This is a genomic window from Mesorhizobium sp. WSM4829, assembly GCF_055811475.1.
Genome location: NZ_JBVVQJ010000010.1, coordinates 99836 through 148756 on the forward strand (window position 1 = coordinate 99836; position 48921 = coordinate 148756).

The 48921-nt window shown below is 58.4% G+C and carries 51 protein-coding genes, 2 tRNA genes and 1 pseudogene; 33 read left to right on the forward strand and 21 right to left on the reverse strand.

The window, feature by feature from the left end:
- Positions 1–322 precede the first annotated feature (322 nt).
- From AC0L17_RS12485 to AC0L17_RS12505, 5 genes are all read left to right on the forward strand, one after another.
- Positions 323–718: a thioredoxin family protein gene (locus AC0L17_RS12485; RefSeq protein ID WP_473516041.1), complete on the forward strand. Its 396-nt coding sequence runs from the start codon at positions 323–325 to the stop codon at positions 716–718.
- A gap of 9 nt (positions 719–727) precedes the next feature.
- The gene (locus tag AC0L17_RS12490; RefSeq protein WP_473516042.1) at positions 728–1447 is read left to right on the forward strand and encodes a cytochrome c biogenesis CcdA family protein; all 720 of its coding nucleotides are present in this window, start codon (positions 728–730) and stop codon (positions 1445–1447) included.
- Between the two features lie 110 nt (positions 1448–1557).
- Entirely contained in the window at positions 1558–3666 is a 2109-nt protein-coding gene (locus tag AC0L17_RS12495) for a molybdopterin-containing oxidoreductase family protein (protein WP_473516043.1), read from the forward strand.
- A 56-nt stretch (positions 3667–3722) separates the two neighbouring features.
- Positions 3723–4421 carry a DUF2270 domain-containing protein gene (locus AC0L17_RS12500; protein ID WP_473516044.1) on the forward strand — a complete coding sequence of 233 codons (699 nt, stop codon included), beginning with the start codon at positions 3723–3725 and terminating at the stop codon, positions 4419–4421.
- Positions 4422–4785: 364 nt separating this feature from the next.
- Complete coding sequence (locus AC0L17_RS12505; RefSeq protein ID WP_473516045.1) at positions 4786–5055, forward strand: DUF680 domain-containing protein; 270 nt, start codon at positions 4786–4788, stop codon at positions 5053–5055.
- A gap of 73 nt (positions 5056–5128) precedes the next feature.
- Here AC0L17_RS12505 and AC0L17_RS12510 read toward each other — a convergent pair whose 3' ends face one another.
- Genes AC0L17_RS12510 through purM form a run of 3 tightly spaced genes read right to left on the reverse strand, consistent with a single transcriptional unit; the run spans position 5129 to position 7441 of the window.
- Positions 5129–5653, reverse strand: coding sequence for a SixA phosphatase family protein (locus AC0L17_RS12510; protein WP_473516046.1), 525 nt, complete (start codon positions 5651–5653; stop codon positions 5129–5131).
- Between the two features lie 16 nt (positions 5654–5669).
- On the reverse strand, positions 5670–6380 hold the full coding sequence (gene purN / locus AC0L17_RS12515; protein WP_287395129.1) for a phosphoribosylglycinamide formyltransferase: 711 nt from the start codon (positions 6378–6380) through the stop codon (positions 5670–5672).
- The gene (purM, locus tag AC0L17_RS12520; RefSeq protein WP_473516047.1) at positions 6377–7441 is read right to left on the reverse strand and encodes a phosphoribosylformylglycinamidine cyclo-ligase; all 1065 of its coding nucleotides are present in this window, start codon (positions 7439–7441) and stop codon (positions 6377–6379) included. Before purM ends, purN begins: the two co-directional genes overlap by 4 nt.
- A 258-nt stretch (positions 7442–7699) precedes the next feature.
- Between purM and AC0L17_RS12525 the strand changes: the two genes are divergently transcribed.
- The 3 genes from AC0L17_RS12525 to hdaA are packed head-to-tail and all read left to right on the forward strand — an operon-like array spanning position 7700 to position 10138.
- Positions 7700–8257, forward strand: coding sequence for a CDP-alcohol phosphatidyltransferase family protein (locus AC0L17_RS12525; RefSeq protein WP_023800643.1), 558 nt, complete (start codon positions 7700–7702; stop codon positions 8255–8257).
- Complete coding sequence (locus AC0L17_RS12530) at positions 8229–9428, forward strand: AI-2E family transporter (protein WP_473516048.1); 1200 nt, start codon at positions 8229–8231, stop codon at positions 9426–9428. Before AC0L17_RS12525 ends, AC0L17_RS12530 begins: the two co-directional genes overlap by 29 nt.
- 5 nt (positions 9429–9433) lie before the next feature.
- The gene (gene hdaA, locus AC0L17_RS12535; protein WP_473516049.1) at positions 9434–10138 is read left to right on the forward strand and encodes a DnaA regulatory inactivator HdaA; all 705 of its coding nucleotides are present in this window, start codon (positions 9434–9436) and stop codon (positions 10136–10138) included.
- A gap of 220 nt (positions 10139–10358) precedes the next feature.
- Here hdaA and AC0L17_RS12540 read toward each other — a convergent pair whose 3' ends face one another.
- Positions 10359–11360, reverse strand: coding sequence for a GlxA family transcriptional regulator (locus AC0L17_RS12540; protein WP_473516050.1), 1002 nt, complete (start codon positions 11358–11360; stop codon positions 10359–10361).
- A 120-nt stretch (positions 11361–11480) separates the two neighbouring features.
- Here AC0L17_RS12540 and AC0L17_RS12545 point away from each other — a divergent pair, with 120 nt between their 5' ends.
- Entirely contained in the window at positions 11481–12308 is an 828-nt protein-coding gene (locus AC0L17_RS12545; RefSeq protein ID WP_473516051.1) for an alpha/beta fold hydrolase, read from the forward strand.
- A gap of 13 nt (positions 12309–12321) precedes the next feature.
- Here AC0L17_RS12545 and AC0L17_RS12550 read toward each other — a convergent pair whose 3' ends face one another.
- Positions 12322–12501 carry a hypothetical protein gene (locus tag AC0L17_RS12550; RefSeq protein ID WP_473516052.1) on the reverse strand — a complete coding sequence of 60 codons (180 nt, stop codon included), beginning with the start codon at positions 12499–12501 and terminating at the stop codon, positions 12322–12324.
- A 91-nt stretch (positions 12502–12592) separates the two neighbouring features.
- On the opposite strand from AC0L17_RS12550, the gene AC0L17_RS12555 reads away from it, so the two are divergent.
- The 3 genes from AC0L17_RS12555 (at position 12593) to AC0L17_RS12565 (ending at position 13334) form a co-directional block, all read left to right on the forward strand.
- A tRNA-Pro gene (locus AC0L17_RS12555) sits at positions 12593–12669 on the forward strand.
- A gap of 223 nt (positions 12670–12892) precedes the next feature.
- A complete protein-coding gene (locus tag AC0L17_RS12560) occupies positions 12893–13198 on the forward strand; it encodes an ETC complex I subunit (RefSeq protein ID WP_027152615.1) in 306 nt (101 codons plus the stop codon).
- A gap of 59 nt (positions 13199–13257) precedes the next feature.
- Positions 13258–13334: transfer RNA gene (locus tag AC0L17_RS12565), tRNA-Arg, on the forward strand.
- Positions 13335–13533: 199 nt separating this feature from the next.
- Here the strand turns inward: AC0L17_RS12565 and AC0L17_RS12570 are convergent.
- Positions 13534–13815 (reverse strand): helix-turn-helix domain-containing protein, encoded by a 282-nt coding sequence (locus tag AC0L17_RS12570; RefSeq protein ID WP_287295224.1) that lies wholly within the window; start codon positions 13813–13815, stop codon positions 13534–13536.
- 144 nt (positions 13816–13959) lie between these two features.
- Between AC0L17_RS12570 and AC0L17_RS12575 the strand changes: the two genes are divergently transcribed.
- The 7 genes from AC0L17_RS12575 to AC0L17_RS12605 all read left to right on the forward strand — a co-directional run bounded on the left by AC0L17_RS12575 (position 13960) and on the right by AC0L17_RS12605 (position 19883).
- Entirely contained in the window at positions 13960–14295 is a 336-nt protein-coding gene (locus tag AC0L17_RS12575) for a hypothetical protein (protein ID WP_473516053.1), read from the forward strand.
- Between the two features lie 467 nt (positions 14296–14762).
- A complete protein-coding gene (locus tag AC0L17_RS12580) occupies positions 14763–15134 on the forward strand; it encodes a hypothetical protein (RefSeq protein WP_473516054.1) in 372 nt (123 codons plus the stop codon).
- Between the two features lie 10 nt (positions 15135–15144).
- Complete coding sequence (locus AC0L17_RS12585) at positions 15145–15489, forward strand: hypothetical protein (RefSeq protein ID WP_473516055.1); 345 nt, start codon at positions 15145–15147, stop codon at positions 15487–15489.
- A gap of 128 nt (positions 15490–15617) precedes the next feature.
- On the forward strand, positions 15618–15998 hold the full coding sequence (locus tag AC0L17_RS12590) for a hypothetical protein (protein WP_473516056.1): 381 nt from the start codon (positions 15618–15620) through the stop codon (positions 15996–15998).
- A gap of 299 nt (positions 15999–16297) precedes the next feature.
- Positions 16298–16633, forward strand: coding sequence for a HigA family addiction module antitoxin (locus tag AC0L17_RS12595; RefSeq protein ID WP_473516057.1), 336 nt, complete (start codon positions 16298–16300; stop codon positions 16631–16633).
- A 14-nt stretch (positions 16634–16647) separates the two neighbouring features.
- Positions 16648–17709, forward strand: a complete 1062-nt coding sequence (locus AC0L17_RS12600) for a hypothetical protein (protein ID WP_473516058.1) — start codon at positions 16648–16650, stop codon at positions 17707–17709.
- A gap of 35 nt (positions 17710–17744) precedes the next feature.
- Positions 17745–19883 (forward strand): N-6 DNA methylase, encoded by a 2139-nt coding sequence (locus tag AC0L17_RS12605; protein ID WP_473516100.1) that lies wholly within the window; start codon positions 17745–17747, stop codon positions 19881–19883.
- A 1270-nt stretch (positions 19884–21153) separates the two neighbouring features.
- Here AC0L17_RS12605 and AC0L17_RS12610 read toward each other — a convergent pair.
- Positions 21154–22767 carry a recombinase family protein gene (locus tag AC0L17_RS12610; RefSeq protein WP_473516059.1) on the reverse strand — a complete coding sequence of 538 codons (1614 nt, stop codon included), beginning with the start codon at positions 22765–22767 and terminating at the stop codon, positions 21154–21156.
- Between the two features lie 468 nt (positions 22768–23235).
- On the opposite strand from AC0L17_RS12610, the gene AC0L17_RS12615 reads away from it, so the two are divergent.
- Entirely contained in the window at positions 23236–23580 is a 345-nt protein-coding gene (locus AC0L17_RS12615; protein WP_473516060.1) for a helix-turn-helix transcriptional regulator, read from the forward strand.
- Positions 23577–24065: a PX domain-containing protein gene (locus tag AC0L17_RS12620; RefSeq protein WP_473516061.1), complete on the forward strand. Its 489-nt coding sequence runs from the start codon at positions 23577–23579 to the stop codon at positions 24063–24065. The genes AC0L17_RS12615 and AC0L17_RS12620 overlap by 4 nt, the downstream gene beginning before the upstream one ends.
- Positions 24066–24134: 69 nt before the next feature.
- Here the strand turns inward: AC0L17_RS12620 and AC0L17_RS12625 are convergent, their stop codons facing one another.
- Positions 24135–24479, reverse strand: a complete 345-nt coding sequence (locus AC0L17_RS12625) for a DUF3768 domain-containing protein (protein WP_473516062.1) — start codon at positions 24477–24479, stop codon at positions 24135–24137.
- Positions 24480–24657: 178 nt separating this feature from the next.
- On the opposite strand from AC0L17_RS12625, the gene AC0L17_RS12630 reads away from it, so the two are divergent.
- The 4 genes from AC0L17_RS12630 (at position 24658) to AC0L17_RS12645 (ending at position 32035) form a co-directional block, all read left to right on the forward strand.
- Entirely contained in the window at positions 24658–25860 is a 1203-nt protein-coding gene (locus AC0L17_RS12630; RefSeq protein WP_473516063.1) for a type IV secretory system conjugative DNA transfer family protein, read from the forward strand.
- Between the two features lie 300 nt (positions 25861–26160).
- Positions 26161–26427, forward strand: coding sequence for a DNA -binding domain-containing protein (locus AC0L17_RS12635; RefSeq protein ID WP_473516101.1), 267 nt, complete (start codon positions 26161–26163; stop codon positions 26425–26427).
- Between the two features lie 762 nt (positions 26428–27189).
- Positions 27190–28719, forward strand: coding sequence for a ShlB/FhaC/HecB family hemolysin secretion/activation protein (locus tag AC0L17_RS12640; RefSeq protein WP_473516064.1), 1530 nt, complete (start codon positions 27190–27192; stop codon positions 28717–28719).
- A gap of 10 nt (positions 28720–28729) precedes the next feature.
- On the forward strand, positions 28730–32035 hold the full coding sequence (locus tag AC0L17_RS12645; RefSeq protein ID WP_473516065.1) for a two-partner secretion domain-containing protein: 3306 nt from the start codon (positions 28730–28732) through the stop codon (positions 32033–32035).
- A gap of 437 nt (positions 32036–32472) precedes the next feature.
- On the opposite strand, the gene AC0L17_RS12650 is transcribed toward AC0L17_RS12645, so the two are convergent.
- The 4 genes from AC0L17_RS12650 to AC0L17_RS12665 form a co-directional block, all read right to left on the reverse strand.
- Entirely contained in the window at positions 32473–33447 is a 975-nt protein-coding gene (locus AC0L17_RS12650; RefSeq protein ID WP_473516066.1) for a replication-relaxation family protein, read from the reverse strand.
- Positions 33448–33473: 26 nt separating this feature from the next.
- Positions 33474–35603, reverse strand: coding sequence for a type IV secretory system conjugative DNA transfer family protein (locus tag AC0L17_RS12655; RefSeq protein ID WP_473516067.1), 2130 nt, complete (start codon positions 35601–35603; stop codon positions 33474–33476).
- Positions 35604–36119, reverse strand: coding sequence for a hypothetical protein (locus tag AC0L17_RS12660; RefSeq protein ID WP_473516068.1), 516 nt, complete (start codon positions 36117–36119; stop codon positions 35604–35606).
- A 326-nt stretch (positions 36120–36445) separates the two neighbouring features.
- Complete coding sequence (locus tag AC0L17_RS12665) at positions 36446–36646, reverse strand: helix-turn-helix transcriptional regulator (protein ID WP_287295255.1); 201 nt, start codon at positions 36644–36646, stop codon at positions 36446–36448.
- 188 nt (positions 36647–36834) lie between these two features.
- Between AC0L17_RS12665 and AC0L17_RS12670 the strand changes: the two genes are divergently transcribed.
- Positions 36835–37098 carry a hypothetical protein gene (locus AC0L17_RS12670; RefSeq protein ID WP_473516069.1) on the forward strand — a complete coding sequence of 88 codons (264 nt, stop codon included), beginning with the start codon at positions 36835–36837 and terminating at the stop codon, positions 37096–37098.
- Between the two features lie 135 nt (positions 37099–37233).
- Complete coding sequence (locus AC0L17_RS12675; RefSeq protein WP_473516070.1) at positions 37234–37374, forward strand: hypothetical protein; 141 nt, start codon at positions 37234–37236, stop codon at positions 37372–37374.
- A 474-nt stretch (positions 37375–37848) separates the two neighbouring features.
- Here the strand turns inward: AC0L17_RS12675 and AC0L17_RS12680 are convergent, their stop codons facing one another.
- Together AC0L17_RS12680 and AC0L17_RS12685 are read right to left on the reverse strand one after the other, a co-directional pair.
- A complete protein-coding gene (locus AC0L17_RS12680) occupies positions 37849–38343 on the reverse strand; it encodes a hypothetical protein (protein WP_473516071.1) in 495 nt (164 codons plus the stop codon).
- A 496-nt stretch (positions 38344–38839) separates the two neighbouring features.
- The gene (locus AC0L17_RS12685) at positions 38840–39496 is read right to left on the reverse strand and encodes a hypothetical protein (RefSeq protein ID WP_473516072.1); all 657 of its coding nucleotides are present in this window, start codon (positions 39494–39496) and stop codon (positions 38840–38842) included.
- A gap of 98 nt (positions 39497–39594) precedes the next feature.
- On the opposite strand from AC0L17_RS12685, the gene AC0L17_RS12690 reads away from it, so the two are divergent.
- On the forward strand, positions 39595–39738 hold the full coding sequence (locus AC0L17_RS12690; protein ID WP_287295261.1) for a hypothetical protein: 144 nt from the start codon (positions 39595–39597) through the stop codon (positions 39736–39738).
- A gap of 288 nt (positions 39739–40026) precedes the next feature.
- Here AC0L17_RS12690 and AC0L17_RS12695 read toward each other — a convergent pair whose 3' ends face one another.
- The 3 genes from AC0L17_RS12695 to AC0L17_RS12705 all read right to left on the reverse strand — a co-directional run bounded on the left by AC0L17_RS12695 (position 40027) and on the right by AC0L17_RS12705 (position 42262).
- A complete protein-coding gene (locus tag AC0L17_RS12695) occupies positions 40027–41163 on the reverse strand; it encodes a tyrosine-type recombinase/integrase (protein ID WP_473516073.1) in 1137 nt (378 codons plus the stop codon).
- A gap of 295 nt (positions 41164–41458) precedes the next feature.
- The gene (locus AC0L17_RS12700) at positions 41459–41881 is read right to left on the reverse strand and encodes a YidB family protein (protein ID WP_027152614.1); all 423 of its coding nucleotides are present in this window, start codon (positions 41879–41881) and stop codon (positions 41459–41461) included.
- Between the two features lie 255 nt (positions 41882–42136).
- Positions 42137–42262 carry a hypothetical protein gene (locus tag AC0L17_RS12705; RefSeq protein WP_473516104.1) on the reverse strand — a complete coding sequence of 42 codons (126 nt, stop codon included), beginning with the start codon at positions 42260–42262 and terminating at the stop codon, positions 42137–42139.
- Between AC0L17_RS12705 and AC0L17_RS12710 the strand changes: the two genes are divergently transcribed.
- The 3 genes from AC0L17_RS12710 to AC0L17_RS12720 all read left to right on the forward strand — a co-directional run bounded on the left by AC0L17_RS12710 (position 42204) and on the right by AC0L17_RS12720 (position 43497).
- Positions 42204–42443, forward strand: a complete 240-nt coding sequence (locus tag AC0L17_RS12710; RefSeq protein WP_473516102.1) for a DUF982 domain-containing protein — start codon at positions 42204–42206, stop codon at positions 42441–42443. The two genes, AC0L17_RS12705 and AC0L17_RS12710, sit on opposite strands and share 59 nt — an antisense overlap.
- Before the next feature lie 484 nt (positions 42444–42927).
- Positions 42928–43227, forward strand: coding sequence for a DUF1236 domain-containing protein (locus AC0L17_RS12715; RefSeq protein ID WP_023800634.1), 300 nt, complete (start codon positions 42928–42930; stop codon positions 43225–43227).
- A gap of 69 nt (positions 43228–43296) precedes the next feature.
- The gene (locus tag AC0L17_RS12720) at positions 43297–43497 is read left to right on the forward strand and encodes a hypothetical protein (protein ID WP_023800633.1); all 201 of its coding nucleotides are present in this window, start codon (positions 43297–43299) and stop codon (positions 43495–43497) included.
- A 318-nt stretch (positions 43498–43815) separates the two neighbouring features.
- Here the strand turns inward: AC0L17_RS12720 and AC0L17_RS12725 are convergent, their stop codons facing one another.
- Both AC0L17_RS12725 and AC0L17_RS12730 read right to left on the reverse strand, forming a co-directional pair.
- A complete protein-coding gene (locus AC0L17_RS12725) occupies positions 43816–45117 on the reverse strand; it encodes an Nramp family divalent metal transporter (protein WP_473516103.1) in 1302 nt (433 codons plus the stop codon).
- Positions 45118–45449: 332 nt separating this feature from the next.
- Positions 45450–45538, reverse strand: a pseudogene (locus tag AC0L17_RS12730) (transposase); the annotation flags it as partial.
- 25 nt (positions 45539–45563) lie between these two features.
- Between AC0L17_RS12730 and AC0L17_RS12735 the strand changes: the two are divergent.
- Positions 45564–46790 (forward strand): anion transporter, encoded by a 1227-nt coding sequence (locus AC0L17_RS12735; protein ID WP_473516074.1) that lies wholly within the window; start codon positions 45564–45566, stop codon positions 46788–46790.
- A gap of 48 nt (positions 46791–46838) precedes the next feature.
- Here AC0L17_RS12735 and AC0L17_RS12740 read toward each other — a convergent pair whose 3' ends face one another.
- Together AC0L17_RS12740 and AC0L17_RS12745 are read right to left on the reverse strand one after the other, a co-directional pair.
- Positions 46839–47228 carry a YkvA family protein gene (locus AC0L17_RS12740; protein ID WP_091590636.1) on the reverse strand — a complete coding sequence of 130 codons (390 nt, stop codon included), beginning with the start codon at positions 47226–47228 and terminating at the stop codon, positions 46839–46841.
- A gap of 101 nt (positions 47229–47329) precedes the next feature.
- Entirely contained in the window at positions 47330–47827 is a 498-nt protein-coding gene (locus AC0L17_RS12745; RefSeq protein ID WP_473516075.1) for a MarR family winged helix-turn-helix transcriptional regulator, read from the reverse strand.
- A 171-nt stretch (positions 47828–47998) separates the two neighbouring features.
- Here AC0L17_RS12745 and AC0L17_RS12750 point away from each other — a divergent pair, with 171 nt between their 5' ends.
- Positions 47999–48799: an SDR family NAD(P)-dependent oxidoreductase gene (locus AC0L17_RS12750; protein ID WP_473516076.1), complete on the forward strand. Its 801-nt coding sequence runs from the start codon at positions 47999–48001 to the stop codon at positions 48797–48799.
- The last annotated feature ends 122 nt before the right edge of the window (positions 48800–48921 follow it).

The window sequence follows — 48921 nt, forward strand, 5'->3', positions numbered from 1 at the left end:
TCGCGGCGCCCGCCCCCCCTTGGGGGGTTCCTCGCCGTGCGGCGCTGGGGGGGCGCCCCCGTGTCGCCCCCGCGCGCCCCCGCCGCCCCCCCGGCCCCCCCCCCCCCCCCCGCGACCCCCTCTGTCGCCTTCGGCGACATCTCCCCCTCAAGGGGGGAGATAGGCGCTTGCGCCACTGCAAGTGGACACAAGCGAAGGGCGGCCTCGGTAACATTACCGTGAGCCTGTAACGTTCGCCGTCGCTGGCGCGAATAACGGACCGTATCCTCATGTCCGACCATGGCGGGATTACTTGCCCGCCGACACCTTCAGGAGTCAAGAAATGCTAGACCGTCGCACCTTCCTCATCGGCCTGACCGCAATATCCGGCCTCGCCTCGGCTCCGGCGGCGCTGGCTGCCAGCCGCATGGCCTACACACGGCAGGCCTTCGAAAAGGCGCAAAAGGCAGGCAAGCCGATCCTGGTCGAGATCACCGCCAGCTGGTGTCCGATCTGCAAGGCGCAGAAGCGGGTGCTCGGCAAGTTGCTGCCTGCGCCCGAGCACGCAAAACTGGCCGTTTTCGAAGTCGATTTCGATTCCCAAAAAGAGGTTGTTCGGGCTCTTGGTGCGCGGATGCAGAGCACGCTGATCACCTTCAAGGGCGCAATGGAAGTCGGTCGGCTTGTTGGCGTGACCAAGGCGGATGCCATCAAGCAATTGCTTGATAAAACGATCTGAGCGGCGGAGATGCTACTCGGCTTCATATTTTCGTTCCTGGCCGGGGTGCTGTCGACGCTGTCGCCATGCGTGCTGCCGCTGATCCCGATCGTGCTCGGTGCTGCCGTCAGTCAGCATCGCTATGGCCCCATCGCGCTGGCCGCAGGACTTGCCATATCCTTCACGGCCATAGGGCTTTTCGTCGCCACGATCGGGTTCTCCGTCGGGCTTGATGGCGGTGTCTTTCGCAGCGCCGCCGCAGTTCTGATGCTCGTCCTCGGCACGATATTGATCGTGCCGCCACTCCAGGCGCATATCGCGCTTGCGGCCGGTCCGGCCGGCAACTGGGTCGAGCAGCGGTTTGGCGGCTTTTCATCCGTTGGCCTTTGGGGGCAGTTCGGCGTCGGTCTGTTGCTCGGCGCGGTGTGGAGCCCTTGCGTTGGCCCGACTCTCGGTGCCGCTTCCGTCCTTGCAGCGCAGGGCCAAGACCTTGGCCAGGTTGGGGTCACCATGGTCCTGTTTGGTCTCGGTGCTGCCGTGCCGTTGCTGATCCTCGGACTACTGTCCCGCGAGACCTTGCTGAGTTGGCGCAGCCACATCGCCAGCGCCGGCAGCGGGCTGAAGGTCGCCTTCGGCGTCTTGCTGGTGATGACCGCCGCCGCGATTCTGTCTGGGTTCGACAAGGCGTTGGAAACCGCGCTCGTCAACGCTTCGCCCGAGTGGCTGACGGCGTTGACGACGCAGTTCTAACGGCTCCGCGCTGGTGGTCGCCAGATTTTCAGCTTGCCTCAACAAGGAGAAGCAAGTTAGCGCTGCATCTGGCCCTACACGCCGCCGCCATAAGCGGCTAGCTTGGGCTTATGAATCAGCACGCCAAACTCAAAATCGGCCATTCGGCCTGTCCGCATGATTGCCCGTCGACCTGCGCGCTCGAGGTCGAGCTGCTCGACAGCAAGCGCATCGGCCGCGTCCATGGCGCCAAGGCCAACAGCTACACGGCTGGCGTCATCTGCGCCAAGGTCGCCCGTTATGCCGACCGCGTCCATCATCCCGACCGCTTGCTGAAGCCGCTGATCCGGGCGGGCGCCAAGGGTGAGGGCCTTTGGAAGGACGCGAGCTGGGAGGCCGCACTCGACTTGGTCGCCGAAAAATTCATCGCGGCCGAGGCAAGATATGGCTCGGAGACGGTCTGGCCCTATTACTATGCCGGCACCATGGGGCTGGTGCAGCGCGACGGCATCGAGCGGCTGCGCCACGCGAAAAAATATTCCGGCTTTTTCGGTTCGATCTGCACCAATCTGGCCTGGACCGGCTGGATGATGGGGGCCGGCGCGCTGCGCGGTCCCGACCCGCGCGAGATGGCCAAGTCCGACTGCGTGGTGGTCTGGGGCACCAATGCCGTGGTCACCCAGGTCAACGTCATGACCCACGCGATCAAGGCGCGCAAGGAGCGCAGCGCCAAGATCGTCGTCATCGACGTCTACGAGAACGCGACGATGAAGCAGGCCGATCTCGGCCTGGTGCTGAAGCCCGGCACCGACGGTGCGCTGGCCTGCGCGGTGATGCATGTGCTGTTCCGTGACGGCATGGCCGACCGCGCCTATTTGGCAAAATACACCGACGATCCGCACGGTCTGGAAGCGCATCTTCAGACGAGGACGCCGCAATGGGCGGCTGATATCACCGGGCTTTCCGTCGATGAGATCGAGGCCTTCGCCCGTCTCGTCGGCACGACCAAGAAAACCTATTTCCGCCTCGGCTACGGCTTTTCGCGGCAGCGCAACGGCTCGGTCAACATGCATGCCGCCGCCTCGATCGCCGCGGTCACCGGCTGCTGGCAATATGAGGGCGGCGGCGCCTTCCATTCCAATTCGGGCATCTTCAAGCTGAACCAGGAACTGCTGGAAGGCACGCGGATGCGCGACCCGGCGATCCGCCATCTCGACCATTCGCGCATCGGCCCGGTGCTGACCGGCGCTGAGGATGCGCTCTATGGCGGCCCGCCGGTGACGGCGCTGCTGATCCAGAACACCAATCCGGTCAATGTCGCGCCGGAGCAGCGGCTGGTGAAGCAGGGTTTTTTGCGCGACGACCTGTTTTCCTGCGTGCACGAACAGTTCATGACCGACACCGCAAAACTCGGAGATGTCGTGCTGCCGGCGACGATGTTTCTAGAGCATGACGATATCTACAAGGGCGGCGGCAATCAGCACATCACGCTCGGGCCGAAGCTGATCGACCCGCCGGAAGGGCCGCGCAGCAACCACTTCGTCATCGAGCAACTCGGCAAAAGGCTCGGTGTTGGCGACAGGCCTGGCTTCCGCATGACCGAGCAGCAGCATATCGACAACATTTTGGGCAAGCGCGGGCTGGGTAGTTTCTCCAGCTTAAGGGACGAAAAATGGATCGATTTGCAGCCGGATTTCGAAGCGGCGCATTTTATCGACGGCTTCGGCCACGCGGACGGAAAATTCCGCTTTCGCGCCGACTGGACCGGGCAGGCGGCGCCCAACCGGCCGCCGAAAAGCATGGGCCTGTTCGGGCCGGTGGCAAGCCTGCCGGCATTTCCCGACCATGTCGATCTGATCGAGGTGGCGGATGCTGCGCATCCGTTCCGGCTGACCACCTCGCCGGCGCGCAATTTCCTCAACTCGACTTTTTCCGAGACGCCGGTGTCGATGGCCAAGGAGGGCCGGCCGGAACTGCTTTTGCATCCGGACGATGCGGCAGCCTATGGGCTGGCCAATGGCGACCGCGTCGAGATCGGTAATACGCGCGGCGAAGTTGTGCTGCACGCAAGATTGTTCGACGGCCTCAAGCGCGGTGTCGTGGTGGCCGAAGGCATCTGGCCGAACAGCGCCCACGAACGCGGCGAGGGCATCAACGTCCTGACCGGCGCCGACGCGCCGGCGCCCTATGGCGGTGCGGCATTCCACGACAACAAGGTGTGGCTGCGCCCGGCAAAGTGAAGCGTCGGAACGATATGCCCAACCAACCGTTTTTGCGTGGCGGTGGAGACATGGTGATGGCAGAAGCGTTGGCAGCGCCGGCCCCCGTTGGAAGGACGCTTTCGCCCGGCGAACTCGTGACCACGATGGCGCATTTTCATCGCGCCGAGATTCTGCGCATGACGGGGTGGCGCGACCGTCTGGACCGGACGAGCAATTGGGCGATAACGGTCGTCGCGGCTATGTTGTCCATCTCGCTTTCGACGGCCAGCGCGCATCACGGCGTGCTGCTTTTTGCCATGCTGCTTGTCCTGTTGCTGCTGTGGATAGAAGCGCGGCGATATCGCTTCTTCGACGTTTACCGGGCCCGCGTGCGCCAGTTCGAACGGCACTATTTCGCGCAGATATTCTCGCCGCAGCCGGACTTCGCGTCCGATTGGCTGTTGGTCGTCGGCGAAAGTCTGCGCACTCCAAAATTCCTCATTTCGCAACGAGCGGCGTTGGCGCGCCGTCTGCGTCGAAACTACATCCACATGCTGCTGATCCTGCTGTTGGCCTGGATCCTGAAACTGTCGACCCCCAGTCTTCTAACCGAAGGTGTCCGCATCGACTTCGTCAATTCGGTGCGCGAGGCGGTTGCCGGCGCTGCTCTGGGACCCATTCCCGGCCTGGTCATCGTCGTGCTGGTCGCCGCCCTCTATGCCGGCCTGCTGGTCACGGCGTTCCTGACCGCCAGCGACGACGGCGAGCTCTCCTTTGGCGACGTGCACGTCTAAGCGGCAAACGAAAGCCGGCAGCTGCATGGCTTCACTTGCGCGTCAGCGGGAAAATCGAACCGATCGGTTCGTTTCTATTGACGGATCGTGCATGACACAGTGAACGCCGGCTCAGCAGATGGCCGCGCCACGCGGCAGGCGAATTTGTCTAACGTATTGAAGAGGATGTGAAAAATTGTGGCGAGGGAAGCCTTTTGACGGATTTCAAGCACCCGGTTCAGGTCGTAGCCGGAACATCTTCGTGATTGGAAACTGCTGCAGGGCCAACCCACCTCGGGGTGGTCCGAGCGACGCGAAATCCTCCCAAGGCACGCCACCAGACGGACAACAACACTGAAAGTATGAAAGTACTGGAGTACCTGAAATGACCAAGATTGCTCTCACCGCTGCCGCCATCCTCATTGCCACAGGCAGCGCCTTTGCCGGCAGCGACCATTATGGTTCGGACGGCGCCAACCAGCCGGCCGCGCCTATTGGCAATGCGGCTGTTGGAAATGTCGACAGCACGTTCACGGGCTCGATCCGCAAGCCGTTTACGGCGGAGCACAATACCGTCAATACCAACGCGACGACCCAGCCCGGCACGACTGAACCGGTCGTGCCTCAGTCCGGCCGGGGCAACTGGGGCCGCTAAATCCTCAAGCTGCGGAACGCAAAGAGCGGCGGGCTTGGCCCGCCGTTCTTGCTTATCAAGTCACAGCACTCATTTAGCGCAGATCCTTCGGCCAAACGCAGTGTGTCAGCCGCGCATCGCCGAGGGCCAGCCGCGCCCAGTCACCGTCGAAAACGAAGCGGGCGAGGGCTGCCGTCGGGAATTTTTCTTCAAGCTTATTGAGTGCCGCGGCATCCGACCCGGCGCCGGCAAGTCGGCACGCGAATTCCTCCAGGCCGGGATTATGGCCGAGCACCAAGAGACTGCTCGTTGCCGCATTTGCCTGCCGTACCTTGGCGAGAACGTCTGCCGCACTGGCCTCGTAGAGCGCCTGGACGAATTTGGCCGGCGTTTTCGCGGGCAGTTCCGCCGAAACCAGCCGCCATGTGTCGCGACTGCGCAGCGCCGGCGATACCAGCGCCAGATCGGGCAGCCAGCCCTGGCTGGCCAGTTCGCGACCGACCAGCGGGGCGGCCTTCAGCCCGCGCCCGGAAAGCGGCCGGTCGAAGTCGATGAGGTCAGGATCGTCCCAGCTCGACTTGGCGTGACGCAGAAGAAGGAGTTGCCTCGTTGTCGCCATGCCGGCCTCCTCCTGCTCAAGGCGTGATGCGCGCCAGATGCTCGAGGTCGGTCTCCTCGCGCAGCGGATCGGGCGCCATGATCACGGAGGTGCTGTTGTCGGCATCGTCGGCGAAGTGGGCAAGCACGGTGCGGCCGCCTTCCATCCGCGCCTTGCCTTCGGCGACCAGCCCGAGCGCCAGCGGATAAAGCCGGTGCTCGGCCTTCAGCACACGCGCGGCGAGCATGTCCTCATTGTCGCCGACCATCACCGGCACGGCGGCCTGGGCGATGATCGGGCCGTCATCCATGTCCAGCGTGACGAAATGCACCGTGCAGCCATGGATGCGTATGCCGGCGCGCAAGGCGCGCGCATGCGTATCCAGCCCCTTGAAGGCGGGCAGCAGGGCAGGGTGGATGTTGATCATCCGGCCCAGCCATTTCTCGACGAAGCGCGCGCCGAGAATGCGCATATAACCGGCCAGCGCCACGATCTCGGCGCCGAACGAGACAAGTGCGGCGTCGATTGCGCCGTCATGCGCTTCCTTGCTGGTATAGTCGGCCCGCGAAATCACCTTGGTGGCGATGCCGCGCGCCGCCGCGATGCCGAGACCGGCGGCATTGGCCCGGTCGGAAATGACGCCGACGATCTCTGCCGGATAACCCGGATAGGTGGCCGCGGCGATCAGCGCCGTCATGTTGGAGCCGCGTCCCGAAATCAGCACCACGGTGCGTTTGCGCATGCTCATAGGCCGATCGCGCCCCGATAGATCACGCCGGCGTCGCGGCGCGGCACGATGCGGCCGATCGGCGTCACGCTCTCGCCGGCCTCCTGCAGCACGGCCGCGACCTGTGCCGCCTGGCCGGAGGCGACGGCGAGGATCATGCCGACGCCGCAGTTGAAGGTGCGCATCATCTCTTCCGGCGCCACGCCGCCGGTCTTGGCCAGCCATGAGAACACCGCCGGCACTTCGATGGCGTCGAGGTCGAGCTCGGCCGAAAAATCCTTCGGCAGGACGCGCGGGATGTTTTCCGGGAAACCGCCGCCGGTAATATGGGCCAGTGCCTTGATGCCACGCGTGTTACGGATCGCCTTGAGGATCGACTTGACGTAGATGCGGGTCGGCTCGAGCAGCGCCTCGGCCAGCGTGGCTTCATCGTTGAAGGGCGCTGGATCGGTCCACGCAAGGCCGCTGGTGGCGACGATGCGGCGGACCAGCGAAAAGCCATTTGAATGCAGGCCCGACGAGGCCAGCCCCAACAGCACGTCGCCCTCGACGATATCGTCGGTCGGCAGCAACTGGCCGCGTTCGGCCGCGCCCACGGCAAAGCCGGCGAGGTCGTAGTCCTTGCCGTGATACATGCCGGGCATTTCCGCCGTCTCGCCGCCGATCAGCGCGCATCCGGCCTGCCGGCAGCCCTCGGCGATGCCGCCGACGATCGCCGCACCGTGGTCGGGGTCGAGCTTGCCAGTGGCGAAATAGTCGAGGAAGAACAATGGCTCGGCGCCCTGCACGACGATGTCGTTGACGCACATGGCGACGAGGTCGATGCCGATCGTGTCGTGCTTGCCGGCATCGATGGCGATCTTCAGCTTGGTGCCGACGCCGTCATTGGCGGCGACCAGCACCGGGTCGGTGAAGCCGGCGGCCTTGAGGTCGAACAGGCCGCCAAAGCCGCCGATCTCGCCATCGGCGCCCGGCCGGCGCGTCGCGCGCACCAGCGGCTTGATCTTTTCGACCATGAGGTTGCCGGCATCGATGTCGACACCCGCCTCGGCATAGGTGAGCCCGTTCTTGCGCTTGCTCATCACTCTTTCCTGCTTTCCGGGGCTCTTCGCATGAACGGCTGCGCCTCGCAAGGATAACGGCTGGCTCAGGCATTTTCGGCATCACAAAATCGTGGACAGAGGCCTCGGGCAAATCTCCAACATTGGCGATGGCGAAGGCCTTGAAGATAGCCAATCTCTTCCCACGAGCGGAGATTGGCAGCATCTGCGTCGCTCTCACTTGCCGTAGCCTCTCATGTCTATCATGTATCATCAAAACAGAAGCGACGGGACATGCGTTTGACCATCCCCAACATGATCACGATCATGCGTTTCGTGCTGGTGCCGGGCGTGGTGCTGGCCATGCTGCAGGGGCGCTGGGACTGGGCTTTCGCCGGCTTCCTGATCGCCGGCATTTCCGACGGCGTCGACGGCTTCATCGCCCGCCATTTCAACCAGTTTTCGCAGCTTGGCGCCTATCTCGATCCGATGGCCGACAAATTGCTGCTGGTCTCGGTGTTCGTTGTGCTGGGCTTCATCGGTGAATTGCCGCTGTGGCTGGTCGTCACCATGGTGTCGCGCGATGCGCTGATCGTCTGCGCCGTCGTTCTGTCCACCGTCATGGCCCACCCGGTCGAGATGAAGCCGCTGTTCGTGTCGAAGGCCAACACCGCCGTCCAGATCGGGCTGGCGGCGGTGGTGCTGGGCGAACTGGCCCTCGCCATCGATCTCGATCCGCTCAGGCCGGTGCTCATATTGCTGTCCGGGGTCTTGACCGTGGCTTCGGCCGCGGCCTATCTCGTGGCTTGGCTGAGGCATATGAGCGGCTATGGCGAAGGCTCCAAACCGGATACCTGACCAGAACATCGACGCGGCAGCCGAAGCTGCCGCTGCCGATGCGGCCGCGTCCGGCGTGTTTCGGCGCCAAATCCGCTTCTGGCTGATCAGCGCCATCATCCTCGCGATCTTCCTCTATGTCTTCAGCGGCATCCTGCTGCCGTTCGTCGCCGGCATGGTGCTCGCCTACTTCCTCGACCCGGTCGCCGACCGGCTGCAGCGGCTCGGCCTCTCCAGGCTGATGGCGACGATTGTCATCCTGTTTGCCTTCATCGTCGTTCTGGTGCTGGCCTTCGTCATCCTCATACCGGTGCTGGCTTCGCAGATGGCCGATTTTGCCAGCAAGCTGCCGGAATACCTGACCCGGCTGCAGAGCCTGATCACCAGCTTCGATCCGAGATGGCTGGAAGAGCAATTCGGCGTCGACGCCAATGGCCTGCGCGAAGGGTTGAACTCGCTGCTGACCTCCGGCTTCGGCCTGCTGACCACAGTGTTCACCTCGATCTGGAGTTCCGGCGTGGCGCTGGTCTCGGTGGTCAGCCTGTTCGTCGTCACGCCCGTCGTCGCCTTCTACATGCTGCTCGACTGGGATCGCATGGTGACGATTGTCGACAGCTGGGTGCCGCGCGATTATGTCCAGACCGTCAGGGCGATCGCCAACGACATCAACACCGCCACCGCCGGCTTTGTGCGCGGTCAGGGCACGCTGTGCCTGGTACTGGGTGCCATGTACGCCACCGGGCTGACGCTGACCGGTCTGAATTTCGCCATCCTCATCGGCCTGTTCGCCGGGCTGATCTCCTTCATCCCCTATGTTGGCTCGCTGACCGGGCTGGTGCTGGCCGTCGGCGTCGCCTTCGTCCAGTTCTGGCCGGACTGGACCATGGTCGCGGCGGTGGCCGGCGTGTTCTTTGTCGGCCAGTTCATCGAGGGCAACATCCTGCAGCCGAGGCTGGTGGGAAAAAGCGTCGGCCTGCATCCGGTGTGGCTGATGTTTTCGCTGTTTGCCTTCGGCGCGCTGTTCGGCTTCGTCGGCTTGCTGATCGCCGTGCCGGCCTCGGCTGCCGTTGCCGTCCTGGTGCGCTTTGCCATCGCCCGCTATCTCGAGTCGCCGCTCTACAAGGGCCACAGCACCGAACCTGTGCCGCCGCTGCCGGCGCGTCGCCGCGGGAGCGGTGGGCCGCGCAGTTGAGCCAGATGCCGGATAACAAGATCGACCCGCCGCGCCAGTTGCCGCTCGATCTCGGCCACGGAACCGGCTATTCGCGCGACGAACTCGTCGTCTCAGGCACCAACAGCCAGGCGGTGGCACTGGTCGATCGCTGGCCGGACTGGCCGTCGCCGGTGGTCGTGCTCGCTGGCCCCGCAGGCTGTGGAAAAACCCATCTGGCGTCGATCTGGCGCGCCCGCGCCGGCGCGGTGAAGGTCGACGCCGGTCGGATCGGCGACTGCATGGCGAGCCTCGGCGCGCGGCCGGCCCTGATCGACGATGTCGATGCCGGTCCGGTCGATGAAGAGGGGCTGTTCCATCTGATCAACGCGGTGCGCGCGGCCGGCTCGACCTTGCTCTTGACCGCGCGGCGCTTTCCGTCCGCCTGGGGTGTCAGGCTCCCCGACCTCGCATCGCGGCTGAAGGCGGCGGCGATGGTCGAGATCCACGAGCCCGACGATCTCTTGCTGGCCGGTGTCATCGCCAAACTGTTCGCCGACCGCCAGGTCGAGGTCGAGCCGCATGTCGTGCAATATCTGGTGCGCCGCATCGAGCGCTCGCTGGCCACCGCGATGCGCGTGGTCGAGCGGCTCGACCGCACGGCACTGGAGCGCAAGACGCCGATCACAAGGGCGCTCGCCGCAGAAACCGTCAGCGCCATGGATGAGGGGCAGGGCGAGTTCGAGATTTAGGCGGTGGGAGAACTTCCCTTCTCCCACAAAAAGGGGAGAAGGAAAGAAGCTCCGGCCGGTGTCCCATTTCGGGAAACGTTGACTGGCATCTCTCTTGCAAATGCAAGCTTGCCGGCTAACCCCGGTCCTGATTGCGTATCAAATCAGGTTGTAGGCTCGCCGGGAGATGAGGCGGTTGGGGTTCTCTTCCCGGCGAGCTTGCCTTCAACGAGGTGATAACTCAACTCCCTACGCCCACCACCGCCGCTCGTTCCGCGCCGAAGCGCCTGCGGTAGTCGCCCGGCGCCAGGCCGGTTATCCTGGCGAACACTTTGCGGAAGGAGCCGGGATCGTCATAGCCGACATCCCAGGCGATCTGGTCGATGGATCGGGTCGTCGCTTGCAGCATCTCGCGCGCCTTGCCGACGCGCAGGTGCTGGCAATACTCGGTCGGCTTGAGGCCGGTGGCATTGCGAAAGCGGCGCAAAAAAGTCCGCTCCTCCAAGGCCGCATGCTCCGCCATGGTGGCAAGCGTCACGTCGCGCGCGCCTCTCGCCTGGAGCCAGTGCTGCACCTTGAGGATGGCCTCGTCGCCATGGTTCAGCCTGGGAGCAAAGGGGCTGTAGAAGCGTTGCTCGCGTCCCGGCGGGTCGACCAGCATGAAACGGGCGGTGTCCATCATGACGGTCGGCCCAAGCACCCTGTCGACGAGTTTCAGGCCAAGGTCGGTCCAGGCCATATAGCCGCCGGCGGTGATGATGTCGCCGTCGTCGATGACCAGCTTGTCGGCATCCAGCACGATGTCGGGAAAGCGTATCGCCAGCGCGTCGCGATAGGCCCAGTGCGTGGTCGCCGCACGACCGGATAGCAGGCCAGCCTCGGCAAGCACGAAGGCGCCGGCGCAGACCGAGCCGAGCGTCGCGCCCGCCGCATGACGAGCCCTGAGCCAGTCGGCGTAGGGCGCGGCCGTCTCGCGAGGGATCGGATCACCCAGGGTCGGAGGCAGGATGACCATGGCAGGTCCATTGTCGGGGCCGGGCTCGCTGTCGAAGCTGCGGATGACGGTTTGGCTCGCCTCCTGCCATTGCCAATGGCTGACGCGGAGCCTCAGCCCGTCCGGCGACCGGTCGGCAGCCAGCCGGTTGGCCAGCTGAAACAGGTCGGTCAGACCGAGAACTGCCGCTTGCTGAACGCCGGGATACACAACAAGCCCGATTTCAACCCGGTCAGACAGCGAAATCACCTGTCAGTTTTGCCACGTTCAATGTCTGTTTTGCCAATTCTCACCATGACTCCGTTGCAATAGGTTGTCCACAGAAGGAACGAACCTTCCCCACCAATTCGGCTAACACGGAGCACGACGATGAGCACATTCCCCACTAGGGACGGCACCGAGATTTTCTACAAGGATTGGGGTACGGGCCAGCCAATCGTGTTCCATCACGGCTGGCCGCTGAGCGCCGATGACTGGGATAACCAGATGCTGTTCTTCCTCGACAAGGGCTATCGCGTCATCGCGCATGACCGGCGCGGGCACGGTCGCTCGACACAGACGGCAACCGGTAACGAGATGGACACCTATGCCGCCGATGTCGCGGCTCTGGTCGCTCACCTTGATCTCAAGAACGCCGTCCATATCGGCCACTCGACCGGCGGCGGCGAGGTGGCGCGTTACGTTGCCCGCTACGGTGGCGAGGGACGCGTCGCCAAGGCGGTGCTGATCGGCGCGGTGCCGCCGATCATGCTCAAGACCGACAGCAACCCCGGCGGCCTGCCGATCGAGGTCTTTGACGGCTTCCGTGCCGCTTTGGTCGCCAACCGCGCCCAGTTCTACAGGGATGTGCCGGCCGGCCCGTTCTACGGCTTCAATCGCGAGGGCGCCAAGGTCTCGCAAGGGGCTGTCGACAATTGGTGGCGCCAGGGCATGATGGGCGGAGCCAAGGCTCACTACGACTGCATCGAGGCTTTTTCCGAAACCGACTTCACGGAAGACCTGACGAAGATCGACGTGCCCGTCCTGATCATGCACGGCGATGACGACCAGATCGTGCCGATTGCCGACTCCGCCCTGCTTGCCGCCGGGCTCGTGAGGCACGGCACGCTCAAGGTCTACGAGGGCCTGCCGCACGGCATGTGCACCACCCACCCGGAGATCATCAATCCGGATCTCCTGGCGTTCATCCAGGGCTGACGCTTCGCAAGCTTCAGGCGGGCAGGCTCGGAAATCCGGGCTGCTCGTCGGTCGCTCGGGTGCTTCGCCCGTCGCCGATGCTGTCCGGCGCAGCTGCGCCGGCAGCACGGCCGATCATCGTGCCGCTGGACAGCAACCTGGGTGTCTGAGGTGGCACTGCCGCGAAACCGTTGCGCCGGCCGGCATTTCCCACCCCGCTCTCGACTCGGGCCTGCCGTTTGTTCCGTTTTCATCTTTTAGGGGTTGCGCAGCCAAGTCCGGAACCCTATACGCCGCCAAGGACTCGGAGTGTAGCGCAGCCTGGTAGCGCATCTGGTTTGGGACCAGAGGGTCGGGAGTTCGAATCTCTCCACTCCGACCATCCATTCACCACGCTGCCGTTAACCCGGATAAAATGTCCCCGCCGGGAAGATAACGCCCGGTGCGATCTCGGTCGTCCTGTCCACGGCCGTCACCTCGCGCCATCATCGTCGGTGGCCCGCCGTGAAGGGGGTACGGCAGGCTCGGCCTTGCCGCCGGCAGCATTGCGCAGTAATGACGGGAATACAGCGGCGGTGCCGCTTGCACGTAGCAACGAGGTGTTCATGTCCGCGCGCATTTTCAGCCCAGCCAAAACCGCGATGCAGTCCGGCAAGGCCAAGACCGGCCACTGGGTGCTGGAATTCGATCCCGAGATGCGCAAGAAAATCGATCCGCTGATGGGCTACACCACGTCAGGTGACATGCGGAGCCAGATCAGGCTCACCTTCGACACAAGGGAAGAGGCGGTGGCCTATGCGGAGAAAGAGGGGCTGGCCTATCGCGTCGAGGAGCCGAAGGAATCCAAGCGCCGCCAGATTTCCTATGCGGAGAATTTCCGCTATGACCGCAGGACGCCCTGGACGCATTGACCGGCAAATGCCGGCAGCCGTCCCAGCGCATAAATTAGCCGGCCTTGGCGTCGGCCAGCGGTCCCGTAGCTCAGCTGGATAGAGCACCGGCCTTCTAAGCCGATGGTCACAGGTTCGAATCCTGTCGGGATCGCCAATAATTTCAAAGACTTAGCGTTGTCGCTGGCTCGTCAAGGCTCGCTATAGGCTCTCTCCTTCGTTCCTGCGCGAGCCTGGCGGGTAGCCGCTCGCGAGCGCGCCCTCAACAGCGCTGTAGCGAGCGAGCGGCGGTTCGAGAGCGTCTGGCGGATCAGGCCGGGCTAGCGGCGGGCATCACCGACACTCCTGACCGTTGATCAGGAGTGGCCCCCGGCATCCAAAACCGGGGGCTTTTTTGTCGCAGTGTCCGTTGCAAGCTCGTCAAGCAGGTGGTGAGCGTCGATATCGAGACACCTCGCGAAGGCAAGGAAGTCGGCAACATCAAGCCGGAGTTGACCGTTTTCGAACTTCGAGATGTATGCCTGCGTTCGCCCGGTCGCATCGGCCAGTTCCGCCTGCGTCATGCCTGCGGCCAATCGCGCACGCTTCATCGCTTCGCTGAGTCGTGCGTTGAGCGGCGAGTAAAGGGAGGTGCGCATCCGTTGTCCGATTGGGTGACAACGGATTGACTAAATTCCAGTCGTTATATATTCCAAACAGTTATATTCTTGTTGGAATATCCGACTAAGGGTGCGCCGGACGCCCTGGCCTGTTGGCCCAACGAGAAGAAGGAGAGGTTCTCAATGAAAGTTCTTCACATGTTTGCAGCCATTGCGCTGTTGGCTTCGACCGCATCGGCCCTTTCAGCCGGCTTTGACACCGTTTTCTGCAACGCGCAGAGCGACGCTGTCGCCATCAAGGACGCGGCTATCCAGCAGCCGTCGCTTCAGCTCGGCGCTGACGAATCGGCGGCCATGGCAGTCATCGAACCGCTCATTGCAAGCGGCGCCTGTCAGAGTCGCGAATTCGCCGATCTGTCGACCGCCGGCTTCACCGCACATCCCGAAAGTGATGTGGCAATCGGCATCGTCCCCATCGACAACGGCTACGCCGTCGCCATCGACTTCCTCGACCTCTGATCGAAGAAGTCCAAGGAGCCGCATGTGTGGCAGAGCTATCAGCGGTGCTCCGATGGCACGAAGTCGGACATCCTAGACGGATGCAGAACCATAGAAAAAGGCCTCGCGTAAGCGAGGCCTTTGAGCACCCAAAGCACTTCACGCAAATTCTGCTACCTGTTGGCCGGCAATAGGAGCGCCCAGGCACTGGCCAATTCTATTGGCCATACCTTCCGGTCGCATCGGCCAGTTCCGCCTGCGTCATGCCTGCGGCCAATCGCGCACGCTTCATCGCTTCGCTGAGTCGTGCGTTGAGCGGCGAGTAAAGGGAGGTGCGCATCCGTTGTCCGATTGGGTGACAACGGATTGACTAAATTCCAGTCGTTATATATTCCAAACAGTTATATTCTTGTTGGAATATCCGACTAAGGGTGCGCCGGACGCCCTGGTCGGATTTGTGTTTCGGGCACCAAACAAAGGGAGGAATTATGCGGATACTTGCAATAATTTTTGTCGCCGGGCTCGCTGTCGGCGGGTGCACATCAACTTCGACGGATGGCGACACGCAATTTGCGTCGACGACGGCAGAGTCTTCCACATTGGTGGATGGCACATATATCGGGTCTTTTGGCAGCTTCGGATGCGGCAAGATGGTTATCGGCGGCGGCGGGAAGAAGATTAGCTATTCGTCGGGACCGTGTGGCGGTGCGCCGACCTTTCGCTCGCCAGGCACATTCGATGGGAAGACAATCAGAATCATGCAGGCCACCTACACTCTATCAGAGACAACGAGCAGCACGATTACCGGCAGATGGAGCCTTCGCGGCTACACCGACAACATTACGTTCAGAAAGCAGTGAGGAGTTTGAAATGAAACGATCCCTCATTGCCGCGCTTGTGGCTCTGTCCACGTCCGGTCTTGCCGGCACCGCTTCTGCCGACTCCGCATGGATGACCGAATCGAACGCAAGGAACTATGCCAAGGTTCAATTGGGCCCGACTGCTGCTGTCTACCCGACAGCAATTGAGTGCCGCATCGTTGGTGGCAAGCTCATGATCCGTTTTCAGACCAGATCCGGCAAAAAGCCATTCAAAAAATGGCAGTTCGCTGTTTCAAGTGATCCTCTTGCTGAATTGCAGAAGGTCAGCAGCGGATACAAGATCGTTTCCTCCAGCAATGTTGGCGGACGGAAGTGCGGACTCGGATATCGGTAGATTTCTTCAATACAGTTGGCTTTGTTCTTACAGTACGAATAACAACTTTTCTTTTTTTTGTACACAAAGCTTTGGTTGTTTCTTAAAAATCATGTCACGCATGAGCTATTCAGATCGAGGAGGAAGCGATGAAGAGGGGTTTAATCTTACATGCAGCGACGGTGGTTATCGTTTGCTTGGCTGCTTCAGGGGCGTATGCCCGAAGCACCGGGTGGGTCGATGGCAACGAGTGGGTTCGCATCGCGCGTACACTTAAGAAAAATGGCGAGATGCCTGTTTCAATAGTATGCAAAAACCAAGAGACGAAGGGTCTCTCGCGGAAAAGTGGTCTGGGCAAAGTCGAGATTCAAAAAAATCCCAAAAAGATTGAATGGTACTGGGCATTTGGAGACCAGGTGGCAATCTTCAAGCGGACGGCGGAACAGAACGGCTTCAAATTGGTCAGCTATAGCGAATATCGGCGCGCGTCTGGGCTCAAGGTGCCATGTGCAATTTGGCATAAGACATAAATTTTTGTCACCTCCTACGATGTGCATCATCTGAGCACAGACAATTGCTAACTCAATACGAATCTAACTTGCTCTGGAATGTGTGTCGTTGTGATGCCCGCGCAAGTTCGTCTTGATCGTTGTCATTGGCAGGATGCAGAACAGAGTGGAGTTTGGCCGCTTCTTTCGCCTTTGATGCCTCAATGAGTGCGAGCACATGCTTCTTCCGCATACGTAATGTTAAGTGTCGCGCGACGGTGTGCACGACGGGGTGCCGATGGTAACATGTTCAGACTGATTCGAGTGTCCGGGGGGGGACCATGTCAAAAAAAGCTTACTTTCGGCTCGAAACACCCGTCCACCCTGGCGGGTTCGTGCGCACAGAGATAATCGAACCGTTTGAGCTCTCCGTTACTGAGGCGGCAGAGGTTCTCGGTATTAGTAGGACTGCTTTATCGGCGTTCCTAAACGAGCGTACATCGCTATCTCCGGACATGGCCTTGAGAGTAGAAAAGGCTTTTGGCATGAGCATGGAAACGCTTATGCGGATGCAAAACAGCTTTGATATCGCGCAGGCCCGCCAAAGAGCCGGGGAGATTAAGGTATCTCCGTTTGTGCCAAGACCCAAGGTTGCGCAGCAGCCTGGCATGCATTGACCGGGTTGGCGAGCATGCTGGCGCAACCCGTCACTCACACAACTGCTCTCAAAAATAAGCTTGTATCCCAAGCCGTTCGAGATCCCCTTTTCATGGGAGCGTTGAAAGAAGCTGCCGTACAGATCCGGAAACTTAGCGCGTCGGCCGCGAATGAAGCGACGATTGAAGGTGTCTTTGAACGCATTCTTTATGGCGTTCTAAAAGATATCGGGCTGCCGTTTCACCCTGAAAAAGAGAAGCCGATTAAGACGCGCCGGCACAAGGCAAAGGGCCGAACCGATAGCCGAATTGGTGCGCTTGTCATCGAATACAAACAGCCTTCGACCCTTACCACCGCGAAAGATGTGGAGCGCGCAAAGTCTCAGCTTTCAGAATATTTGGACGCAATCTCCGACGACATGGAAAATGAGGCGGTCGGATTTCTTACCGACGGTATGAAAATCCTGGAAATTCGCTCGGTTTCTGGGGTGACCATTTCGAGCTCAGCCTTTGCAGATATCAATGGCAACACGCTCTCACGTCTCGTCAGAGCCATCATTGCCCTGGACAGCAGTGCTCTATCTTCGAAGAACCTAATTCGAGATTTTTGCGAAGATAAATTCGACGGAACAGTTTTCAAAGTCGCGCGCGACCTGAACGATATCCTAGCTTACAAAGCTACTATTAAAACAGAAATGCTTCGTACGGAGTGGGAAGCATTATTCCGGCTTGCGCACGAAGATCAGTCTTTGCAAAAACGCATTCAGGAGCGCCGCCGTGTCCTCGGCGAGATATTCAATATAACCATAGATGAAGCGACAATGGAGTATCGAGCTCTTTTCGCGTTGCATACAGCTTATGCTATCATTTTGAAGCTTATTGCCTATCGAGTTGTGTCAGACGTTAAATTCAAATCCGTATTGCAGGACTATAAATCTCTTACTACTGCAAATTCGGATATTATGCGATGTTTTGTGCGACGCTTGAGGATGGAGAACTATTTCGCCAAATCGGTATCATCAACCTTTTGGAAGGTGACTTTTTCTCTTGGTACTCGGACGAAAAGCAGTGGAACCCAAAAATATCGAAAGGCATAAAGGACATTCTGACGACGCTGGCCCGCTACGAGGACGTGAAGAACGTCTTCGACAGCGAGAAGGCTGTCGACCTGTTTCGGTCGCTTTATGAGGCGACCGTGCCTCAAATTGTCCGAGCGAGTTTTGGTGAATTTTACACCCCATATTGGTTAGCGGAGCAGGTGCTTCAGTCGTCTCGGTGCGAAAAAAACTGGACCGCCATTGATCCATGCTGCGGCTCAGGAACGTTTCTTATCGCTGCGATCTCAAAGCTTCGGGAAGAGATGACAGGGAAAAAGGGCAAAGAGATTGCGGCGTCAATCTTGTCCAGGATTTACGGCATTGACCTGAATCCGCTCGCCGTGCTGACCGCGAGGATTCATTATTTCATCCATGTCGCGGACCTCATTGAGGACAGCGAGGATATCGTCATACCGGTGTTTTTAGGGGACGCCTCGAACGTTCCGATTAAGCAGAAAGTCGATGGTATTGACTTCATCCACTACGAACTGAAAACGTTGAAGACGCCTCTTTCGGTATCAATTCCGCTCACAATGGCGAAGGACACAAAGCAATTTGCTCTCACTATGTTTGAGTTCGAGAGGTTGGTCCGAGAGGCGGCATATGACGAAGCGAAGGCATATCTGATCAAGCAGGCTACTGCCGGAAAGAAACTTCCTGCGGTCACAAAGCGAATAGGCTTTCTAGCCGATCAAATCATTGAATTGGAACGTAAGGAGTGGAATGGAATCTGGGCAAGAATTATTGCTAACTTCATTACCACTGCATGCATCGGTCCGTTTTCGAACATCATAGGAAATCCGCCTTGGATTGACTGGAAATCTCTCCCGGCTGGCTACCGTGAAAAAGTCAAAGCGCTTTGTGTCGATCGCGGATTGTTTAGCGGTGCTGGTCGTACCGGCGGAATCAATCTAAACGTTTGTGCTCTGATCACCCATGTGGCGGCGGCAAATTGGCTTGCTAAAGGAGGTCATCTCGCATTTTTGATGCCTAAGGAACTCGCAAATCAAGCTTCTTACGAAGGCTGGCGCAAGGCAGTTGGAGGAGCAAACTTCTCGATGATCGAATTGCATGACTGGTCGTCGGCCGGGCACCCGTTTGATCCCGTCAAAGAAGATTTTATGACGTTCATTTTTGAGGGGAAAGCTAGCAACCGAGAAACTGTGCCTGTAATCGAGTTCCAGAAAACAACCAAGAAGACGAGGGCGCACCTCTGGCAAAGCCTGGGCGAAGCAAACACCCATCTGACACCCGTCACAAAAATCGCGGGGCAGATCATATCCGGGAGTACGGCGTACACCGTCGCCGAGAACGTCAAAGAACTAAGCAAGTTCTCTAAAATAGCAGGATCCTGCGCTTACATTGGGCGTGAAGGGATCGAGTTCTACCCTCAGGAGCTTATGCTGTTTCACTATGACGGGCCAGGTCCGAAGCCGGGAACCGCATGGGTCAAAAACATTCAGGTGACAAAATCAAAATACAAAATTCCGCAGCAGCGCCTTGTTTTGGAGACGAAGTATCTTTTCCCTCTTGCCAAGGGCCCGGGCATTTCGGCCTTTGAGTACGATGACCCGGGAATCGTGGTCGCTTTTCCGTATGAAGATAGCCGGCCTCATGCACCAATTGGACAATCGGAGCTGAAAAAGCAGTCGCCTTTTTTGCTGCGGTACTACCAAAAATATAAGAACCAACTCGAAGGACAGACAGCCTACAGCGATTCCATTCGTGGGAAGGGCGAGTTTTACGGCGTCGCAAGAACGGGCCCCTATTCGTTCAACTCATGCTATGTTGCCTTCAGAGACAACACGAACTGGTGCGCGGCGGTCATGACGAAGAAAATGATGCCGTGGGGTGAAGAAAAACGATACCTTTTTCAAAATCATGCCGTGTCTATTTGCGAGCGCGATGATGGAAAAATCATTGACGAGACAGAGGCCCATTTTGTCGCGGGCATATTCAACACTGAGATAGTCGGGCACTTCATTTATGCATCTTCCGACAACCGATCTTTCAAAATCCGGCCCCCAGTGCATGTGCCAATTTTCGATCGTAAGAATGCCCAGCACAAAGACATTGCGCGGCTTTCGAAATTAGCAGCCCAAGAACCAAAAAACAGAATGAAACACCAGGCCGCGATCGAAACCCTTTATATCGCAATGTGTGCGAAGCGGTAGGAAGCGCTGACCGCTGCTTTGTTGTAGGTGCGCTGAATCGACCCGACGACAGGCGAGGATCGTCGATATCATGGAGGGCGGTAAGGAAGCCTTCGCTCGCCGTAAAACTATTTACGAAATCTGAAACGGCGTCTAAGGACCATAGCCTATCGTCACATTCATCCGAGCACGGTAACACGTTAGGCCTCAATACGAATCGAGTCGGCTTTGAAACCTGTGTCGTCGTGAGGCTCGAGCAAGGTCGTCAGCATCGTTGTCGTTATCGTGGTGCAGCATGGAGTAAAGTTTGGTCACTTCCTTCGCCTTCGAAGCTGCAATGAGTGCAATCACTTGCCTCTTCCGCATGTGGTGACCGTTTCGAGAAGTGGGACGATGAAGGGCACCATACATACGATGTATCCTAGACAGCAAGAACCGCTCAGTTGAGCGGTTCTTGTGTGTCGGGTTTTAGCAATTCTCCTACCCCCACCAGGCCATCGAACCTTCTTGTCGTTCGCCTCGGTGTTTATTAGCGCGCATCATTTTTTACGTGAGCCGATAGCCCTCTCGTGGATAGTGGTTCACTATGCCATCCTTGTCGTCTGCCGACACGAACTGATGGAGATGAACATGGGATTTGGTAGTTGGTTTTCTCACGGTGGAAGCAAAATCTCGACCAAGACTGAGCGGTTAGGTGATCGTGTTTCGTCGCATACACTCCGAGCCGTAGAGGGCAACAAGAGCAATCATACGCACGTGGTTGTTCATTCGAACACGAAGACGGGCCGATCGACCGCGCATGGTGCCGGGCCAAAGTCGAAGCGCTAGAATTGATTCCAGACGCTAGCTCATGAGGGTGCTGTACATACTACGAATCTGATCCGCCGGCTTCATGCCAAGCGGGCCGTTTTCATTTGCCTCGCAGTACAAGAGAAGATCAGTACTGATATCGCGTTCGGACGCGTCGTTGGTCGTCCTCGATATATACCAAAGAGATTCGACAAAATCGAGATTTCTTGAATCTCCGAAATCTTGCAGTTGCGAAAGAATGTTGATGAGTGTGTCCATACTATTTGCCAACACTATCAAATGATACATATTTAGCAAATACAAGTAGGCCAATTGCTACTGTTGCGTATCGGCTTGTGCCGTCCAAGGCCACGAATTCTCAGCTTGCATCCGTTCGTACATACGCCTGATGAGTGAGAGATACTGCTCGAATTGCTCGTCGTTCAGGTCAACACATTGCTGTTCATTGTTTTTTCATCCGTGCACGGTAGCAAATTCTGCATTAATACGAATCTAGCCGACGCTGAAATCTGTGTCGTTGTGAGGCTCGTACAAGCTCGTCTGCATTGTTGTCGTTGTCGGGATGGAGAACGGAGTGGAGTTTTGCCGCTTCTTTCGCCTTTGAGGCCGCAATGAGTGCAAGCACATGCTTCTTCCGCATGTGGTGACGGCTTCGAGAAGCGGGACGATGAGGGGCACCATAGAGGCCAGCAATGGCATCCTCGACGGTTTGAAGCCAATTTGCTGGCTCTAAACTGACGTATTTTCCGAGTACGCGCCGGTTCGAGGTGGCGATATCGACGATCTCGCGTTTTTCGGCCGATTGCACGAAAAGGAACGTAGCAGCAAGGCATTTTATCAGTTCGAGAAATCTCTGGACGTTGACCGGATCATCTCGCTGATCTTGTTTCAGTTTCACCTCTTCCGTGATGCGAGCTTTCTCCAGCAACAGACTCTCTTTGCGTTTGGAGTACGTGTCGCTGTCGATCACACGGTCGATGAGCGCATCGGTTAGCGCATCGAGACGCGAATCAATCTGCGCGAGCTGCATTGCGGCGGTCGCAGCAAAATCGGGTTCCTCGCGCGTCTCGCACCAAGCTTCGATCTCCTCCGTTAGTTTCGTCACATCCTCATCGGTCAGCCGCACTCGTGACAGGGTAGCCTGTACGACGCGCTCCAGTTCCCCTTCACGCACGCACTTCGTCGGACAGCCGTGCGTCTGGCAACGGTAGTAGACGTGGCCCTTTTGGAGTTCTGGCGTCATGGCGGCATGGCACGCTGCGCAACGAAAGAGACCGCGATAGGTATGGTTGTGCTTGGTGACCTTCTTGTTCGTTTTATCCGCCTTCGTCAGTTGCACGCGTTCAAACAGCGCAGCTGAGATGAGCGGTTCGTGCACTCCCTGATAGATTGCGCCGGTTCGCTTGATCCGGATGATGCCGCAGTAGAAAGGGTTATTGAGAACCGTCTCAACGCCGCATTTGGAGAGTGGTTTGCCATGCGCATTTCGGAGGCCAAGGCGCTCAAGCTCTCCTCGGAGTGAACGCAACGAATGCTGCCTGTTGGCGTAGAGTTCGAATGTCCTGCGGATCAGTGGGGCGGTGGCAGGGTCCAGGGTCTTTGGCTTTCCGCCCCCGTTGTCCAAATACCCGATCGGCGCCCTGAATGGATAGAGGCCCTGGCCGAGGCGACCGGTGATGCCTTTGATGGTTTCTTCGCGAAGGTTGCGGATATAGTCGGCGGCGATAACTGCCTGGATGTCCGCAGATAGGCGTCCGCCCCGCGAACGGAAATCAAGACTCTCGGAGGCGAAATGCACATCGATGCCCGCGTCAGCGAGGTCGCCAATCTTGGCCCAATCGGCAAAGTTCCGGGCGGAGCGGTCGATCTTGTGCATGACAACGCCAGCGGCCTTGCGATGCCGCAGGGCCTTCAGCATAGCGCCAAAAACGGGCCGGCCTCCTTTGGCGGCCGTCTGCTTCTCTTCAAACCATTCTGTGATTGCAATGTCGTTGCGGGCTGCGAACTGTTCGATAGCGTTGCGCTGTGCGTCAAGCGACACACCCTCGCCCTGTTTTTGCGTCGAGACGCGGACGTATCCAAAACACTGTTTCATACATTTTCGGGATTATCTTTGGACTCTACCACGTCCTCCGAATCTTGCGAGTCGGCCCATGGCCAAGAGCCGTCGCGCTGCATGCGTTCATACATGCGCTTGCAGAGCGCCAGGTATCGTTCGAATTGATCATCGTCCATGGGAAACATTGTATTACCAAGGGAAACCGTTCCTAGAAGACACCGCTTGCGGCATGTGGTGCGGTCTTTGAACGATGCTGCGGCTTGCTACTATCTATCCGGGGGGATGCGAGGAACGACGAAAGGTGTCGCAGTGGGGGTCGGGGTGCCTCGGGGACTGCGATGCGGTCGGAATGGATTTCATCCTTCCGACCAGCGAATGCAAAATGACCACAAGATGGCAGCCGTAGATGTCGCCGACATGCCAAATCCGCAAGTAGTGCGGTCTATTCCGCTCTACGGCGGTCGCTATGATTGAGGTGTTATCAGCACCTTAACAATCGCATTTATGATCTATGAATACGCGCTCGACCTCAAGGTCGCGCGACGAAAGTCGGGTCTGTCGCAGGCGGACTGCGGGCATCTATTGGGGGTCGATCCCTCGCGCATTTCCAAGCTCGAAGCCGGAAAGTCGACACCGACACTCGTTGAGCTGTCGATCCTCTGTCTCGTTTTCAATACACGTCCAAATGCCCTCTGTGACTGCATCCTCGTGTCGCTGGCGGCGGCGCTGAATGAGCGTCTTGCATCCATGCCCGAATGTCCGGACAACTGGCGCGATCGATACAACCGGCTCGGCACGCTCAACAGTCTTGCAGAGAAGGTGGAGGGTCTAAGCCGAACCGAACTATGAGGGCGCGCAGGATACTCGCTATTGCAGCGGCTTCGGGCAAGGTTGGGTTTGTCTATCTCAGCGGCGGCGATCTGCATGACTGGGGATTGTCCGCCAAAGCGAGCAAGGGTATCGACCAGGCGTTTAATCAAGCGAAGGCATGGCTCGCCTACTACCGGCCCGATCTGCTGATTATTGAGCACGTCGATCAGGGAACACGAAAGGGTAACCACACCCGATCGCTTATCAAGGCCGTGAAAGAGGCGGCGAATGAACTCAATATCAACTGTGCGAGCGTTGTGAGGAGGTCGCGGTATCCCAACAAGTATGCTGAAGCGGCAGCGCTGGCACAGGAGTTTCCGCAGATCGAACCGTGGCTGCCGCGACCCCGAAAAATCTGGGAGCCGGAACCGCGCAATGTCATCTACTTCGAAGCGCTTGCGCTCGCCAAGGGATGGCTCGCAGCGCGCCAAAAAGGCTTGGGATCGGCTGATGGCGAGAACTGAAGACACGCCAAGTTCGCGTATGAAACGAAAGATGCCCCGCAGAGTTGCGGGGCATTTTGGTGCGCGACGTCAATATTCCTCGGCGAGCATGACGGTGAGCACGCGACGTGTGATCTCCTCATTGGCCGGGTCTTCGGACCCGTGGGTCATGCTCGGATCGTAGTAATCGATCTTCCAGAAGAGCTTTTGCTCCAGAACGACGAGCGAGCCGAAATCGTGTTCGTCGTAAGGGTCGTTTGCGTCTTCGAAGCTGTCGAACTCTCGCACGGCGACGAGGGCTTCGGCGACGAATACGTGTCCCAAGGAATGGACGCCGACAGTCACGAAAATAGAGCCGCAAAGGAAGGTGGATCGGAACGCATCGTTGAGGATCGCGATCTTTCTCTGATGATCGCGGGACTGGGAAAGGACCATGATAAATCTCCGTGGCACATGCCAGCGCTGACCATTCAGCGCTGGCTCGTACCTCCGAGACCGATCTCGTCTCGATGCATTTTATGCGGGCGGCAAAACGCGGCAAAGACCGCACGACTTGCTCCATCGGCATGTGCTGGAGCCTTGGCCGCGCGCTCAAAACTGACAGGCTACGGTGATGCAACATAAGTCGGACGTATCGCTGTTTGCGCGGACCAACGGACGAGCGCCATATCGGAACTTCGGCATCAAACAGGCCGACCGGCTTTCACATATGTACGTTGTCGGCAAGACCGGCGTCGGCAAGACGACGCTGATCGAAACGCTTGTTATGCAGGACATCGCAGAGGGACGCGGCTGCGCGCTCCTTGATCCGCACGGCGATCTCGTTGAACGGATTGCCGCCCGCATTCCCACGCATCGCCAAGCGGATGCGGTGTATTTCAACGTGCCCGATCCGTCGCAGCCCTACGGATACAATCCATTTGCGCAGGTGAGTTATGGCATGAGGCCCTTGGTTGCCTCGGGCATCATGGATGTCTTCAAGAAAATGTGGGGCGACGCCTGGGGAGTGCGCATGGAGCACATCTTGCGCAACGCTTTGTTGGCGCTCCTTGATCAGCCGTCCGCCGCGATGCCGGACATACTGTCCATGCTGGTCAGCAAGGAATTCCGATGGGGTGTCCTACGAAATGTGCAGAACGAGCAGGTGAAGTTTTTCTGGCGGCGCGAATTTCCCAAGTATTCCTTCCGCTACCAGGCCGATGGCATCGCGCCGATCCAGAACAAAGTCGGGGCGTTCCTGGCTGATCCCAAGCTGCGGCGCATCCTAACTCGCCAGGACGGAACCCTGCGCCTGCGCACCATCATGGACGAGAGCCGCGTCTTGCTCGTGAATCTCTCACAAGGAAAGATCGGTGGCGATAGCTCGTCGTTGCTTGGCGGGCTTCTCGTCACGTCGTTGGGATCTGCCGCTTTCAGCCGAGCCTATACCGAAGAAGGGTCACGGCGTCCGTTCCACGTATACATTGATGAGTTCCAGAGCTTCACCACGTTGGCTCTTTGCAGCATGCTGTCCGAACTGCGCAAGTTCGGCGTCGGCATGGTGCTTGCGCATCAGTATTTGGATCAGCTTGACCCTGCCATCTTGCACGCGGTCCTGGGCAATGCCGGCACACTCATCTCGTTCCGCCTCGGCGCAAACGATGCTGAACACATCGCGCGGGAATTCGAGCCTGTGTTCGATAGGCTCGATCTTCTCACTCTTTCGAACCATGACATCTATCTGAAGCTCATGATCGAGGGGGTGCCGTCGCGACCGTTCAGTGCAACGACACTCAACGGCGACCCCAACTGCCGCTCGCGAGCGCGCCATCAATAGCGCTGTAGCGAGCGAGGGGCATGGGAATCTTCTGGTAGAGACTGCCGCGAATTGCCATCCTCTCTTTTTGGATTGTGAAATTGATGGCCGAGCAGTCCGATACGCAGCGGCAAGGTCTTGAGCTTTTTGCAATTCATTCCTAACCTGGGGTTGAATCGCCCAGAGGGTGCGCATGTCGCCTCGAGCGGGCACTCGCAGATGATGATCGGAATGTCGTCTTGGGGACGACATTCCGATCCGCGTAGATAGCTCGTCGAAAAGAAAAGTTCAGATTGCTTGTTTCCGGAGCCCGATATCGTGATGAACTACCCAGAGGTTGAACCAGGTCTTAAAGACGAAGTGCCCTGGTCCGACAGCCTGACCGCCTACGACAAGGAGCACTTCACTACCTACATGAGGTTCCTAGATGCAGGCGCCGACGATGCCAGCTATGAGGAGATGGCGCAGGTCATCCTCGGCATCGATCCGGTGGAAGAACCGGAGCGCGCCCGGAAAGCCGCGCGAAGCCATCTCGATCGGGCGAACTGGATGGTGACCACCGGCTACAAGGAATTGTTCGCCGAATGAGGGCGAACGGGCGGCAACACGCTGCGCTTGTCAACAGCAGACGTGATCACGGCGTCCATTACAAGAGCAACATGACAGCCGGGGCTGCGGGAATTCGGTTCAAGTTGGAGGATCTCGGGTGGCCCGAACGCCGGGGCGGACGGAGCTTCGATCCGAGACGCCACGCGGACGGGCCGGCGCATCCAAGCGACCCGGGCAGCTCGGCGACTATCAGGGAATTTCGCCCGATCACGGATGCGAGATGCATCGGCATGTGAGTACCCATGTAGATTGCCGGGGCCACGCTCGAAACAGCGTGCGGATCACCAAAATAGGCTCGAGGTGCTGGGCTGCCGAACTGTGAATCTCAGGCTCCGCGTCCGAAAACTGCACCAGAGGACTGCAACCCTCCACTTCGTTTGCAGCGGCCCGAGCGGGTGGCAAATTCGCCGACCCTGCGAGAGCTTGTTACCCACCACGGTTGCGCCAAGATTCGACGCGTAAGGTCGTGGCTTTTGGCATTACCTGCTGTTGCAATGACTCGCGCCGCATGGTCTATGCAAATCCGTTGCCGTTGCGGCATCTGGGGTGGGGGTCCCGATTTTGAATAGAATTGTGCCGGCGTTCGCATTGTCCTGCGGATCAGCCTTTTTTCTGTCGCTTGACACCGCTTATGCACAAACTGTTCCGCCCGGCGCTGAGCCAGGACGGATCGAGCAGCGATTCGAGGAGCCGCCAGCGCCGCAAGCGCGAGTGCGCATTCCCGAAGGCCTTGAGAGCACGATGCCGGCAGCCGAAGCGGCGCAGGTAACGCTTGAGCTCCGTGGCGTAGAGATCGAGGGATCGACCGTATACACAGACGACGAACTCCGGGAGTTATACGCGGAGCTTCTCGGGAAGCAGGTGACGCTCCTTCAGGTCTTTGAGGTGGCAGCCAAGATCACCGCTCGCTACGGCAACGACGGCTATCTTCTGTCGCGTGTCATCGTCCCGCCACAGGAACTGAACCAAGCCGGGGCCGTCATCCGCCTGCAAGCCGTCGAAGGATACATCGACGAAGTGATTTGGCCAGATGGCGTAGAGCGATACCGGAATTTCTTCGACGACTACGCTACCAAGATCACCGCGCAGCGTCCGGCGCGAGCCGATCGCCTGGAACGCTATCTGCTCCTGGCAAATGATCTGCCCGGCCTGAAATTCAGCTCCACACTGCGCGCCTCGGAGCAAAATCCAGGCGCATCAACGCTGGTCCTCGAAATGGAGACCGATCGCTACGACGTGTCCATGTCAACAGACAATCACGGGACGGAAGCCAGCGGGCCGTATCAGGGAACAATATCCGGCCGTTTGAACAATGCGTTTGGGGTGCATGAGCGATTAAGCGGCGGCTATGTGATCGCCGGCCCGTCCGAAGACGACGATCCCGAACTGCACTACTTCTTTTGGGGTTACGATCAGATGCTCAACGGCGAAGGCCTGACCTTCTCTTTCTCCGGGAACACAAGCCGGGGTGATCCTGGCACCGCGCTTCTATCCGCGCTGGAATATCAGACGCGGAGCCTGAACCTCACTACCGGCGTCTCCTATCCGTTTATCCGCACCCGATCCCAAAATCTCACTGGCGCAGTTTACTTTGATTACGAGGATTCTGAGGGACTGACCTCAAGCGGACTCTCAACCGAAGACAAGCTTCGCATCCTCCGCGCCGAACTCGCCTATGATTTTGCCGATGGGTGGAGCGGAATCAATCAGGCGATCATCGCCCTAAGCCAAGGCATCGACGGATTGGGAAGCACGTCAAACGACAACCCGAACGCCTCTCGCATGCCGGGCGCCGTCGATTTCTTCAAGACGACCCTGTTTCTCTCGCGCCAGCAGCCGCTTCCCAATCGCTTCAGCTCGTATGTGAGCGTGTTCGGTCAGTTGGCGGCCGACCCGCTTCTGTCTTCGCAGGAGTGCGGTTATGGCGGGCGGCGATATGGCCGCAGCTTCGACGCATCTATCGTAACCGGCGATCACTGTCTGCTCCTCAACGGCGAGTTACGATACGACTTGCAGGTTCCATCATCGTTGGACGCCGTGCTCGACAACGCGCAGGCATATCTGTTCGCCGACTACGGGCGCATCTGGAACATCGATGCTCCGGCCGGGACGCCGGAAGCCGACGACGGAGCATCCGCCGGACTGGGCTTTCGTTTCGGGACAAAGAAGCTCAGCGCCGATATTGCCGTATCACGAACATTGGAAGACCCGGAAAGCGTTGTCGATCCGTCCGATTGGCGAGGCTGGTTCAAGGTATCTGCAACATTTTAGGGTTGGTGTCATGAAGTCGCTGCGAACACGCCATCTGCTCTACGCCACAACCGCGTTGACCTCGGCGCTAGGCCTATCGGCCATATCGCTTGGCGGTGCAGCGGCAAATCCGCTCGACGGCAATGTCGTCTCGGGAAGCGCCACCATTTCCGCGCCGAATCCTTCCACGGTTCAGATCGACCAGGCGTCGCAGAATGCGGTCATCAATTGGCGAAGCTTCAATATTGAAGCCGGTGAAACCACCCGCTTCGTCCAGCCGAACGCCAACGCCTGGACGCTCAACCGCGTGACCGGGCAGATGGAGCCATCCCGCATCCTGGGCACGCTTGAAGCCAACGGCAACGTCGCCATCATCAACCCCGACGGCATCCTGTTCGGCGAAGGTTCGCGGGTTGACGTGAATGGATTGATCGCCACGACGCATGATATCGCCAACGACGATTTCATGGCCGGCCGCTTCAACTTCACCCAGTCGGGAAATCCGGCGGCCTCGGTGATGAACGAAGGGCAGATCACCATCGGCGACTATGGGCTTGGCGCGTTCGTCGCACCTGGTGTCCGGAACTCAGGTGTCATCACAGCAAGACTGGGCTCAATTTCGCTCGCCTCGGCCAACGCGTTCACGCTCGATCTTTACGGCGACGATCTGATTCATCTCTTGGTCGGTGACGAGATCACAAACGAGGTCGTCGATGTGGCAACCGGCGAGCCTGTTGCGGATCTCGTCAAGAACGAGGGCCATCTTTCCGCTGACGGCGGGACCGTCGCGCTCAAGGCAGTCACGGCAAGGCGCGCGGTAAACTCCGTCATCAACAACACCGGCGTCATTGAGGCCAATTCAGTTGGCGTCCGAAACGGCAAGATCACGCTCGGTGCCCAGACGGCAAGCACGAAGACCGCTTCCGCGCCGGTGCAGCGTGTCCGTGTTTCTGGTGTGCTGTCGGCAACGAACATTCCGATCCCGATGCCACGCCCGGACATCGAAGGCATCGGTGGCAACATCGAAATCACCGGCGAGATGATAGTCGCCTCAAATGCTACTATCGATGCCTCCGGTACCAGTGGCGGCGGTACAATCTTAATTGGCGGCAGCTACATGGGCGGCAATGCTGATCCGTCTGTCCTTGCAAACTATGACATCCTGGAACTTGAGTATGACATTCCCACTGCATCGTACGTGATGCTGAATGAAAACGTCTCGATTTCCGCTGACGCCGAGGTAAATGGCGATGGTGGCAAGGTGGTCGTCTGGTCGGATGGAGCGGCTGTTACCGCAGCGACAATAACAGCGCGGGGCGGAGCCGAAGGTGGTGATGGCGGTTTTATTGAAACGTCCGGCAAATACCTTGAAGCGTTGAAAGCGGCAGATGCGTCTGCACCAAATGGAGCGGCCGGAACGTGGCTTCTTGATCCTGTCAACATACGGATTGCATCTGCAGATTTGTTCAGCCTCCCGTTGTTGACTGAAGAAGGTGTCACCACAAACTACGGGCAGATATTTGACGATTTTTTCGTTCAGGGGTCGTTTATCGATCAACTTGATGGGTTTATCTATTCTCCCACGTCGCCCAGTGACGACACTTCGCTCCTGCTGACCAGCACTATTGAAGCGGCCCTCAATAGCGGGACGAGTGTGCAGGTGACGACATTCGGCACCGTTGGCTCTTCTCCGGGCAACATCTCGTTGCTGAGCGATATCAGCAAGACCTCCGGCGGAGACGCATTCCTAAACCTGAGCTCCGTCGCTAACATATTTATCGACGAAGATGTCGATGTCACGTCAACGTCTGGCAAACTCCATTTCTCTCTATATGCCGCGCAGGGTGGGATAGCAGCGAGCAACAATGTTGGGAACATTGATGTCAATGGCGGCACTTTCATCATGGAGGCACGCGACGCAATCAATTTCAGTTCATACGGATTGATGCCAAACGACACCACCATCAGCCTAGTGAGTAGTGGTTCGCCAAATCCCTATACACCGGTGCGCGTTGAATTTGGCCCGAACGCAGAGGATCGCATTTATTTTCTCCGCGACAACACGTCCGGCACGGTTACGTTCGCCCCTGCTATAGTCAGCGAGGCTATTTATTTTGATTATGCTGATGACCCGTACTACGCCGGCGGCAGCGGCCCGGTTGACCTGAATACCCCATACAGCATTCAACTCAATGGCGGTGCCGGCTCTGGAGATTTACATATCCATCTGGACAACGTGGACACACTTGCTCTGGAGGACAACGCCGCATTCGCATCGAGTGGTCGAGATATAATCCTTTTCTTATACGGAGACCCAAATCTGATTGGGCCGAACGAAAACGGCATTCCTGAAGTTACATCTGACGGCAGTTTGTTCTTGCAATATGCCACACCCGGTCTGCCGGTAGTAATCCCCACCATTGAGGTCGCGGGCACCCCGACATGTTTTGGAGTGAATTGCGTTTCGGTGAACCCATTGCCGCCGGTCATACCGATTGATCCGACGCCGGACCCCGTGGACCCGACTCCAGAGCCTGATCCGGTCGGCCAAGTACCGATATCTCAGATCGACCTGTTCCCCGCTATAGGCTTTGAAACCGCCAACTCGACGCCAGCTTTTGTTACCCCGACTAACATAAGCAAAACGATGGCGATAGAGATATTGCCCTATGCAATGCTCGCGCGAGATGTTGACACGAACTCGGAAACAGGACCGGAAATAGCAGGTTATCGTCGCGTTGACTCAGAATGGTATATGATCTTACGTGACGCCGGAGTGGACACAGCTAGGATAGCTCGCTATCTCGGTGCTGGCTTTTATGCTCGAGTATACATCAACAACAATACAGGTGAGATCGTTGTCGCCTTTAGAAGTTCTGTTGGCTTTAGTGATTATGAAAACCCACGACACGAAGCCGACTGGCGGGAAACGAATCTTAAAGAAAACCTTGGTCTAACTACGCCGCAGTACGAGGCAGCACGGTTTTTCACCGAAACGATATCCGCGATATACGATGGAAATATCACACTGGTTGGTTTCTCAAAGGGTGGAGGCCAGGCAAGCTATGCGGCATCGCAGGGGCACAAAGTTGTTACTTTTGACGGTGCTCGCAATGATGATTCCGCTCAAGGAATGAGTAGAAATCAGACAAATATTGTTATTCCAGGCGATGCGGTAGGAGATCCAAACGGTCTATGGCAAGGAGTAGCAGGACATGGAACCCTTCCGGGAGAATACCTTTATGTCAGATCGTCCATTGGTACTCACACAATGGATGGTATGATTAACGGATTGCAGGAGGCCACCCGCGGGTTCACCCAAACAAGAAGGCAATGATAAGAAACCGCGCTAGCTCAAAGCTGTATATCACCAAAGCAGAAAACACGATGATTAAATTTAGAATATGTATTTGATTCATCCGATAGTATAAAATTGTTGAATGATTAATATCGCTTCTATATCTCTTGTGTACCAAGATTGTTGCAATCTCTATTGCTATTCCTGAAACGATCATACCAACAAGCGGGTATGCATTTAGAATTATAGTTACGAATAACGCTCCAATGGTAGTAACCAACAGTACTGAAATGAAAATTGCCGGCCATTTCTGGTACTGAATGAAATTAATTATCGTCATAGATATTATGATGAATTATTCTTAAAATAGGTCTAGGAGTTTTCTGCGCATTATATCAGTGAATCGATTAGTGCGCCAATTAAGCCTATGGATGGTTTGTCGTCTATCCGACAACACACGAGGGATATTCGTCCAGTCATGGCTTATCAACCTGCAATTCGTTCAGGTTCGCACGTAACCAGAAGCCGGTTAATAATCCCCGCATCGGCTTTGGCGGCTTAAAGTACCTTCCGAAGTGCTCCGCAGTCCGAAAGAGCAAATAGGGATTCCCATTCTCCGATAGAGCCTTCGCCAACTCCATCATATTAGCCATCGTGCGCGCGCTGGTGGTGACGTTCAGCACCAAAAGCGGCGCGGTCAGCTTCAGGTGATCCTTGTAAAGCCCGCCGCCGACATACTCACGGTACTGAAGGAAATTGCGCAGATGGCTTTTGCGGTTGAACGCCTGCGTTCGTGAGGGTTCGGTGCCTCGGTCTGCCTCCACGACGAAAAAGCGATAGTAGCGCTTCTCGTCCTTCTTGTATTCCAATCCAAACACGGCATCTGGAATGAGATCTTTGATTTCGATTTTTCCGTTTGCCGGATTCAGGCAAGGCACGGGATACCGCAAACTGGCTTCCGCCCGCTCCAAGATCACATGCTGCGGAATGTAGGTCAGGGTCGGGTCATCAAGGGTGGCGAGTTCAATCGACGCTGTGATGCACGCCACCATGTAGCGGTGCGTCCAGGGGCCGGTAGGGCCTTGCGAGGCATCGTGCCACAAACCGTTCTCCCGAAGCGCCTCCTCTGACGCACTGGTAAGATCGTAGACCAAATCTTGATACCGTGCGTCGAATGTCCGGAATTGCTGCCATGGGCGGCACAGATACGCTCCGCCTTGCGGTGTGCGGCTCTCGTTGAAGAGGTCGGTCAGCCGGTCGCGGGCACGCTTCTCATTGCGGGCGATGTGTCTGGAGAACGCGTGCAGGTAGGTTGAGGACAAGGGACCGTGCTCATGGATTTTCTGGAACCAGAAAAGATCGCGTTTCTGCGGCGTGACGCGCTTGTCGGTTGATTGGGGCCGATCGCGCCGGCGGCGGTGTAGCGTGTCATGTGTTCTTTGGTCATCCATCTGAACCGATCCAGAATGTGTCTGCGTCACCATTCCGGCGAGGCTGCGATATCCGAAGAGTCGGAATCGTTGGTCGGCGGCTTTTTCGGACTTTCCTTTCTCTGCGATGCGCTACCCGGCTTGTTGGCGTCATCCGGCTCAGCGCCGTCGCCCTTCGGCGCACCATCAAGTTCGGAATAATGGACTGCGTATTTCGCCCGCATCACGCTTTGCAAGGTGCCACGCTCGTCATGCGTCATTCGCGGCATTGCTTCCATACGGCCAAACGGGAACCGCAGCGGGAGCGCCGACTTGGTGACGCCGCGCACGTACGCCGCAAATGATCCCTTGGGCTGCGCTTCAATCAGCCCCGCGTCACACGCCATCATCGTCGCCAGCGCTCGGGCATCCTTGTTGGAAACGCCGCCGGCAAACTTGACCGACGTATTTGACGAAAACGCCTCCAGGAGCTTCGGGTCGAGTTGTCCGAGGTACTGGTGCGCGAGCACCATACCGATCTTGAATTTACGTGCCTGGGAAAGGATCAGGCCGACATTGCGGTCAAAGTAGTCGGCGGCCTCGTCGATATAGACGAAGGTCGGCATTCTCGTGTGCTCGGGTAAGACCGCCCGTTCCTGCGCGGCTTGAGCGATGAGCGCTATGAAAAAGCGGCCGAAGATCTCCGTGCCGGATTCCTTCAACAGATCCTTTGCCGTGTTGATCAAGATGACCTTGCCGCTGTTCATTTCCGAGTAGAGATCGAGCTTCGAGCGCGGATGCGAAAACATCCGCTCAAACGTCTGGTTTTCGAGAATCCCCCACAGACGGCGCAGCACCTGTTTTCTCGTCTGGTCGAATTCCTTCGACGTGAATTCGGTTTCGAAGAACTGACGGGCTGTACCCGTCAAGGTGGCGATGTTTTCGGCAAAACGGATGTGGCTACCTGGCTCCATCAACTCGCGCAGCGTGTGGATTGTGGCCCCCGGTATGTGCAGCATGAGCCGTGTCACGTAGCGGAAGATCACATTCTGCTTCTGCGTCATCTCGGCCGACAGAAGCGAGCCGAGGACGAAATCGTAGAGTTCAAGGATGGAGTTGGTCAGCCGCTCGCGGTCCAACTGTGAGTATTTGTCGAGCCGTTCTAGGCCCACATCGAACAGGTTGAGCGAGACGGGGTATTCAACGTCGGTCGGATCAATGATGCAGATGCGGTCGTGCAATGGTCCGCCTGGCGCGAAAAGTTCCAGATTGGAGATGGTATTGATGAGGTCGCCCTGGCTATCGAGCACGACCACAGACGCTTCGCCTCGTTCGACAGCGGCAAGGTCGTTTACGATGAGATATTGAAGGGTCTGGGTCTTGCCATGGCCGGTGCCGGCGACAATGTGGTGGTGCTCGAAGCGGGCGCTCTGCGGGATCGTGAAATCGATCGCACCTTTGAACAATTGCCGCAGCGGTGTGCCGCGAAGATACGTCTCGATCAGTTCCTGCCGGTTATGGATATCGGATTTTGAGGGCAGTTTCGGCGCACGGGAAAAATGCTTCGGGTCCGAGGGATTGCCGCCGGACGCGATGATCAAATTGGCCTCCAGGCGCTTGCGATGACGTTTAAAGAGATCGGCTCGCTCAATGGCTTCATCGAAGAAGGCCGCGATGATCGATTCGACCACACCCCCGACATCAGGCAGCATATCAAGCTTCGATGTCTCCACGGTGATGCCGCCGCGTCGGCTCGGGCGTTCGATCTCAGCCGGCAGAGCCGCAGCAGTGCTCGCGATACAAGCAAGCAGCACATCCGCGATGTGCTCGCGCGTGGCTGCAAAACTTTCCAGCAGCGCCTTCTGCGCGATGAGCTGATCCTTGAGCTCCCACCACTCCGCAACCGACCGCCGTTCTGACCAGTTAATCTGCGGCAAGACGAACATGTCCTCATAGTCGAACATCGCCAGCGCGAGCGCGGCAAGCTCCCCTTGTGCAGCCTCTGCCGGCTCCTCGAATCGCGACAGCACGTCCTCGGCGATCGCGAGCGCCAACGCTTCTTTACCGTCTGTTCTGTCGAGATCGTGTGCTGCGAACATCCTCTCGACGCGCGCGTGAAGCTCGCGCACGACGGCTTCATCGCGTTGGCGAAAGAGGCCGTAGACGAAGGCGTGGAGCCGCGGACCGAGATGCAGCATCTACTGCCTCCGAACGATCAGTTCCTTGGCGTCCTCCTTGGCAAGAACCGGGATCGGCACGGTTTCGGTACCGCCCCAATGCTTGGCGCTTTCCATGACCTGACGCAAATACGCGGTGATGTTGCCAAGCCAGGCTTCCTTGCGCGCGAGTTCAACGACGCTGTCGCACGAGAAATAGCGGCCATGCATGAGGTCGCGGACAAAGACGGTGTCGCGTTTGCGGTCGTAGTAGAAATACCCGGCGCCAGCGCCAGCAAAGAGCGCAAGGAAGATGGCAAACGAGAAGCTCACCGCTAAAGATACGATAGCGAGGGCGACGACAAAGGCTGTCGCTCCGACATAGGCCGATCTGCGCATAAGCTCCGGCTGGAAGGCATCGATCAAGACCGCCTTGTCGAATGCGTAGCGACGAATGATTTCGTCCTCCTGCTCTTCGAGCTCGACCTTGCCCCAGAGCTTGAATTTCACTGTGCCGGTCTGGCCCTGTGACTGTTCACGTTTGAATAAGAGCTTCATTGCATCCCCCTGTCCGATACAATTCAGCATTGAAGCGGGTAGATGGCAGTGGCGTCAAGGATAGCTACTCAATCAGCAACGCAATCGTCTATCTTTCACAACTGCGCTTCGATGTTGCTGGAGGAGGAAAGACAGTGAAGTCACAGAAAGTGCTCGCCGATAATTGCGACGCCGTGAGTCGGGGCGTTGCCCTATGTGTGAGGATAGGTTTCGACGCGGGATGGGGATACAGGCGGCACACTCGTATCCGCAGGATCGAGGTAGATTATGTCGCTCATCGTGCGCACAAAAAAGCCCCCGGTTTGGATGCCGGGGGCCGCTCCTGATCAATGGTCAGGAGTGTCGGTGAGTGATCTGCTGTCAATGCGTTCCTGAAGCCAGGCCCGTACTTCATCGAGTATCCAGCACACCCGGCACGGGCCGAGAGTAACCCGCAAGGGGAACTGTTTGGCCTGTTCAAGGCGGCTAATATGCTGTCTGGAATACGGAACGATGGTTTTCAGTTCTCTCCAGCTTATGCACCTCATCGCGGAAGCTCCTGTTTGGGAGCATCGCGATGCCCAATGGACGACAATCCAATTGGCGAGAACAGGCTATCAATTCTTCAAGAGCTTGGCGAGATACGCTTCGTAGGCATCGATTCCTACGCCTTTCGCTCAGCTCTTTGTGTATCGGCGGATGGCGTCATAACCACGTTCATAGTCGAGCGCGCTATTTGCTGGGATGCGGAGGCCTAATCCTCTCCGCCCTCGTCGCCTTCGATTTCGGTAGCCAGCCCAAGGAGTTGCCGAAGGAGTCGATTCCGATCGCATCGCGAACGAGCTTCGTCGGTCTCATCTTCACCGCAGCCGGATTTATCGTCGTCGCGCTCCCAGAAGACACGATACTCATTGGCCTCGTCGTCGACCTTGCCGGTTCGGTATGGGTTATCCTCCACCGTTACGGCAGAGGATACATCAATGCCGTGGGCGCAAAGTAGCGCAAAAATATTTATTCGTTGCAAAATCAGATATATAGGATGGCAATTTGTCGAGACGACGTGATCACCTCGCCAAATTCTTTGTATATAGTGCCAGCACCGCCCTTTTCGGTGCCCTGCACGAAAGGAGCGGTTATGTCCGCAGGCATCTACAGCGAGTACCTTCAAGACGGCGCTAACCTCGCCGCCATCCTGACGCTCCTCGGCGGCGTTGGACTTTTTCTGTGGCGCTGGTGGTCTTCTCGTCCGGAGCGCAATGACACGAAAAACCCCTGAAAACTCGCTCGCTCAGAGGCCGGCAAGGGCGTCATCACCTACTTGAATAACACCTATGAATCGGAGAAGGCTCGTCGAGGTGCAAACCAAGTTTTCGAAAGAATTCTCCAGCCAAGTTCTATCTGAAGACATGTCGATGCGGGTGCGCTTCGCCCACTTCTTCGCTTTCCTATATATCCCAACCTAGTGGTTAAAATCTAACGCTCGGTGCCGGAGTGGTAAGCCCGCTCAGGGTGGAAGTTCGCCGTTTTGAGGCGGCTACCGGAACGGAGCAAAGAGCGCAAGATTGCTGCCATAGGCACATGGACGGTGAATGGATCGATCCGACCTTCATCGGTGCCGGCACTGCTTCGGCATCCGCATTTCATCTCTAGGCGGCGCGGCCGCAAGCCCAGGTGGCGCTGACACCTACACGAGGCACGACAGTCCGTTTATCCGTACAAAAGACGGCGGCGCCGGATTTTATTACATCTTTTACTGCGTGAGATTGTCGATGAATATCGTCTCAGCATCCTTCTCCAATGCGGCATTTCGATAGAAATACCAATCTATTGAGCTTCGGTTGTTTCTCGACGTTAACTCAGCAATGTCATTTTCAAGGTCAACAATCATCTCAATTGTGTACCGCGCGTTCCCTTCATCGCGATATCTCAGCGGCACCCGCGCCTCCGGAGTGATGATCTGATCACCTGAACCTATATACTCGTTTATCGATATTCTTTTCTCGGAGGAGTATAGAATCTCCATTCCGTTTTGAGTCTCTTGACGGATGGTTACGCCAAGCGCAACCACGAACGGCTTCCGAACCGGCGCATTTCCAACGTTCCGCACGAAACCGGAAATATAAACGTGACCCGCCGCATCATCCCGTCGCATCCGAAACGAAAAAAGAGCGAGAAGATCAGGAAACGGCGGGGCGAACACTTGGTTTGAGTCGCTTGCAGCGTCCGGACGGAAAGAAAAGGGCATCGTCGCCTCCATCGGATTATATCTGGGGTTTCTTTACTCTCCACCCAAATCGACGGCCGCGCAACATTATCCTTCGATGAACGCGGGAGGAAACCCAAATGACCCGCTCAAGCGAATGTCTGCTCTGGCGTCAGGTCTTGCCGCAGGACTGCTTGGAAGGAAGGCGGAGAAGGGTCGGAAGGCGCCTTCCGCATCGGGTACCAAGCGTCAGATTTTCACCACTAGACGAACGTGCGCAGTGAAAGTTGTACACGGACATCATGAACGGGACCGCCCCTGCTTCGATGCCGAGGTTCCTGGGCACCAACTTCTCATTCGTCACGCCACGCACACTCGCCACCGGATGTTTCTCCACGCCTCCTGGTGCATGAGGGGTGCCTTGATCGGATGCCGCTACTTCGGGCGGCTTTCTTCCCCGACCGTTCCTCCTACCGACCCCGCTTAGCGCCGGGTAGGCTTGTCTTCGACCCTTCCTGCGCTGGGGCTTTCAAGACATTCATTGCGGCGACGAAAGAGGCTGGCTTTTACCGACGATCGCTAGGAATAGCGTCCGTTCATAGAAGCTCAACAACCATACGGAATGTTGCTCCGCATCTACGACCTCTTCCACATATCCATATGCCAGGATGTCCGTCTCAGCATGTGCTGTCGTCATCTCTGACAGAAGCTCAGGCGGAATAGGCTCAGTAACCACATCCACCTGTACTGCGTCGTTTTCATAGACGGGCGGAAGTCCATGATGGTTGATGAGCCCGCGCACGATCTTCCGTACGGTACGCAGTATGCGTGGATCGTGCCCTGGATAAATCTTGTAACGATCCCCATCGAGTTCTGGGACCGGCTTCATAAGCTTGAAGACATCGAGCGCGCGACGGTGGCCGTCGACCTTTTCAAGGCTTCTTCTTATCGGGCCTTCCCAAACCTCTCGGACGCTGGGGTTCGCGTCGCCAGACATGACAATCACATTGCGGAAATGCACGTCATCGTCTGAGGTGCCGTTATTGCACCCGAAGCAAGCTGCAATTGTGATCCGCTGAACAGGGCTTGTCGCCTTGGACAACGGATAGAGACCGCGCGGGACAACATGTTCGCGTGTCGTGAGGCGATACTCGCCACACAATGCGCAGTTGTCCCATCGCCGTCGCTTCTTCACTACTGTGCCTTTCGGTGGAAAACCGCTGTCTGGCTAAGCTATGCAATTCTTTTCGCGTGCTAATATACCATCCTCTGAGTCGCTGAAAGGATGCCTCTATGGCAAAGAACGAAAAGTCCTCGCCGAAATTGGCTAAGCTGGCAGGCAAAGTGCTGAGTGGCGCGAAGAAGCCAACGCCCGCTGAAAGTAGGAGGCTGGCTGGCTCAGTGCTCACGCAAGCGGCGAACAAGAAAAAGAAATAGCCGCTACAACGTCGTCATAAATTCATGAGGTCGTCGACGATAAGGCTAGCGCTATCCAGCAATGCGCTACCGATGCGCCAAACTCATCAACCCTGACTGGTTGGCGAGCGGCACATTGGTGCCCGTGCCATCCTTCGGTCCGGACTCTAGCCTCAACTGGAGGATATCGCAGGGGTCACAGCACGGTGGTGGTCAGTTCGTAGGTGGGGAGGAGCGGCACTTTTGGTGACTCGGTCGTGTAGCTCAATCGTTTGGAGCCGTGCACCGAAAGGCCCAGGATGCCCTGTATCAATTCTTCAAGAGCTTGGCGAGGTAGTCTTCGTACGTCTGTATGGCCTCGCGCATTTCCTTCGAATATGAATGGCGGTTGTATACCTGGGCAATCGGCGATTGGGTTCCGCCGGATACGTGGTTGAGCAATTTTTCGACGACGATCTGCTCGATGCCGAGCGACGCCATGCAGGTGCTAAGCGTCCGGCGTAGATCGTGAAGCGTGAAGGGCTCAACTTCCTCAAGGCGCTTGTCGAACAGCCGCTTTGCCTTGCTCCACCCGTTGAAAACGGTCGCTTTCATGCGCCGCCCCGAGTCACGCGCGGCCGGGAAAAGGTATTGTGCGTTGTCGATGATCGGGATCGCTTCAAGCACCCGCTCTGCCATATCCCCATACGGGAACGTATGCTCGCGCTTGTTCTTTGTGACCGTCGCGGGAAGGGTTATCGTTTGCTTTGTGCGATCTATCCATTCCCACTCAAGCCTTGCAATCTCACCTCGACGCTGGCCGGTGAGAATGCACAAAGCGACTATGTTGCCGAACGGGTAGGGGCCTTGGAGGCCCGTTGCGAGGACCGTGCCCAATTCCTCGGCGGAAAGCGCGCGGGTGCGCGATGTGCCAGCCTTCGGGGCTTGCAATCCTTCGCACGGACTGTGTGCGATGTAGTCCTGCCTGACCGCCCACGTGAAGAACGTCTTTACCGCCCGCAGTGCTTGATCGTACTGCGTCGGCGAGTGCTTGCGCTTGTCGAGGCGCTTTTTAATATCGTGCTTCGTGATGTCGGCCATGTGGGTCTTGCCGAATGCGAAGCTGTCGAGGAACCGCTGGTAGTCCTTGTGCGTGCGTGGACGGTTCTTCTGCTCTGACATCTCAAGATATGCGGCTTTGGCGTCGTTGTATGTCATAACCTTCGGTCGGCGCTTTCCAAGCGTCCGTTCAGCAAGGAGGCGCTTTGCCTCCTGCCGAGCGTCCGATAGGCTGATGATCGGAAAACGGCCGATCGTGATACGCTCGCGCGTCGGACCATGGACGACCACAAACGTCTTGGCGGTCTTCGAGACCCGAACACCAAAGCCGGCGAGTGTGTCATCGGTGTATGTTTTTTGCGCCTGCCCAAACGGGAGCGCCCGTACTGAGATGTCGGTTAGTCTCATGCCAAGCTCCCGTTCAAGGCTCGCTATAGGCTCAGAAATGAGGGTTGTAGCGGCGGGTTTCCATGTTCAACTATGAGCATAGTAGCACTAAAAGGCATTGAAATATATAGGTTTTTTGGAAAGCATGTTCAGCTATGTGCAGGCCCCTCTTCGAACTTCTAAGCCGATGGTCACAGGTTCGAATCCTGTCGGGATCGCCAGCATTTTCAGGGTCCATTCTGGGCTAGTATAGGCGATGCGCTGATCGGCCCGCGTCCTCGCCCGGAGGCGCGGGCTTTCATTTTTCAGCCTGGTGCTAAGTGCGACTGGCTCCAGGTGCCTCGTCGAGGAGATTTGGACCTTTACTCACAGGCATCTGGCCGTCGGGAGTAAGCTTGTCCACTGCGTCGGGCAGTTCACTTGTGAGCCGGTCGAGAAGTTCCTCGCGGGACAATCCGGTTTGCTCGGCGAGATCGCTCAACGTTTGCGGGTCGATCGCTTTCTCGACCTGGTCGCGCTGAACGGGGCGATTCGATCCTGTACCAACCCAAGAATCGACTTGATCGCCCGCCCCCGCATTCTTGAGACGCTCCAGGATGTCGCCGAGCCCGCCGGTGGAGCCAGCGTTTTTGGCATCTGTCGAGTTCCTACCGGCGATTAACTCGCCGATCTTGTCCCTGTTCTTGTAGGCAAGCAGGCCAAGCAAGGCTATGGCGACTTTTCCTATGTCAAGGCTCATTTCGCACCTCCTTCCATGAAGAACGGACAAGGCATGCGGCTTTGAAAGGTTCCACGGTATTTGCTGCTGGGCTGGTTTTCAGTTCGGTTAAGGACGATGGGGCTTCCCGGTCGAATCCAGGCAGGACTTCAGCGCGGGCGCCGCCGAAACGATCAAGGCTATCGGACGTGCGTGTTCAGCCTCGATCGTTTCGGACAGCGGCGCTCTGAATTCACAACCATGCAACCACTGCCTTGTCTTTGCGTTTAGCCGCCTTCAATCCCGGCGAGCTTTAAAAATGACGGCGTTCACCCCGATTTCAATCACCTTGAATGGCAAAGCGATGGCGATCGCGTCGATAGCCGACGCTGCGAAAGCGCTGAGGCAACCATGGCCATCCATGGATAAGTCGTCCCGACTTGAAGCGATCCGAATGATCGAGGAGTGCCTGGCCGGACATTGCAGTCATCAAGCTGCGCTCGCTGCTTTCGAGGCGGCCGCATCTGAACAGGGCCTTCTCAGGCAAAAGCCTCCAAGCGCAGGCCTCAGGAAATTCGACGGAGTTGCCGAAGACCTGATGTGAGGTGATGCTGCCCTCGCGACCTTGAACCGCTGACAGGCCTCGCCCGGGTGGACTTGGCCGTGATTGTGGACCACCCGCCAAATGAGGAATGGCGGGTAGTCCTTATCAGCGCAGGAAGGGACGTAGCTGCGCAGATCTCGATTCTTGGTCCAATCGTCAAAGTCCGGCCGGTTCCCTGGCCAACGACTGTTCGCAAGGAACGTGATGGAGACGGCGAAGACCGCAGCGAGTAACCAGCGGGCTTGGTGGACGCTCTTTTCCATCGGCTCCTTGCGTGAGCTCACAGCTAGCAACTGCTACGAGCAGCCGCACTTCCGGGTGGCGGGGTATCCGGGCTATTACGCGAAAACAGGTGAGACTTAGGTCCCGTCTCGAATCAGACCGAAGCCCAACCAAGGAACGTTTGCGGCTGCCTGAGGTTTGGTGAGCCTGGCGCGAAGACGATGCCGTTCAGCGCAATAGAGCTCACATAAAGGAGGCACCTATGAGTATGCGTCTTTCCACTGCAGCCGCTGGGTTTCTGTTGCTGGCCGGTATCGGCGCCGCTGCCGCTCAGGACGTAGTCATCGAGCCTGAACAGGAGACCGTCATCAGGGAATATGTCAAAAAGCAGCCGCTGGCATCGGTGAAAATCCCTGGAGTGGAGCTCAATATCGGCTCAACCTTGCCCGAAACCGTCGAACTTCATGAAGTCCCCGACACAAAATACCGCTACGTGGTGGTCGACAACCGGACCGTTGTGGTTGACCCGGGCACGCGCAAGATCATCAAAGTCATCGAATGAGCTAAGCGACTGGACCCGCCGTGCCGAAAGGGTGCGGCGGGAAGTCGAGCGACGAGGAATGTGATCACCATGTCGAACCGTGAGATTGGAGCGTCGCAGGCGCTGCGAATACGCGTGGCTGACCTCGCTGAGAGGATGCGCGGCGCCCGGATTACCGAAAACGAACTGAAGACCTTTCGAAAGGTCGCAGCAGTCCTGGAGGACGGCAAGGGCAGAATCGATGCCGACGATTTGATTGCCGCATCCTTCGTCGTCGATCCGCCGGACTGACAAGAAGTGCTGCAATGTCCCTGTCTCCCAGCCTATTCTCTGTTGGCCTGACTTTCCAATGCCCGCAGTGCAACTTTACCATCATCAAGAACGGCCGCTGGTTTCAGGTCGTTTCCCATTACAAGTGCGAGGGATGCGGACGCGAGATCCGCATTACCTATCCCGACAAGATTGCGATCTTCCAGAAGCACGCGCACTTGGCCATGCCGCCGGGAGCGCGGTAGCTGCGGCAGATGTGCAGACCAACTCCTTCATTGCCAACTCCTTCATTGAAAGTGAGCTCGAATTGCCGGACTCGAGCGCGAGTGTCATGGTGACCTAGATAAACCAGGTCGCCACCAGCCCCAAAGAGGCGGAAAAGATTGCGATCGTAGTAGCCCATCCCAGGGCGTTGGTTGTCCGGCTGTTGACCTTGTCTCCCATGATCCGCCGGTTGTTCGTCATCAGCATGATAAGAAGAAGCAGTGGCGGCGTGGAAAAACCCTGCACGATACCGGACCAGACGAGCGCCTTCATTGGGTTGAAACCCAGGAAATTCAGGCCAACAGCAATCAGCGTGAAGGCGCCGATCGCGATATAGAACTTTGGCGCCTCACGCGGCTTGGCATGAAGGCTGTGCTCCCATCCAACCGCCTGCGCCAGATCGTATGCCGCACCTGTCGTCATGACCGGAACGGCAAGGAACCCGACCCCGATCACGCCGGCCGCGAACAGTACGCCAGCGGCTGCGCCAGCGAGCGGCTTGAGAGCTTCGGCTGCTTGAGCGGCGGTCTCGACGTCGTGCTCACCGGCTTCATAGAGCGTAGACCCTGTCGACAGGATGATGAAGTACATGATGAGGTTGGAAAAAATCATGCCGATCAGGATATCGCGGCGGGAGCGGCGCAGTTCACCGTCGGTGGCGCCCTTGCGCTTCCTCAGCGTCGTTCTCCCCTCGGCAATCTCTTCCTCCACCTCCTCATTCGACTGCCAGGTGTAGAGATAGGCTGAAAGGGTGGTGCCGATGATGGCCACCAGAATGGACAGGAACTCGCGGCTGAACTGGATCTTCGGAACAAGGGTTCCCCACAGCACGGCTGCCGCATCCGGCTTCGCCATGATGGCCGAGCCGACATAGGCAAGCAGGGCCAGCGCAAGCCAGCGGAAGATGTTGCGTATGAGCGTGTAAGAGCCCCAAAGCTGGAGAGCAAAGATCGCGGCCGCGACTACAATCACAATGAGGGGGATCGGAACAGGAAGGAAGATGTTGATGGATGCAGCCATGCCGCCGAGATCGGCGGCTGCTTCGATCGTGTTGCCGATCAGCACGCCCACAAGGACAGCCCAGAGCAGCCATCGGGGATAGAAGTCCTTGATCGCATGAAAGAGGCCGCGGCCCGAAACCTGTCCAAGCTTCGACGAGAGATACACGACCGTGTACATCATCGGCAGCGTTACAGGAGCGGTCCAAAGCAGGTCCGGGCCAAAGCGCGCGCCGGCACTTGCATAGGTGCCGATCGCCGAGCAATCGTCGTCGGCGGCGCCGGTGATAAGGCCGAGTCCAAGTGCTCGCCCTATGCCGTCCTTCTTGTCTTCCCGTGGTGAAGTGGCGTTACGATCGCGCTGCGTCATTGCGGCCACGCCGCGCAAAGAGCGTCACGCGCAAGCACGAGAAAAACGTCGCGAGCAATTATCCTATAAATGTACTGCAGCACGGGAGTGGGTCTCATACCGGCAAACCTCTACCGCCGTTCCAACTCCGCAATCGGCTGCTTGTTCCCCGCGTCAGCCGAGTGTTCAGGGCATGATAGAGCCCACGATTTCGATGAGCTTGGGCCTCTTCCAAACCTTTCATCTTTTGACGGAACCCTACCCAACGTTTTACGAGATATTCTGCCGGTGTGATTGTCTGTTGGCCGATGTGCGCCAATGGTTCGACGCCGTGCGCGTCACATCAATCTTTGATGTTGCCAAAAGGCTCGCTCGATCGGATTGAGTTCGGGTGAGTATGGCGGCAGGAATCACAGCTTGCGCCGGCTGCCCTTAGGGCCTGGGGCAGGGCGGATCTGAACGGGGCTTTTCCACGAATGACTTTGATGGGCGCGGCGGCACTGCTGATCCTGATCCTGACCTATGCCGGCGTCGCCGTCGGCAGGTTCCCCGGCTTGCGCCTCGACCGGGCAGGCATCGCGCTGCTCGGCGGTGCGTCGATGATCGCCATCGGCGCGCTCAGCCTGGAGGATGCCTACCGTGCCATCAATTTCGACACCATTACGCTGCTGCTCGGCATGATGATCGTCGTGGCGCATCTGAAAGTGTCGGGCGCTTTTCGCGCGCTCGGCGCCGTCGCCATCGAGCACGCGCACGCGCCGTTCATGCTGCTGGTGATGGTGACGCTGCTGACCGGCGTTCTGTCAGCGTTCCTGGTCAACGACGCGATCTGCCTGGTCATGGCGCCGATCGTCGTCCACGTTACCCGCGTCATCAACCGCAACCCTGTCCCCTATCTGATCGCCACCGCCACGGCGTCGAATTGCGGCAGTGTCGCCACCATCACCGGCAACCCGCAGAATATGGTCATCGGCGCGCTGTCGGGGATTTCCTATCCGGCCTTTTCGGCGGCCCTGGCGCCGGTCGCGCTGTTCGGCCTCGTTGCCGTCGTTGTCATCGTGCGCATCGTCTATCGCGCCGAGTTCGCGCGCAAGGCCGAGCTCAGCCCCGAAGTCTATCGCGGCCGCATGTTGCCCGGCCAGGTACTCAAGGCGGTGGTGGTCTGCATCGGACTGGCGATCGCCTTCTTTGCCGGTGTTCCGGTCGCCAAGGCGGCGCTCATCGGCGGGGCCATTCTTCTCGTGACCCGTGCCATAAAGCCGGCGCGCATCTACCGCGAGATCGACGGGCCGCTGCTGTTCATGTTCGCCGGCCTGTTCATCGTCGTCGCCGGCGCCGAGAAGACGCTGCTCACGCCCGACATCATAGCCTCGGCAAAAGGCCTCGGGCTGGACGACGTCTGGCGGCTGTCAGGCTTCACCGCGGTGCTGTCCAACATCATGAGCAATGTTCCGGCCGTGCTGGCGCTGCGGCCGTTCATACCCGGCCTGGAAGACCCCGAGCGCGCTTGGCTGGTCGTGGCGATGAGCTCGACGCTGGCCGGCAACTTCACGCTGCTCGGCTCGGTGGCCAATCTGATCGTCGCCGAGTACGCGCGGGTCTCCGGCACGCATCTGTCGTTCGCCGCCTTCTTCAAGGTCGGGCTGCCGCTGACGCTGGTTACGCTGCTTGCCGGGACGGCGTGGCTGGCGCTTGGGTTTTAGGCCGCCGGCGCAGCAGGCAAGGCGGCTTCAGGTGCAAGCCTGATCGGACTATTTGGCGTGGGTGGGCCAGAACGCCCAGATCAGCAAAGCTGCCAAAGCCAGCCAGAGCGCCACGACAAAGAACATTCCTGTCCTGCTTTGCGGGTGAGTTTCGAGCGCGGCCGCCCGCGCTCGAAACTCGTCCATCAGCGGCGGCGGAACAAGCCTTATGGCCAGGATTACGCCGAGCGGTACGATGATCAGGTCGTCGAGGTAACCGAGCACCGGAATGAAATCCGGGATCAGGTCGATTGGGGAAAGCGCATAGGCGGCTACCATTCCGGCAACGAACTTTGCAAACCAGGGCACTTGAGGATCGCGTGCGGCGAACCACAGGGCGACGACATCAAGCTTGATGTCGCGGGCCCGGCTTTTTGCCGCTTCCAGCCATGCTTTCATAGGGTCACTTTAGCACAGATTGTCGTCCGCCTGCATCCGAGCGGTTGCCGGTCGCGCAAAACCAGACCGTCCATAGCGCGTCCCAAAGGGCGCGCGGCGCTTTAACACTCCGACGATTCGGTGCTGCTCGGCGGCTTCGCGCCCGAAACATAGGCGTCGAGAAAGTCCTGCGAGGCGACAACGTCGGCGAGGCTCCTCAGCTTTTCGGCCGCGGCCGCCCCCAAAATCGCCTCGACGCGCCGGTTGGCCTCGACCCACACGACATATGCCTGCTGGTATCGCGCCTTGCCGAGCGGCGTCAGCACAGCATGCTTGGTTCGCCGATCGTGGGTATCGTGGCGGACCTCGACCAGACCGTCGCGCACAAGCGGCCGCAGGGCATGCGTCAGCGCTGAGATCTGGATCGCCAGGCGGCCGGCGAGGACCTGCAGCGTCGGCCCGTCCTCGCCGTAAGCGGCCGCGAGCCCATCGATCTGGCCGAGCAGAAGGGTTTGCGTTGACGTCAGCCCGGTTGGGACCAACGCCACGTCATACAACTGGCCAAGCCGCCGCGCCGCACGGCGCAGCGACGAATTGATGCAGACGAAATCGTTCGGCATGCCGGGCGCTTCCGCGTCTGGCTCACCCCGACCTTTTAGCGATGCGAACGATTCGACTGCTTTTTTCATCCTTACAAAATAGTTGAGGGCTGAAGCATTGCAAAGGGGCGCAGATTTGGCTAATTGGTTGAGCGCTCAACTTTTGAGCCCTCAACGTTCAGGAGATAACCCATGTCGAACTCCGCTTCCAAGCCGATCGCCGTCGTCACCGGCGCCTCCGCCGGCATCGGCGCAGTCTATGCCGACCGCCTCGCTGCCCGTGGTTATGATCTTGTGCTCGTGGCGCGCCGCGCCGAACGCCTGAAAACCCTCTCGGCAAAGCTGTCGCGGGCCTATGGCGCCAAGGTCGAGGTGATCGGCGCCGACCTGACCAAGGAGGAGGGCTTGGCGCGTGTCGAGAAGGTGCTCGCCACCAACGCCGCCATCACCCTGCTTGTGAACAACGCCGGCAACGGCACGCTCGGATCGACGATAAACACGTCAGACGAGAATGCCGCGTCGACAATCGCGCTCAACATCACGGCGCTGACGCGCCTGACGCGAGCGGCGCTGCCGGCATTCCTGTCGCGCAACGCCGGGACGATAATCAACATAGCCTCGGTCCTGGCGCTGCACTCGCTGCCGATCACCTCCCTCTACAGCGGCACCAAGGGTTATGTGGTGAACTTCAGCCGTGGCCTGCAGGAGGAGCTTGCCGGAACCGGCGTCAGGCTGCAGCTCGTTCTTCCTGCCGCGACCGCCACCGAATTCTACGAGTTCGCCGGCATGCCGCTTTCAGCGTTCGACCCGGCAGTGGTGATGACCGCGGAAGACATGGTCGATGCGGCCCTGGCAGGCTTCGATCAGGGTGAAGCCATCACGCTGCCGTCGGTCCACGACCGCGCGCTGTGGGAGACCTATGACGCCGCCCGCGCCACCCTGTTCGCCGCGACGCAGACCGGCGACCCGGCGCCTCGCTACCAGGCGGCCTGACGCCGCCCGAGCCCCCCGCGCGCGCCGGGGGGGGGGCGCGGGGCGGGGGGGGGGGGCGGCGCCCGCCCCCGGGCCGGGGGGGTGGGGGGGGGGCGGGGGGAAAAGTGGGACCCGGGCGGCCG

Excerpts from the sequence above, each read along its gene's own strand:
- purM (WP_473516047.1), bottom strand. The coding sequence starts at position 7,441 with ATGAGCAAGCGCAAGAACGGGCTCACCTATGCCGAGGCGGGTGTCGAC.
- AC0L17_RS12615 (WP_473516060.1), top strand. The coding sequence starts at position 23,236 with ATGATCTATGAATACGCGCTCGACCTCAAGGTCGCGCGACGAAAGTCG.
- AC0L17_RS12750 (WP_473516076.1), top strand. The coding sequence starts at position 47,999 with ATGTCGAACTCCGCTTCCAAGCCGATCGCCGTCGTCACCGGCGCCTCC.
- AC0L17_RS12695 (WP_473516073.1), bottom strand. The coding sequence starts at position 41,163 with ATGAGACTAACCGACATCTCAGTACGGGCGCTCCCGTTTGGGCAGGCG.
- AC0L17_RS12505 (WP_473516045.1), top strand. The coding sequence starts at position 4,786 with ATGACCAAGATTGCTCTCACCGCTGCCGCCATCCTCATTGCCACAGGC.
- AC0L17_RS12660 (WP_473516068.1), bottom strand. The coding sequence starts at position 36,119 with ATGAAGCTCTTATTCAAACGTGAACAGTCACAGGGCCAGACCGGCACA.
- AC0L17_RS12625 (WP_473516062.1), bottom strand. The coding sequence starts at position 24,479 with ATGGTCCTTTCCCAGTCCCGCGATCATCAGAGAAAGATCGCGATCCTC.
- AC0L17_RS12650 (WP_473516066.1), bottom strand. The coding sequence starts at position 33,447 with ATGGATGACCAAAGAACACATGACACGCTACACCGCCGCCGGCGCGAT.
- AC0L17_RS12560 (WP_027152615.1), top strand. The coding sequence starts at position 12,893 with ATGTCCGCGCGCATTTTCAGCCCAGCCAAAACCGCGATGCAGTCCGGC.
- AC0L17_RS12545 (WP_473516051.1), top strand. The coding sequence starts at position 11,481 with ATGAGCACATTCCCCACTAGGGACGGCACCGAGATTTTCTACAAGGAT.
- AC0L17_RS12610 (WP_473516059.1), bottom strand. The coding sequence starts at position 22,767 with ATGAAACAGTGTTTTGGATACGTCCGCGTCTCGACGCAAAAACAGGGC.
- purN (WP_287395129.1), bottom strand. The coding sequence starts at position 6,380 with ATGAGCATGCGCAAACGCACCGTGGTGCTGATTTCGGGACGCGGCTCC.
- AC0L17_RS12630 (WP_473516063.1), top strand. The coding sequence starts at position 24,658 with ATGCAACATAAGTCGGACGTATCGCTGTTTGCGCGGACCAACGGACGA.
- AC0L17_RS12740 (WP_091590636.1), bottom strand. The coding sequence starts at position 47,228 with ATGAAAGCATGGCTGGAAGCGGCAAAAAGCCGGGCCCGCGACATCAAG.
- AC0L17_RS12715 (WP_023800634.1), top strand. The coding sequence starts at position 42,928 with ATGAGTATGCGTCTTTCCACTGCAGCCGCTGGGTTTCTGTTGCTGGCC.
- AC0L17_RS12640 (WP_473516064.1), top strand. The coding sequence starts at position 27,190 with ATGCCGGCAGCCGAAGCGGCGCAGGTAACGCTTGAGCTCCGTGGCGTA.
- AC0L17_RS12510 (WP_473516046.1), bottom strand. The coding sequence starts at position 5,653 with ATGGCGACAACGAGGCAACTCCTTCTTCTGCGTCACGCCAAGTCGAGC.
- AC0L17_RS12665 (WP_287295255.1), bottom strand. The coding sequence starts at position 36,646 with ATGAGGTGCATAAGCTGGAGAGAACTGAAAACCATCGTTCCGTATTCC.
- AC0L17_RS12745 (WP_473516075.1), bottom strand. The coding sequence starts at position 47,827 with ATGCCGAACGATTTCGTCTGCATCAATTCGTCGCTGCGCCGTGCGGCG.
- AC0L17_RS12500 (WP_473516044.1), top strand. The coding sequence starts at position 3,723 with ATGGCAGAAGCGTTGGCAGCGCCGGCCCCCGTTGGAAGGACGCTTTCG.
- AC0L17_RS12635 (WP_473516101.1), top strand. The coding sequence starts at position 26,161 with ATGAACTACCCAGAGGTTGAACCAGGTCTTAAAGACGAAGTGCCCTGG.
- AC0L17_RS12735 (WP_473516074.1), top strand. The coding sequence starts at position 45,564 with ATGACTTTGATGGGCGCGGCGGCACTGCTGATCCTGATCCTGACCTAT.
- AC0L17_RS12655 (WP_473516067.1), bottom strand. The coding sequence starts at position 35,603 with ATGCTGCATCTCGGTCCGCGGCTCCACGCCTTCGTCTACGGCCTCTTT.
- AC0L17_RS12700 (WP_027152614.1), bottom strand. The coding sequence starts at position 41,881 with ATGAGCCTTGACATAGGAAAAGTCGCCATAGCCTTGCTTGGCCTGCTT.
- AC0L17_RS12620 (WP_473516061.1), top strand. The coding sequence starts at position 23,577 with ATGAGGGCGCGCAGGATACTCGCTATTGCAGCGGCTTCGGGCAAGGTT.
- AC0L17_RS12530 (WP_473516048.1), top strand. The coding sequence starts at position 8,229 with ATGGCGAAGGCTCCAAACCGGATACCTGACCAGAACATCGACGCGGCA.
- AC0L17_RS12645 (WP_473516065.1), top strand. The coding sequence starts at position 28,730 with ATGAAGTCGCTGCGAACACGCCATCTGCTCTACGCCACAACCGCGTTG.
- AC0L17_RS12495 (WP_473516043.1), top strand. The coding sequence starts at position 1,558 with ATGAATCAGCACGCCAAACTCAAAATCGGCCATTCGGCCTGTCCGCAT.
- AC0L17_RS12600 (WP_473516058.1), top strand. The coding sequence starts at position 16,648 with ATGCTGGCGCAACCCGTCACTCACACAACTGCTCTCAAAAATAAGCTT.
- AC0L17_RS12720 (WP_023800633.1), top strand. The coding sequence starts at position 43,297 with ATGTCGAACCGTGAGATTGGAGCGTCGCAGGCGCTGCGAATACGCGTG.
- AC0L17_RS12690 (WP_287295261.1), top strand. The coding sequence starts at position 39,595 with ATGGCAAAGAACGAAAAGTCCTCGCCGAAATTGGCTAAGCTGGCAGGC.
- AC0L17_RS12570 (WP_287295224.1), bottom strand. The coding sequence starts at position 13,815 with ATGCGCACCTCCCTTTACTCGCCGCTCAACGCACGACTCAGCGAAGCG.
- AC0L17_RS12680 (WP_473516071.1), bottom strand. The coding sequence starts at position 38,343 with ATGCCCTTTTCTTTCCGTCCGGACGCTGCAAGCGACTCAAACCAAGTG.
- hdaA (WP_473516049.1), top strand. The coding sequence starts at position 9,434 with ATGCCGGATAACAAGATCGACCCGCCGCGCCAGTTGCCGCTCGATCTC.
- AC0L17_RS12485 (WP_473516041.1), top strand. The coding sequence starts at position 323 with ATGCTAGACCGTCGCACCTTCCTCATCGGCCTGACCGCAATATCCGGC.
- AC0L17_RS12590 (WP_473516056.1), top strand. The coding sequence starts at position 15,618 with ATGAAGAGGGGTTTAATCTTACATGCAGCGACGGTGGTTATCGTTTGC.
- AC0L17_RS12580 (WP_473516054.1), top strand. The coding sequence starts at position 14,763 with ATGCGGATACTTGCAATAATTTTTGTCGCCGGGCTCGCTGTCGGCGGG.
- AC0L17_RS12490 (WP_473516042.1), top strand. The coding sequence starts at position 728 with ATGCTACTCGGCTTCATATTTTCGTTCCTGGCCGGGGTGCTGTCGACG.
- AC0L17_RS12675 (WP_473516070.1), top strand. The coding sequence starts at position 37,234 with ATGTCCGCAGGCATCTACAGCGAGTACCTTCAAGACGGCGCTAACCTC.
- AC0L17_RS12705 (WP_473516104.1), bottom strand. The coding sequence starts at position 42,262 with ATGGATGGCCATGGTTGCCTCAGCGCTTTCGCAGCGTCGGCTATCGAC.
- AC0L17_RS12710 (WP_473516102.1), top strand. The coding sequence starts at position 42,204 with ATGGCGATCGCGTCGATAGCCGACGCTGCGAAAGCGCTGAGGCAACCA.
- AC0L17_RS12595 (WP_473516057.1), top strand. The coding sequence starts at position 16,298 with ATGTCAAAAAAAGCTTACTTTCGGCTCGAAACACCCGTCCACCCTGGC.
- AC0L17_RS12585 (WP_473516055.1), top strand. The coding sequence starts at position 15,145 with ATGAAACGATCCCTCATTGCCGCGCTTGTGGCTCTGTCCACGTCCGGT.
- AC0L17_RS12575 (WP_473516053.1), top strand. The coding sequence starts at position 13,960 with ATGAAAGTTCTTCACATGTTTGCAGCCATTGCGCTGTTGGCTTCGACC.